Annotated in this window: 55 protein-coding genes (1 of these 55 running past the window's edge); 21 read left to right on the forward strand and 34 right to left on the reverse strand. The window is 64.1% G+C overall.

Annotated elements, in window-relative coordinates; genetic code table 11:
* A partial coding sequence (locus MESS2_RS03735) for an AraC family transcriptional regulator (RefSeq protein ID WP_040592025.1) occupies nt 1-301 on the reverse strand: 301 nt, incomplete at its 3' end.
* Between the two features lie 77 nt (nt 302-378).
* Here MESS2_RS03735 and bcoG point away from each other — a divergent pair.
* The 7 genes from bcoG to MESS2_RS03770 all read left to right on the forward strand — a co-directional run bounded on the left by bcoG (nt 379) and on the right by MESS2_RS03770 (nt 8,229).
* Entirely contained in the window at nt 379-1,296 is a 918-nt protein-coding gene (gene bcoG, locus MESS2_RS03740) for a 3-dehydrocarnitine:acetyl-CoA trimethylamine transferase BcoG (RefSeq protein WP_008872744.1), read from the forward strand.
* Between the two features lie 21 nt (nt 1,297-1,317).
* The gene (locus MESS2_RS03745; RefSeq protein ID WP_008872745.1) at nt 1,318-1,947 is read left to right on the forward strand and encodes an HD domain-containing protein; all 630 of its coding nucleotides are present in this window, start codon (nt 1,318-1,320) and stop codon (nt 1,945-1,947) included.
* Complete coding sequence (locus tag MESS2_RS03750) at nt 1,944-3,047, forward strand: carnitine 3-dehydrogenase (RefSeq protein WP_008872746.1); 1,104 nt, start codon at nt 1,944-1,946, stop codon at nt 3,045-3,047. The genes MESS2_RS03745 and MESS2_RS03750 overlap by 4 nt, the downstream gene beginning before the upstream one ends.
* A 4-nt stretch (nt 3,048-3,051) precedes the next feature.
* On the forward strand, nt 3,052-4,215 hold the full coding sequence (locus MESS2_RS03755) for an acyl-CoA dehydrogenase family protein (RefSeq protein WP_008872747.1): 1,164 nt from the start codon (nt 3,052-3,054) through the stop codon (nt 4,213-4,215).
* 201 nt (nt 4,216-4,416) lie between these two features.
* Entirely contained in the window at nt 4,417-6,495 is a 2,079-nt protein-coding gene (locus tag MESS2_RS03760) for an acetate--CoA ligase family protein (protein ID WP_008872748.1), read from the forward strand.
* Entirely contained in the window at nt 6,488-7,270 is a 783-nt protein-coding gene (locus tag MESS2_RS03765) for a carnitinyl-CoA dehydratase (RefSeq protein WP_008872749.1), read from the forward strand. Before MESS2_RS03760 ends, MESS2_RS03765 begins: the two co-directional genes overlap by 8 nt.
* A 17-nt stretch (nt 7,271-7,287) precedes the next feature.
* A complete protein-coding gene (locus tag MESS2_RS03770) occupies nt 7,288-8,229 on the forward strand; it encodes an alpha/beta hydrolase (protein ID WP_008872750.1) in 942 nt (313 codons plus the stop codon).
* Between the two features lie 4 nt (nt 8,230-8,233).
* On the opposite strand, the gene MESS2_RS03775 is transcribed toward MESS2_RS03770, so the two are convergent.
* The 5 genes from MESS2_RS03775 to MESS2_RS03795 form a co-directional block, all read right to left on the reverse strand.
* The gene (locus MESS2_RS03775) at nt 8,234-9,892 is read right to left on the reverse strand and encodes an FAD-binding dehydrogenase (RefSeq protein ID WP_008872751.1); all 1,659 of its coding nucleotides are present in this window, start codon (nt 9,890-9,892) and stop codon (nt 8,234-8,236) included.
* 80 nt (nt 9,893-9,972) lie between these two features.
* Complete coding sequence (locus tag MESS2_RS03780) at nt 9,973-10,959, reverse strand: Gfo/Idh/MocA family protein (RefSeq protein WP_008872752.1); 987 nt, start codon at nt 10,957-10,959, stop codon at nt 9,973-9,975.
* A 148-nt stretch (nt 10,960-11,107) separates the two neighbouring features.
* Complete coding sequence (locus tag MESS2_RS03785) at nt 11,108-11,683, reverse strand: YceI family protein (protein ID WP_008872753.1); 576 nt, start codon at nt 11,681-11,683, stop codon at nt 11,108-11,110.
* A gap of 67 nt (nt 11,684-11,750) precedes the next feature.
* Nucleotides 11,751-12,329, reverse strand: coding sequence for a cytochrome b (locus tag MESS2_RS03790; protein WP_008872754.1), 579 nt, complete (start codon nt 12,327-12,329; stop codon nt 11,751-11,753).
* 57 nt (nt 12,330-12,386) lie between these two features.
* Nucleotides 12,387-13,277, reverse strand: coding sequence for a LysR family transcriptional regulator (locus tag MESS2_RS03795; RefSeq protein WP_008872755.1), 891 nt, complete (start codon nt 13,275-13,277; stop codon nt 12,387-12,389).
* A 96-nt stretch (nt 13,278-13,373) separates the two neighbouring features.
* On the opposite strand from MESS2_RS03795, the gene MESS2_RS03800 reads away from it, so the two are divergent.
* Entirely contained in the window at nt 13,374-14,369 is a 996-nt protein-coding gene (locus MESS2_RS03800) for an aldo/keto reductase (protein WP_008872756.1), read from the forward strand.
* 159 nt (nt 14,370-14,528) lie between these two features.
* Here the strand turns inward: MESS2_RS03800 and MESS2_RS03805 are convergent, their stop codons facing one another.
* The 8 genes from MESS2_RS03805 to infC form a co-directional block, all read right to left on the reverse strand.
* Entirely contained in the window at nt 14,529-15,131 is a 603-nt protein-coding gene (locus MESS2_RS03805) for a nucleotidyltransferase family protein (RefSeq protein WP_040592028.1), read from the reverse strand.
* A 41-nt stretch (nt 15,132-15,172) separates the two neighbouring features.
* Nucleotides 15,173-17,581, reverse strand: a complete 2,409-nt coding sequence (pheT, locus tag MESS2_RS03810) for a phenylalanine--tRNA ligase subunit beta (protein WP_008872758.1) — start codon at nt 17,579-17,581, stop codon at nt 15,173-15,175.
* Entirely contained in the window at nt 17,578-18,000 is a 423-nt protein-coding gene (locus tag MESS2_RS03815; RefSeq protein ID WP_008872759.1) for a GFA family protein, read from the reverse strand. Before MESS2_RS03815 ends, pheT begins: the two co-directional genes overlap by 4 nt.
* A complete protein-coding gene (gene pheS / locus MESS2_RS03820; RefSeq protein ID WP_040592030.1) occupies nt 17,997-19,082 on the reverse strand; it encodes a phenylalanine--tRNA ligase subunit alpha in 1,086 nt (361 codons plus the stop codon). Before pheS ends, MESS2_RS03815 begins: the two co-directional genes overlap by 4 nt.
* 96 nt (nt 19,083-19,178) lie before the next feature.
* Entirely contained in the window at nt 19,179-19,580 is a 402-nt protein-coding gene (rplT, locus tag MESS2_RS03825; RefSeq protein ID WP_006201247.1) for a 50S ribosomal protein L20, read from the reverse strand.
* A 36-nt stretch (nt 19,581-19,616) separates the two neighbouring features.
* Nucleotides 19,617-19,820: a 50S ribosomal protein L35 gene (gene rpmI, locus MESS2_RS03830; protein WP_006201248.1), complete on the reverse strand. Its 204-nt coding sequence runs from the start codon at nt 19,818-19,820 to the stop codon at nt 19,617-19,619.
* A gap of 181 nt (nt 19,821-20,001) precedes the next feature.
* Nucleotides 20,002-20,643, reverse strand: a complete 642-nt coding sequence (locus MESS2_RS03835) for a methyltransferase family protein (protein WP_008872761.1) — start codon at nt 20,641-20,643, stop codon at nt 20,002-20,004.
* A 144-nt stretch (nt 20,644-20,787) separates the two neighbouring features.
* Nucleotides 20,788-21,324, reverse strand: coding sequence for a translation initiation factor IF-3 (gene infC, locus MESS2_RS03840; RefSeq protein ID WP_081482097.1), 537 nt, complete (start codon nt 21,322-21,324; stop codon nt 20,788-20,790).
* Nucleotides 21,325-21,531: 207 nt separating this feature from the next.
* Here infC and MESS2_RS03845 point away from each other — a divergent pair, with 207 nt between their 5' ends.
* The 4 genes from MESS2_RS03845 to MESS2_RS03860 all read left to right on the forward strand — a co-directional run bounded on the left by MESS2_RS03845 (nt 21,532) and on the right by MESS2_RS03860 (nt 24,974).
* On the forward strand, nt 21,532-22,296 hold the full coding sequence (locus tag MESS2_RS03845; RefSeq protein WP_008872762.1) for an alpha/beta hydrolase: 765 nt from the start codon (nt 21,532-21,534) through the stop codon (nt 22,294-22,296).
* Between the two features lie 51 nt (nt 22,297-22,347).
* Entirely contained in the window at nt 22,348-23,490 is a 1,143-nt protein-coding gene (locus tag MESS2_RS03850) for a benzoate/H(+) symporter BenE family transporter (protein WP_008872763.1), read from the forward strand.
* Nucleotides 23,491-23,607: 117 nt separating this feature from the next.
* Complete coding sequence (locus tag MESS2_RS03855; protein WP_008872765.1) at nt 23,608-24,096, forward strand: DUF2852 domain-containing protein; 489 nt, start codon at nt 23,608-23,610, stop codon at nt 24,094-24,096.
* Between the two features lie 119 nt (nt 24,097-24,215).
* Nucleotides 24,216-24,974: a M48 family metallopeptidase gene (locus MESS2_RS03860; protein WP_008872766.1), complete on the forward strand. Its 759-nt coding sequence runs from the start codon at nt 24,216-24,218 to the stop codon at nt 24,972-24,974.
* Nucleotides 24,975-25,003: 29 nt separating this feature from the next.
* Here the strand turns inward: MESS2_RS03860 and MESS2_RS03865 are convergent, their stop codons facing one another.
* Complete coding sequence (locus MESS2_RS03865) at nt 25,004-25,222, reverse strand: hypothetical protein (protein ID WP_008872767.1); 219 nt, start codon at nt 25,220-25,222, stop codon at nt 25,004-25,006.
* A gap of 75 nt (nt 25,223-25,297) precedes the next feature.
* Nucleotides 25,298-26,206 carry a LysR family transcriptional regulator gene (locus tag MESS2_RS03870; protein WP_341872345.1) on the reverse strand — a complete coding sequence of 303 codons (909 nt, stop codon included), beginning with the start codon at nt 26,204-26,206 and terminating at the stop codon, nt 25,298-25,300.
* A gap of 247 nt (nt 26,207-26,453) precedes the next feature.
* Between MESS2_RS03870 and MESS2_RS03875 the strand changes: the two genes are divergently transcribed.
* The 5 genes from MESS2_RS03875 (at nt 26,454) to MESS2_RS03895 (ending at nt 31,819) form a co-directional block, all read left to right on the forward strand.
* Complete coding sequence (locus MESS2_RS03875) at nt 26,454-27,113, forward strand: phosphoribosylanthranilate isomerase (RefSeq protein WP_040592042.1); 660 nt, start codon at nt 26,454-26,456, stop codon at nt 27,111-27,113.
* Nucleotides 27,114-27,199: 86 nt separating this feature from the next.
* Nucleotides 27,200-28,450, forward strand: coding sequence for a tryptophan synthase subunit beta (gene trpB, locus MESS2_RS03880; protein ID WP_008872770.1), 1,251 nt, complete (start codon nt 27,200-27,202; stop codon nt 28,448-28,450).
* 1 nt (nt 28,451) lies between these two features.
* Nucleotides 28,452-29,291 carry a tryptophan synthase subunit alpha gene (gene trpA, locus MESS2_RS03885; RefSeq protein ID WP_008872771.1) on the forward strand — a complete coding sequence of 280 codons (840 nt, stop codon included), beginning with the start codon at nt 28,452-28,454 and terminating at the stop codon, nt 29,289-29,291.
* Nucleotides 29,292-29,385: 94 nt separating this feature from the next.
* The gene (gene accD / locus MESS2_RS03890) at nt 29,386-30,312 is read left to right on the forward strand and encodes an acetyl-CoA carboxylase, carboxyltransferase subunit beta (protein WP_008872772.1); all 927 of its coding nucleotides are present in this window, start codon (nt 29,386-29,388) and stop codon (nt 30,310-30,312) included.
* Between the two features lie 181 nt (nt 30,313-30,493).
* Nucleotides 30,494-31,819, forward strand: a complete 1,326-nt coding sequence (locus MESS2_RS03895) for a bifunctional folylpolyglutamate synthase/dihydrofolate synthase (protein WP_008872773.1) — start codon at nt 30,494-30,496, stop codon at nt 31,817-31,819.
* A 55-nt stretch (nt 31,820-31,874) separates the two neighbouring features.
* Here MESS2_RS03895 and MESS2_RS03900 read toward each other — a convergent pair whose 3' ends face one another.
* From MESS2_RS03900 to MESS2_RS03975, 16 genes are all read right to left on the reverse strand, one after another.
* Entirely contained in the window at nt 31,875-32,381 is a 507-nt protein-coding gene (locus tag MESS2_RS03900; RefSeq protein ID WP_008872774.1) for an RES family NAD+ phosphorylase, read from the reverse strand.
* A gap of 8 nt (nt 32,382-32,389) precedes the next feature.
* On the reverse strand, nt 32,390-32,740 hold the full coding sequence (locus tag MESS2_RS03905; protein WP_008872775.1) for an antitoxin Xre/MbcA/ParS toxin-binding domain-containing protein: 351 nt from the start codon (nt 32,738-32,740) through the stop codon (nt 32,390-32,392).
* A gap of 116 nt (nt 32,741-32,856) precedes the next feature.
* Nucleotides 32,857-33,138, reverse strand: a complete 282-nt coding sequence (locus MESS2_RS03910; RefSeq protein ID WP_008872776.1) for a cupin domain-containing protein — start codon at nt 33,136-33,138, stop codon at nt 32,857-32,859.
* Nucleotides 33,139-33,267: 129 nt separating this feature from the next.
* On the reverse strand, nt 33,268-33,591 hold the full coding sequence (gene trxA / locus MESS2_RS03915; protein WP_008872778.1) for a thioredoxin: 324 nt from the start codon (nt 33,589-33,591) through the stop codon (nt 33,268-33,270).
* Between the two features lie 73 nt (nt 33,592-33,664).
* Nucleotides 33,665-37,177 carry a double-strand break repair helicase AddA gene (gene addA / locus MESS2_RS03920; RefSeq protein ID WP_008872779.1) on the reverse strand — a complete coding sequence of 1,171 codons (3,513 nt, stop codon included), beginning with the start codon at nt 37,175-37,177 and terminating at the stop codon, nt 33,665-33,667.
* Nucleotides 37,174-40,296 carry a double-strand break repair protein AddB gene (gene addB, locus MESS2_RS03925; protein WP_008872780.1) on the reverse strand — a complete coding sequence of 1,041 codons (3,123 nt, stop codon included), beginning with the start codon at nt 40,294-40,296 and terminating at the stop codon, nt 37,174-37,176. The genes addA and addB overlap by 4 nt, the downstream gene beginning before the upstream one ends.
* Before the next feature lie 50 nt (nt 40,297-40,346).
* Nucleotides 40,347-41,099, reverse strand: coding sequence for a nucleotidyltransferase family protein (locus MESS2_RS03930; RefSeq protein ID WP_008872781.1), 753 nt, complete (start codon nt 41,097-41,099; stop codon nt 40,347-40,349).
* Nucleotides 41,100-41,119: 20 nt separating this feature from the next.
* The gene (locus MESS2_RS03935) at nt 41,120-42,631 is read right to left on the reverse strand and encodes a bifunctional tRNA (adenosine(37)-N6)-threonylcarbamoyltransferase complex ATPase subunit type 1 TsaE/phosphotransferase (RefSeq protein WP_008872782.1); all 1,512 of its coding nucleotides are present in this window, start codon (nt 42,629-42,631) and stop codon (nt 41,120-41,122) included.
* Nucleotides 42,632-42,639: 8 nt separating this feature from the next.
* Nucleotides 42,640-45,201, reverse strand: coding sequence for a sensor histidine kinase (locus MESS2_RS03940; protein ID WP_008872783.1), 2,562 nt, complete (start codon nt 45,199-45,201; stop codon nt 42,640-42,642).
* 187 nt (nt 45,202-45,388) lie between these two features.
* Nucleotides 45,389-46,789: an adenosylhomocysteinase gene (gene ahcY, locus MESS2_RS03945; protein ID WP_008872784.1), complete on the reverse strand. Its 1,401-nt coding sequence runs from the start codon at nt 46,787-46,789 to the stop codon at nt 45,389-45,391.
* 149 nt (nt 46,790-46,938) lie between these two features.
* Nucleotides 46,939-47,235, reverse strand: a complete 297-nt coding sequence (locus MESS2_RS03950) for an HPr family phosphocarrier protein (protein ID WP_008872785.1) — start codon at nt 47,233-47,235, stop codon at nt 46,939-46,941.
* Nucleotides 47,232-47,633: a PTS sugar transporter subunit IIA gene (locus tag MESS2_RS03955; protein WP_006325638.1), complete on the reverse strand. Its 402-nt coding sequence runs from the start codon at nt 47,631-47,633 to the stop codon at nt 47,232-47,234. Before MESS2_RS03955 ends, MESS2_RS03950 begins: the two co-directional genes overlap by 4 nt.
* A 164-nt stretch (nt 47,634-47,797) precedes the next feature.
* Nucleotides 47,798-48,259 carry an HPr kinase/phosphorylase gene (locus MESS2_RS03960; protein WP_008872786.1) on the reverse strand — a complete coding sequence of 154 codons (462 nt, stop codon included), beginning with the start codon at nt 48,257-48,259 and terminating at the stop codon, nt 47,798-47,800.
* Entirely contained in the window at nt 48,241-48,441 is a 201-nt protein-coding gene (locus MESS2_RS03965; RefSeq protein ID WP_157357603.1) for a hypothetical protein, read from the reverse strand. Before MESS2_RS03965 ends, MESS2_RS03960 begins: the two co-directional genes overlap by 19 nt.
* A gap of 30 nt (nt 48,442-48,471) precedes the next feature.
* Nucleotides 48,472-50,256 (reverse strand): sensor histidine kinase, encoded by a 1,785-nt coding sequence (locus tag MESS2_RS03970; RefSeq protein WP_008872788.1) that lies wholly within the window; start codon nt 50,254-50,256, stop codon nt 48,472-48,474.
* Nucleotides 50,257-50,374: 118 nt separating this feature from the next.
* Nucleotides 50,375-51,076 (reverse strand): response regulator transcription factor, encoded by a 702-nt coding sequence (locus MESS2_RS03975; RefSeq protein ID WP_081609615.1) that lies wholly within the window; start codon nt 51,074-51,076, stop codon nt 50,375-50,377.
* 329 nt (nt 51,077-51,405) lie between these two features.
* Here MESS2_RS03975 and MESS2_RS03980 point away from each other — a divergent pair, with 329 nt between their 5' ends.
* The 4 genes from MESS2_RS03980 (at nt 51,406) to MESS2_RS03995 (ending at nt 54,869) form a co-directional block, all read left to right on the forward strand.
* On the forward strand, nt 51,406-53,016 hold the full coding sequence (locus MESS2_RS03980; protein WP_008872790.1) for a phosphoenolpyruvate carboxykinase: 1,611 nt from the start codon (nt 51,406-51,408) through the stop codon (nt 53,014-53,016).
* Between the two features lie 109 nt (nt 53,017-53,125).
* A complete protein-coding gene (arfB, locus tag MESS2_RS03985; protein ID WP_008872791.1) occupies nt 53,126-53,563 on the forward strand; it encodes an alternative ribosome rescue aminoacyl-tRNA hydrolase ArfB in 438 nt (145 codons plus the stop codon).
* Nucleotides 53,564-53,670: 107 nt separating this feature from the next.
* Nucleotides 53,671-54,147 carry a peptidoglycan-binding protein LysM gene (gene lysM, locus MESS2_RS03990; protein WP_008872792.1) on the forward strand — a complete coding sequence of 159 codons (477 nt, stop codon included), beginning with the start codon at nt 53,671-53,673 and terminating at the stop codon, nt 54,145-54,147.
* 104 nt (nt 54,148-54,251) lie between these two features.
* Nucleotides 54,252-54,869 carry an alpha-ketoglutarate-dependent dioxygenase AlkB family protein gene (locus MESS2_RS03995; protein ID WP_008872793.1) on the forward strand — a complete coding sequence of 206 codons (618 nt, stop codon included), beginning with the start codon at nt 54,252-54,254 and terminating at the stop codon, nt 54,867-54,869.
* A 13-nt stretch (nt 54,870-54,882) separates the two neighbouring features.
* Here the strand turns inward: MESS2_RS03995 and MESS2_RS04000 are convergent, their stop codons facing one another.
* Both MESS2_RS04000 and coaA read right to left on the reverse strand, forming a co-directional pair.
* On the reverse strand, nt 54,883-55,332 hold the full coding sequence (locus tag MESS2_RS04000; protein ID WP_051069030.1) for a GtrA family protein: 450 nt from the start codon (nt 55,330-55,332) through the stop codon (nt 54,883-54,885).
* Between the two features lie 85 nt (nt 55,333-55,417).
* Nucleotides 55,418-55,658 carry the 3' portion of a type I pantothenate kinase gene (gene coaA / locus MESS2_RS04005; RefSeq protein ID WP_008872795.1) on the reverse strand. Its footprint extends 719 nt past the window's final position, so the window shows 241 of its 960 coding nt (coding positions 720-960); its start codon lies beyond the right edge, outside the window; the stop codon is at nt 55,418-55,420.

Here is a 55,658-nt window from a genome sequence, read left to right on the forward strand (position 1 = left end):
CCGACGTGGCGTAGTTCTGGGTGCCGAAACCGGCGACCACGACAAGCACGTCGGTTGGTTCAGCCGCATCGAAGCGGCCGCTGACCGCCACCGGCAGTCCGCATGTGGTGACCGGCGCCTCGCCGGTTACCGAGACCAGTTTGAAATCGAAGAGGATCTCGCCGGAAATGCGGTTGGCCGCACGCAACGGATCGACGGCCGAGGCCACGCACATGATCGACGAACCTGAGAACACCAGAAACGTCACCTTGAGCGGCAAGCGCTCAGAGCGAAAGATATCAGGTTTTTCGCTTTTGATCATGAGTACTTCGTAAAACGCAAAACAGTTTCCGGCAAGTCGGGCATTGTTATGGTCTGTCTCGAATGGGAGGAAGTTTCATGCCGCTCGCGATGAACCGTGAGGTTTTCATAACCTGTGCCGTGACCGGGTCCGGCGGCTCGCAGGACCGCAGCCCGCATGTGCCGCGCTCGCCCAAGCAGATCGCCGATTCGGCGATCGATGCGGCAAAGGCGGGTGCGGCGATTGTCCACTGCCATGTGCGCGATCCCGAGACCGGCAAGCCCAGGCGCGACGTCAATCTCTACCGTGAGGTGACCGAGCGCATCCGCGCGGCAGACGTCGACGTGGTGCTGAACCTGACCGCCGGCATGGGCGGCGACATGGTGTTCGGCTCGCCCGAAGCGCCGCTGCCCCTGAACGAAAAGGGCACCGATATGGGCGGCGCCACCAATCGCGTGGAGCATGTGCGCCAATGCCTGCCGGAAATCTGTACGCTGGATTGCGGCACGATGAATTTCGCAGAGGCCGACTATGTCATGACCAACACGCCTGGCATGCTGCGCGCCATGGGCGGCATGATGACGGCGCTCGGCGTCAAGCCGGAGATCGAAGCCTTCGACACCGGGCATCTGTGGTTCGCCAAGCAGTTGGTCGAGGAACAGGTGCTGAAGCCGGATGCTCTGGTGCAGCTCTGCATGGGCGTGCCATGGGGCGCGCCTGACGATCTCAACACCTTCATGGCCATGGTCAACAATGTGCCGTCGACCTGGAACTGGTCGGCCTTTTCGATCGGCCGCAACCAGATGGCCTATGCCGCCGCCGCGGTGCTGGCCGGTGGCAATGTCCGCGTCGGGCTGGAAGACAATCTCTGGCTCGACAAGGGCGTGCTCGCCACCAATGCGCAGTTGGTCGAACGTGCCGCCAGCATCGTCACCAATCTCGGCGCCAGGATCCTTGGACCGGAAGAAGTGCGCCAGAAGCTGAACCTGACCAAGCGCGCGCCGATAGCGGCATAAATTATTCGCTGGGAGGTCGACATGACTACTGTCAAATTCACCGCGATGAAGGATGGCGACAAGGACGACTACGAATTCCTGACCGCCCATGAAATCGACTATGCCGCAAAGACCGGCGAGCGGCTGCTCGATGCGCTGGTCCAACTCGACGAGGGCCTGTCCGGCTACAAGATCACCCGGCTCGGCCATTCGCTGCAGGCGGCCACCCGCGCGTGGCGCGACGGCGCCGACACCGACTGGATCGCCTGCGCGCTGCTGCACGATATCGGCGACATCCACGCGCCCTACAATCACGACGAATATGCCGCCGCCATCCTGAAACCCTTCGTGCGCGAGCAATGCACCTGGGTGGTGGAGAAGCATGGCGATTTCCAGCGCCTCTATTATGCCCACCATCTCGGCGGCAATCCCCATGCCCGCGACCGCTTCGCCGGCCACGCCTATTTCGACGATTGCGACCAATTTTGCGAGCGTTGGGACCAGTCGAGCTTCGACCCGGACTACGAGACGCTGCCGATCGATTTCTTCCGGCCCCTCGTGCTCGAAGTGTTCGCGCGCAAAGCTTATGACCCGGCCATGATCCGCGCCGGCGAGCGCGTGCCTCTCGTCGATCCAGCAATTGCCAGGACAAGAACCGGAGCCTCCGCATGAGCATCATCAACAAGGCAGCCGCCATCGGCGGCGGTGTCATCGGCGCCGGCTGGGTGGCGCGTCTGCTCCTCAACGGCATCGACGTGTCGATCTTCGATCCCGACCCGCAAGCGTCGCGCAAGGTCGGCGAAGTGATGAAGGGCGCGCGCCGCGCCTATAAGCAGATGCTGCCCGGCGGCCTGCCCAAGGAAGGCAAGCTGACTTTCGCCAAGACGATCGCCGAGGCGGTGGCCGATGCCGATTTCATCCAGGAAAGCGTGCCCGAAAGGCTCGACCTCAAGCACAAGGTGCTGGCCGAGATCGACACGCATGCGCCGGCCAACGCCATTGTCGGCTCGTCGACCTCAGGCATCAAGCCGACCGACATGCAGGTGGCGATGAAGAAGCATCCGGAACGGCTGGTGGTCGGCCACCCGTTCAACCCGGTCTATCTCCTGCCGCTGGTCGAGATCGTCGGCGGCGAGCAGACCTTTCCGGAGGCGATCGAGGTCGCCAAGGAGATCTATGCCTCGATCGGCATGAAGCCTGTCGTCATCCGCAAGGAGATCGAGGCCTTCGTCGGCGACCGCCTGCTCGAAGCCGCATGGCGCGAGGCGCTGTGGCTGATCAAGGACGGCATCTGCACCGTCGAGGAGCTCGACGATATCATGCGCTATGGCTTCGGCCTGCGCTGGGCGCAGATGGGCATGTTCCAGGTCTATCGCGTCGCCGGCGGCGAGGCCGGCATGCGCCACTTCATGGCACAGTTCGGGCCGTGCCTGAAATGGCCGTGGACCAAGCTGATGGATGTGCCGGAATTCAACGACGAGCTGGTCGACCTGATCGCCACCCAGTCGGACGACCAGGCGCATGGCCTGTCGATCCGGGAGCTGGAAAAGATCCGCGACGACAATCTGGTCGCGATCATGGAGGCGCTGTCGAAGCAGAACAAGGGCAAGGGCTGGGGCGCCGGCGCGCTGCACAAGGACTATACGAAGCAGTTGGCCAAACTGGCGGCGAAGACGCCCGTAGCCTCCAAGGCAGCCGCAAAGGCCAAGGCGACCAAGCCGGTGAAGAAGGCAAAGGCCGAAAAGGCGAAGAAGAACAAGAAGAAAGGCTGAGACGATGGATTTCGGTCTTTCGGAGGAACAGAAGCTCATCGTCGAGACGACACGCGCCTTCGTCGAGAACGAGCTTTACCCGCATGAGCGCGAGGTGGAGCGCACCGGCGTGCTGCGCCGCGAGCTGATCGAGGAGATAAAGGCCAAAGCGATCGAGGCCGGGCTCTACGCCGCCAACATGCCGGCCGATGTCGGCGGCGCCGGGCTCGATACGGTGACCTGGCTGCTCTACGAAAAGGAACTCGGCCGCGCCAACTACGCGCTGCACTGGACCTGCGTGGCGCGTCCGTCCAACATCCTGTTGGCCGGCACGCCTGAGCAGCGTGAAAAATATCTGTTTCCTTGCATCCGCGGCGAGAAATGGGACTGCCTGGCGATGACCGAGCCGGGTGCCGGCTCCGACCTGCGCGGCATGAAGGCGACCGCTGTGCAGGATGGCGACGACTGGGTGCTGAACGGCACCAAGCACTTTATCTCCCACGCCGATCTCGCCGATTTCGCCATCGTTTTCATGGCCTCGGGTGAGGAAGAAACCTCGCGCGGCAAGCGCAAGAAGATCACTGCCTTCTTCGTCGACAAGGGCACCAAGGGCTTTGCCGTGCGCGACGGCTACCGCAACGTCTCGCATCGCGGCTACACCAACGCCATCCTCGAATTCGACGATTGCCGGCTGCCGGGAGCCCAAGTGCTCGGCGAGGTCCACAGGGGTTTCGACGTCGCCAATTCATGGCTCGGCGCGACCCGCCTGCAGGTCGGCGCCACCTGCCTCGGCCGCGCCGAGCGGGCGCTTGGCCATGCCATCGAATATGCCGCGCAGCGCCAGCAGTTCGGCCAACAGATCGGCAAGTTCCAGGGCGTTTCGTTCAAGCTCGCCGACATGGCGACCGAATTGAAGGCCGCCGACCTGATGGTGTTCGAAGCCGGCTGGAAGTACGATCAGGGCACCGTCACCGATCAGGACATGGCCATGGCCAAGCTGAAGGCCACCGAAATGCTTGCCTTCGTTGCCGACGAGGCGATCCAGATCCATGGCGGCATGGGGCTGATGGACGATCTGCCGCTGGAGCGCATCTGGCGCGACGCCCGCGTCGAGCGCATCTGGGAAGGCACGTCGGAAATCCAGCGCCACATCATTTCGCGGGCACTCCTGCGGGCGGTTGGGGGCTGAACAGCGCAATGTTCGCATTCCTTCGCGCCCCCCTCTGTCCTGCCCTCTTTGCCAAAACTTGGCATCTCCCCCTCAAGGGGGGAGATCAGCCATCATCTCTGATTTCGCCAATTGCCACCGTTCCGGGTCTCGAGCCGACAGCAAAGCTGCCAATCTCCCCCCTTGAGGGGGAGATGCCCGGCGGGGCAGAGGGGGGTGCTCATGCACAAGCTTGAGCGTCTTCTGCGCCCCAGATCGATCGCCGTGTTCGGCGGCGCGCAGGCGGCCGCTGTGGTTGCCCAGTCGATCAAGATGGGCTTTGCCGGCGAGATCTGGCCGGTGCATCCGACCAAGGACGAGGTTGCCGGCCGCAAAGCCTATCGTTCCGTGGCCGAGCTGCCCGGCGCGCCGGATGCAGCCTTCGTCGGGGTCAACCGGCATCTCACCATCGAGGTGATCAAGGCGCTGGCCGAACGCGGCGCCGGTGGCGCCGTCTGTTTTGCTGCCGGCTTCCTTGAGACGGAAGCCTATGACGAGGACGGCGAGCGGCTGCAGGCCGAACTGGTCGCCGCCGCCGGCCAGATGCCGATCATCGGGCCGAACTGCTACGGCCTGATCAACTATGCCGACGGCGCGCTGCTGTGGCCCGACCAGCATGGCGGCATCAGGCTGGCCGAAGGCGGCAAGGGCGTCGCCATCATCACCCAGTCGTCCAACATCGCCATCAACATGACGATGCAGAAACGCGGCCTGCCGATAGCCTTCCTGATGACCGCCGGCAACCAGGCGCAGACCGGGCTTTCCGAAATGGCGCTTGGGCTGATCGAGGACGAGCGTGTCACGTCGCTTGGCCTGCATATCGAGGCCTTCGATTCAGTAGCCGGCTTCGAAAGACTGGCGGCGCGGGCGCGCGAACTGAAAAAACCTGTTATCGCCATGAAGGTGGGCCGCTCCGAACAGGCGCGACAAGCGACGGTGTCGCACACCGCATCGCTCGCCGGCTCCGACGCCGCGTCAGGCGCCTTCCTGAAGCGGCTCGGCATCGCCCGCGTCGATTCCATCCCCGCCTTCATCGAGGCGCTGAAATTGCTGCACGTCACCGGACCGCTGCCCGGCTACCTCCTGTCGTCGATGAGTTGTTCGGGCGGCGAGGCTTCGGTCATGGCCGACAGTGCCGAGGGCCGCTGGGTGAATTTCCCCGTGCTCACCGACAAGCACCGCGCCCATGTCAAATCGACGCTCGGGCCGCTGGTCGCGGTCGCCAACCCGTTGGACTACCACACCTTCATCTGGAACAACGAGCCGGCGATGACCGCCACCTTCACCGCCATGGTGTCGGGCGGCTTCGACCTCAACATGCTGGTGCTCGACTTCCCACGCCCCGACCGCTGCTCGGTCACCGACTGGTGGGCGACGCTGCGCGCCTTCGAGTCGGCGCTGAAGACCAACAAGGCGCACGGCGCGATCGTCTCTTCGCTGCCGGAGAACCTGCCGGAGGAATACACCGCCGAACTGATGGCGCGCGGCATGGTGCCGTTGTTCGGTATTTCCGAGGCTCTGGACGCCGCCCAGGCGGCTGCTTTCATCGGCTGGGCGTGGCGCGAACCGCAGGCGCAACCGATCGACACGTCAGCCTCCGGCGCGCCGGCCGGCGATCATGTAACGCCCGACGAGGCGGAGGCGAAGGCGCGGCTGATCGAGGCCGGGCTTTCGGTGCCCAAGGGCGAACGCGCCGGCAATGCGGTCGAAGCGGTGATCTCCTCGATGGCGCTCGGCTTCCCGGTGGCGCTGAAGGCGTTGGGCGTCACCCACAAATCCGAACTCGGCGCGGTGCGGCTCAACCTCAAGGATGCTGAATCCGTCAGCGCCGCCGCCCACGATCTGTTACCGCTCGGCTCCGGCCTCTATGTCGAGCGCATGGTGCGCGACGGCGTCGCCGAGCTGATCGTCGGCTTCACCCGCGACCCGATGTTCGGCGCGGTGATGACGCTCGGCACCGGCGGCGTGCTGGTCGAATTGCTGCGCGACAGCGTCACGCTGATGCTGCCGGCGACGCGCGACGACATCGAGGCGGCGCTGCGTGGCCTGAAACTGTTCCCGCTGCTCGAAGGCTATCGCGGCCGGCCCAAGGCCGATGTCGCGGCGGCCATCGACGCCATAGCAGGCATTGCCGCCTTCGTGCAGAAGAATGCCGGCGAGATCGAGGAACTCGACATCAATCCGCTGATCGTCTGCGCGCAAGGCAAGGGCGCCTGGATCGCCGACGCGCTGCTGGTGCTGGGAGAGAAAAAGCATGTCTGATGTCATTTCGACCCGCCGCGAAGGCACGATCCTCGAAGTCACGCTCGACCGGCCGAAGGCCAACGCCATCGACCTCAAGACGTCGCGGCTGATGGGCGAGACATTCAAGGCGTTCCGTGACGACCCCGAGCTGCGCGTCGCCATCGTCAAGACCGCCGGCGACAAGTTCTTCTGCGCCGGCTGGGACCTGAAGGCCGCGGCCGGCGGTGACGCGGTCGATGGCGACTATGGCGTCGGCGGCTTCGCCGGGCTGCAGGAGTTGCGTGACCTCAACAAGCCGGTCATCGCCTGCGTCAACGGCATGGCCGTCGGCGGCGGCTTCGAACTGGCGCTGTCCTGCGACTTGATCTACGCGTCGGACCATTCCTCCTTCGCGCTGCCCGAAATCCGCGCCGGCACCTTGGCCGATGCGGCGACGATCAAATTGCCGAAGCGCATCCCCTATCACGTTGCCATGGACCTGTTGCTTACCGGCCGCTGGATGGATGTGGCGGAAGCGCATCGCTGGGGCCTTGTCAACGAAGTGCTGCCCAAGGAAAAGCTCGAGGAGCGCGTCTGGGAGATTGCCCGGCTGCTGGCCGGCGGCCCGCCGCTGGTCTTCGCCGCGATCAAGGAAACGGCGCGGGTGGCCGAGGCGCTGACCTTCCAGGATGCGATGAACAAGGTGACGCGCCGACAGTTGCCGACCGTCGATGCGCTGTATGGATCCGAGGACGGCATGGAAGGTTTTCGCGCCTTTGCCGAAAAGCGCGACCCGGTGTGGAAGGGGAAGTGAATAACAGGCCAGTATCCATGACCGACTACAAAACCCTCATCGACGCAGAGACCTGGGCCTTCATCGAGAAGACCAATTCCTATTACCCGCCGGATACGATCGACTACACGATCGCGCGGCAGCGCGAGATCTACGACCGCATGTGCCGCGAATTCTTTGCCGGCTACCCGGAGGGCGTCACAGCCGAAACGACCGCCATTGCCACGCCTTCGCACACCATCCCGATCCGCATCTACCGGACGCCGGCGACGGAAGCGGCGGCGATGGTGCTGTATTTCCATGGCGGCGGTTTCATTCTCGGTGGGCTGGACAGCCATGACGATGTCTGCGCCGAGCTTTGCGCCCGCACTGGCTTTGAGGTGGTTTCGGTCGACTACCGGCTGGCGCCCGAACACCTTCATCCGGCCGGCTTCGACGACGCCGTCAGCGCCTTCGAATGGGCGGCAACCACCTACAAGCGGCCGATCCTGCTTTGCGGCGACAGCGCCGGCGGCAATCTCGCCGCAGCCGTCAGCCATGCGACGCGCGGCCATGCGCGAAAACCGATCGGCCAGGTGCTGATCTATGCAGGGCTTTTCGGCGACCGTTCAAAGGGGTCCTATGTGACGCATGCCGAGGCGCCCATGCTGACGACCCGCGATATCGAATTTTACAGGCACATCCGCACTGGCGGGGTGGACCGAACCGGCGAGATCACGCTGTCACCGCTGGCCGACGCCGATTTTGCCTATCTGCCACCAACCGTGCTGATCACCGCCGAATGCGACCCGCTGTCCTCCGACGGCGAAGCCTATCGCGACCGCATCGTGGCGGCGGGCGGGCACGCCTATTGGTTCGAGGAGCCGGGGCTGGTGCACGGCTATCTCAGGGCCAGGCACACGGTCGGCCGGGCGCGTTCGAGCTTTACCCGGATCGTCGAGGCAGTGTCGGCTCTGGGACGAGGCGAATGGATCTGGTGAGATCTTATCCCACCGCGCGCGCCGCCGCCCGGCCGGCGGCGCGCCCTGAGAAAATACAGCCGCCGAGAAACGTACCTTCCAACGCGGCATAGCCATGCATGCCGCCGCCGCCGAAACCGGCGACCTCGCCCACGGCATAGAGCCCTTCTACCGGCTGGCCGTCGGTGTCCAGCACGCGGCTGTCGAGATCGGTCTGCAACCCACCCAGCGTCTTGCGGGTCAGGATGTTGAGCCGGACCGCGACCAGCGGGCCATTGTCCGGATCGAGCATCTTGTGCGGCTTTGCCGTGCGGATCAGCTTGTCGCCGAGATAGGCCCGCGCGCCGCGCAACGCGGTGATCTGCATGTCCTTGGAGAAGGGATTGTCGAGCTGCCGGTCACGGGCGCGGATCTCGCGTTCGACCTGGGTCAGCTCGAGCAGCGGCTCGCCGCCGGCCAGCGCGTTCATGCGGGTAACCAGCGCCGGCAAATCAGGCTCGACGATGAAGTCCTCGCCTTTCTCCATGAACGCCTTCACCGGACCCGGAATGCCTGACGTTGCGCGGCCGAGCACCTGGCGCCAGCTTTTGCCGGTCAGGTCGGGGTTCTGTTCGGAACCCGACAGTGCGAACTCCTTCTGGATGATCTTTTTTGTCAGGATGAACCAGGAATAGTCGAAGCCGGTCGCCATGATGTGGCTGAGCGTGCCGAGCGTGTCGAAGCCGGGATAGAGCGGCACCGGCAGGCGTTTGCCGCGCGCGTCGAGCCACAGTGACGACGGGCCGGGCAGGATGCGGATGCCATGGCCGGTCCAGAGCGGCGCCCAGTTCTTGATGCCCTCGACATAGTGCCACATGCGGTCGCGGTTGATGATGCTGCCGCCGGCCTGCTCGGCGATCGCCAGCATGCGGCCGTCGACGTGGTCGGGAACGCCGGTGATCATGCGGCGCGGCGGCGAACCCAGCCGCCGCGGCCAGTTCTTGCGGACAAGCTCGTGATTGGCGCCGATGCCGCCGGAGGCGACGATGACCGCTTGCGCCTTCAGCTCGAAATCACCTGAAATGTCGCGCGAACTCTTGCGGCCGCGCTCGACGTCGCTTGAAGCGAGTATGTCGCCGCGCACGCCGGTGACGACGGCGCCTGTCCGGACCAACTCGTTGACGCGGTGACGGAATTTGAAGCGGATTAGCCCTTGGCTTTCGGCCTTGCGCACGCGCCGGATGAAAGGCTCGAGCACGCCGGGGCCGGTGCCCCAGGTGATGTGGAAACGCGGCACGGAATTGCCGTGGCCGACGGCATTGCCGCCACCGCGCTCGGCCCAGCCGACCACGGGAAAGAATTTTATGCCGCGCTCGGTCAGCCATGAGCGCTTCTCGCCGGCGGCAAAGCCGACATAGGCCTCGGCCCATCGGCGCGGCCAGGAATCTTCCGTGCGATCGAAGGCGGCGGTGCCCAGCCAGTCCTCGAGCGCGAGGTCATGCGAGTCGCGGATGCGCATGCGCCGCTGTTCGGGCGAATCGACGAGGAAAATGCCACCCAGCGACCAGAACGCCTGGCCGCCAAGCGACTGCTCCGGCTCCTGGTCGAGGATGATGGTCTTCTTGCCGGCTTCGGCCAATTCGGTCGCGGCGACCAGCCCGGCGAGCCCTGCGCCGACCACGATCACGTCCGCATCGTCAGGCATTTTGTTGGACCATGATCCTTTCCGAAAACCGGTTCCCACTTTTCGCTGACGCGGACCTTCGGTTCGGGATCATGCTCAGCCTAAACCTTCTCCCAGCCGTCCTTCTCGCCGGCACGGAAGATGGCGTCGATGACCTTCTGGTTGAGCACGGATTCTTCCAGCGTGAAGACGCGGTCCTTGCCGCCCTGTGCCGCCCGCGCGAAGGCCTCGACCTCCAGCCGGTACTGCTGCGTGCCGGGGAAGCGGAACACCTGCGCCTCGCTGTGGTTCTGGTTGTGCAATTCGATGCGGTGATGGTCATAGAGGCCGGCATTGAATGGCGAGAACACTTCGATGAAGCCCTTCTCGCCGTGGAACACCATCACCTGCCGCGCCGCCATCTGCGTCGACAGATAGAACGACAGTTCGAAGGCGCCGAAATCGGCGCGGATCGAGGAATAGATGTCGGTGCCGAATTTCTTGTCGCGCTCGATGGTCGCCTGCACCCGCAACGGCTCCTTGCCGGTCGAAAAGCGCGTCGACACCGTCGGATAGACACCGATATCGGGCAGCGCGCCGCCGCCAAGGTCGAGCTGGTTGCGCATGTTGGTGGGATCGACATTGTAGTAGGAGAACGCGCCCTGGACATGGCGCAGCCGGCCGATGGCGCCGCCGGCGATGAGGTCGCGCACCTTGATCCACTGCGGATGGTAGACGACCATGAAGGCCTCGCAGACCAGCACCTTCCTGGCGTCGCGCAGCTTGATCAGCGCCGGAATGTCCTTGGCATCGAGCGCCAGGGGCTTTTCGACCAGGACATGTTTTCCTGCCTCGATCGCCTTGGCCGTCCATTCGACATGCTGCGAGGTCGGCAACGGGATATAGACGCCATCGACCTCCTTGGAGGCGAGCAGTTCCTCATAGGAACCGAAGGCATGACGCGCGCCGAAGCGCTCGGCCAGCGCACGCGCTTTCGACACATCGCGGCTGGCGATCGCCGACAAAACGCCGTTCTCCGCCTCGACCATCGCGGGCAAAAGATGCTCGCGGCCGATCTTGGCCGTCGACAAAACACCCCATCGGAACATCAGGCTTCCTCCATCTCGATTGCAGGACTGGAGGTTTGCCCTAATTCAGGAGAAAAGCCAATGCGGGAGCGTGGTGGCGAACAGGAGCGACCTCCCTCGGATGTCGGCGCCAACACCAGCGAACGTCCGGCACCGCAGGAAGATGTGCTCAGCCTCTTTTGCCGGTCAGCGTCATGTCGAAGTTCACGATGTTGGAATAGATCGGCGTGCCGACATCCATGCCGTAACGCGACCTGAGCACCTTGCCGGTGACGCGGAACTTTATCGTGCCGGCCTTGAGGCCGCCAAGTTCGGCCGTGAACTTTTCCGGAAAGGTCTTGCCGCGCGCCGTTAGCCGCCCGGTGACGAGGGCTGACGTGTCGCCGGTGCGTTTGACGCTGGTCGAGCGGAACTGGATTTCCGGACTGTTGGCCGCATCGAAGACGGCGTCGGAGCGAAGGAAGGCGTCGATCCGGCTCTGGCCGGTGCCGACGCTTTCGGGAAAGATGGTGAGATCGACCCTGGAGCGCCCGACGTCGCTGCTGTCGATGCGGATTGAGCCCTTGAAGCGGGCGAAGGCGCCGTCGAGCCCGCCACCGCCGGCCTTGCCGACGGAGAAGCGGATGCTGGAGTTCGCCGGGCTGATCGTGTAGCTGCCGGCGGCGTCGCTGAGCGCGACCGCCGCGGAAACAGGCACGGCAAGGCAAGCGGCAAGAGCCGCAAATCCGAAGATGCGCGCGTACATGGGTTTTATCCTTCTGGAGACACGCATTGTCAGCGTCCTCGCTCCATGAACGAATGGACCGCCTGCTCTATTCCGCGCCTCGATCTGACGAAGGCATGATTATGCGCTCCAGCACAGTATCCTTCAGCCAGAAATGATGGCGCAGCGCAGCCAGCGCATGCAGAATGACAAGCGCGATGCCGGCATAGGCGAGATACCAATGCGCTGCCGCCCAGAAGTTCTCGGCCGCGTCTGACTCTGCAAGCGGCAGGTTGGGCATCACGAACAGGTTGAACGGCATGCTGGGGATTTCCAGCATCGACACAGACACCAGCGCCCAACCGGACAGCGGCAAGGCGAGCTGAAACCCATAGAGCGCAAAATGCGCCAGCGGCGCGGTCCGGCGCTCGAAAGGGCCTACCGAACGCGGCAGGGCAGGCGCCGCATTGCCGATGCGCCAGGCGATGCGCAGGATCACCAGCCCGAGCAACAGAAAGCCCAGGGATTTGTGCAGCTGGATCAGCTCGAAAGCGGTGCGCTGGCTGGTCAGCCGCACCATCACGAAGCCAAGCCCGAACTGGCCGATGAAGAGTGCTCCGATCAGCCAGTGGAGGATGATCGCTGCCCAGCCATAGCGGGTCGGGGTGTTGGTGATGGACATGGACATGGGACGTGAACGAATGCCGAGGCCGCCTTCTTCCACCCCTCCTTGCGGGCAGGATGGCTACCCGCTCACTTTGAAGAAATCGACAAAGGCCCTGAGTGCCGGCCGCATCTGGCGGCGGCTTGGGTAATAGACGAAGAAACCGCCGAAGGGTTGGCACCAGTCCTCCAGCACGCGAATGAGCCTGCCATCGGCAGTCGCCTCGCGGACATAATCCTCGAACAGGAAAGCAACGCCGGCGCCGTCGATGGCCGCATTGGCGATCAGATGGTCCTCATCGAGGATCAGCGGCCCTTTCACCGCCAGTTCGATTTCCTCGCCGTCCTTCTCGAATTCCCAACGGTAGAGGATGCCGCTGGAGAAGCGGAAGCGGAGGCAGCGGTGGTCGGCGAGATCGTGCGGATGCGATGGCTTGGGCATGGTCGCGAAATAGGATGGCGCACCGACGACGGCGCCACGAATGTCGGGGCCGATGCGCACCGCGATCATGTCGCGCTGCAGGCTCTCGCCGAGCCGCACGCCGGCATCGAAGCCGCCTTCGACGACGTCGGTGAAGCGGTCCTCGATGACGATCTCCAGCACGATGTCCGGATAGGCCGCGGCAAAGGCGCCGAGCCTTGGCGTCAGCGCCAGATGGGCTGCGGTGCGCGGCACGGTGAGCCTGAGATTGCCGGCCGGCCGGTCGCGCGCCTCGACCGCCGATTCCAGCGCAAGATCGATCTCCGACAGCGCCGGGCGCAGACGCTCCAGCAATTGCGCGCCCTCTTCCGTCGGGGCGACGCTGCGCGTGCTGCGCGCCAGCAGGCGAACGCCGAGCCGCGCTTCCAGGCTGGAGATCGCGTGGCTGACTGCCGACGGCGCGATGGCCAATTCCCTGGCCGCGCCGCGAAAGCTGCCGCATTGGGCGACAGTTGCCAGCACCGCGAGCTGGGAAAGGTAGGTTCGGTTCATTGATCTATTTCTTGGAGCAGCCCGTGCAAATGAGAGCCGATTATCGAACAGGAAGCAAGGCGCTATTTCATTGGCATCACAACAAGGAGACGCGTGATGCAAACCCGCAAGCTTGGTACTGAACTTGATGTTTATCCCGTCGGCCTCGGCTGCATGGGGATGAGCTTCGGCTACGGCGGCCAGGAAGAGAAGGAATCGATCGCCACGCTGCGCCGCGCCGTCGAGATCGGCGTCAATTTCTTCGACACGGCCGAAGTTTATGGCCCCTACGAGAACGAGATACTGCTCGGCAAAGCACTGAAGCCGGTGCGCGACCGGGTGACGATCGCGACAAAATTCGGCTTCAGGATCCTGGACGAAGGCAGCGGCACCGAGCGCATGGCCGGCGTCGACAGCCGTCCGGAACACGTCAAGGCGGTCGCCGAGGCGTCGCTGAAGCGGCTGGGCACCGAAGTCATCGATCTCTACTACCAGCACCGTGTCGATCCCAATGTGCCGATCGAGGATACGGTCGGCGCCATGGCCGAACTGGTGCGCGATGGCAAGGTGCGGGCGCTGGGCCTTTCGGAGGCGAGCGCGGCGACCATCCGCCGGGCGCATGCCGTGCATCCAATCGCGGCCGTGCAGAGCGAATATTCGCTGTGGAGCCGCGATCCCGAGGAAGACGTGTTCGCCGTCTGCCGCGAACTCGGCATTGGCTTTGTCCCCTACAGCCCGCTCGGCCGAGGCCTTTTGACCGGCACGATTGCCAAGCCGGACACCCTTAGCGCCGGTGACTGGCGTCTCGGTTTGCCGCGTTTCCAGGCCGATGCGATGGCAGCCAACGCCAAGGTAATCGCCACCCTGGAAAAGATGGCGGCGGAAAAGGGCGTGGCGCCGGCGCAGCTGGCGCTCGCCTGGGTGCTGCACCAGGGCGATTTCATCGTGCCGATCCCCGGCGCGCGAAAAATCCGCCATCTGGAGCAGAATACGGCGGCGGCCGAGATCGTGCTGAGCGCGGCCGATGTGCGGGCCATTGGCGATGCGCTGTCGCCGGACAAAGTCGTAGGCAAGCGCTATACGGAAGAGCTGCTGGCGCTGGTGAATGGGTGAGCATGTATCTCGAAGGGGGCGCTCCGGCGCCCCTTTTTGCGTACCGCAGTGCAAAAAGGTTGCGAGACGTTGGCGCGAGGCACCCCCCCTCTGTCCTGCCGGACAGTCCGGCAGGACAGAGGGGGCGCCTCGCGCCAACGTCTCCAGAGAATACCAGCCTCACCACGGCACGACTGTGATCTCCGGCCAGTTCTCCCTGGCCTGAGCACCCTTCGTCTCATGCGTCTGCCGATTATCCATCACCCGGTTCGGCGTGATGCGAAACGCGAAGATATCATCGAGGCCGAACGGCGCCACCAATTGGAGCTGGCTGTCATTGTCCATGCGGACGCCGACCGCATGGGTCTGCGAGGCGAAAAAGCCGAGCGAGTGGCTGGAGCTTGTATAGCGGGGGCAGGCACGTCCGAACTTCAGGGGGTACCATAGATGCACCCGCGCCTGATTGCGGATCTCGACCGGCAGCGGCAGGCCGGCGAAGGCTGGAGCGGCGCGGGCAATCACGCCGTCCTCGGCTTCATACGACAGGTCGCTCTCGTCGAAATAGAACAGGTCGACATCCCTGATGCCGTAACCCGACGGCTTGCCGGTCAGATGGTTCCAGACGCTGTTGTAAAGCGCGCCCGAGACAACCAGCCAATCGGGCAGATCGAGCCCCCGCGCCCGCTTCAGCGTCTCGCCGAGCAGCGGGTCGGCGGAGACGATGTCGAGGAAGGCCGTCCTTTGCCTTTCGAAGGAGAGCCCTGAGTAGCGAAGATGGTCCATCGCTCTTTGGAGAGCGATTCGCCATCTGCCGGCAATCCCCTTCATGCTCGCAGCACGCCGCCCGTCTGCTTGCCGACATTCTCGACGATGCGCCTGGCAAGCGCCTCGAAGTCTTCGTCGGTCAGTGTCTTCTCGACCGGCTGGATCGACACTTCGATGGCGATCGACTTCTTGGCGGCCCCTAACGAGGCGCCTTCGAAGACGTCGAAGACGGAGACGCCGGTGATCAGCTTCCTGTCGGCGGCAAGGGCGGCGCGAACCAGCATGCCGGCCTCGACCGCCCTGTCGACGACGAAGGCGAAATCGCGCTTCACCGCCTGGAAAGCGGACAGTTCCAGCTTAGGCTTGGTTTTTGTCGGCTTGGCCTTCGGCTCCGGCACGGCGTCGACAAAGACCTCGAAACCGCAGAGCGGGCCTGAGACGTCGAGCCCTTCCAGCGTCTTGGGGTGGAATTCGCCGAACGTGCCCAAAATGACCTTCGGCCCGAGCTTGATCGTGCCGGAACGGCCGGGGTGGTACCAGGCCGGGCCGCCGGCCTCGATCTGCAGCCGCTCGACCTGCGCGCCGCAGGCCTCGAGTGCGGCGATCGCGTCGGCCTTGGCGTCGAACACGCCGACCGGGCCTGAATTGCCGGCCCAGCTACGGCCGGAGCCGTCGAGCTTTGCCGTGCCGCGCCGCACGCCGGCGGCGACCCGCCGCTGCTGGTCGGCACCATCGCCCTCATATGTGCCCGACACTTCGAACAGCGCCACATCGCCAATGCCCTTGTCGACATTGCGCTGTGCGGCGGCGATCAGGCCGGGCAGCAGCGAGGGCCGCATGTCGGACATGTCGGCGGCAATCGGGTTGGCGAGCTTCAGCGCCGTCTGGCCGCCACCGAACAGTTCGGCATGCCTGGCCGGAATGAACGACCAGGTGACAGCCTCCATCATGCCGCGCACGGCGAGCGCCCGCTTGGCCGCGCGGGTACGGATCTGCAGCGTGGTCAGGATTTTCGCGTTGACCGCGTCGTGAGAACCGAGCGGCTGGGCCAAGATGTTGTCGACGCCGTGGATGCGCATCACCTCCTCGACCAGGTCGGCCTTGCCGTCGACATCCGGCCGCCAGGAGGGGACCTTCACGTCGACGATGTCGCCCGAGCCCTGCGGCTCGAAGCCGAGGCGCGACAGGATGTCGAGGCTTTCCGCCCTCGGCACCTCGATGCCGGTCAGGCGCTCCACTTCCGACAGCGGGAAGGCGACGATCTTGTCGATATGGCCGGCATATCCGGCCACCTCGATCTCCGTCGGCGTGCCGCCGCAGAAATCGAGCACCAGTTTCGTCGCCAGCTCCACGCCGGGGACCATGAATTCGGGGTCGACGCCACGCTCGAAGCGGTAGCGCGCATCGGTGATGATGCCGAGCGTGCGGCCGGTGCGCGCCGTAGTGATCGGATCCCAGAGTGCCGATTCGATCAGCACGTCTGACGTGTTCTCGTCGCAGCCGGAATGCTCGCCGCCCATGACGCCGGCGATCGACTCGACGCCATCCTCGTCCGCGATGACGCATATTTCGGGCGTCAGCGTGTATTCGCGGCCATCCAGCGCCCACACCTTTTCGCCGTCCTTCGCCCTGCGCACGGTCAGGTTGCCGGCGACCTTCGCGGCGTCGAACACATGCAGCGGCCGGCCGCGGTCGAAGGTGACGTAGTTGGTGATGTCGACCAGCGCGCTGATCGGCCTGAGACCAATGGCCAGCAGCCGCTGCTGCAGCCATTTCGGCGATGGGCCGTTCCTGACGCCCTTGACCAGCCGCAGCGCAAAGCCGGGGCAGAGCTCGGGGGCCTCTATGCTCACCTTGACCGGGCACATGCCGTTGCCGGCATGCGGCATGATCGCGCCGCCGACGAGCCGGCCAAGCCCGCTTGCCGCAAGATCCCTGGCGATGCCATAGACGCTGGTTGCGTCCGGCCGGTTCGGCGTCAAATTGATCTCGATCACCGGATCGTCGAGATGCGCATAGGCGGCGAAGCTGGTGCCGACCGGCGCATCGGCAGGCAGGTCGATGATGCCATTGTGCTCGTCTGACAGTTCCAGCTCGCGCTCGGAGCACATCATGCCGTGGCTCTCGACGCCGCGGATCTTGCCGACGGTCAGCGTCATGTCGATACCGGGAACATAGGTGCCGGGCGCAGCGAAAGCGCCGATCAGGCCCGCGCGGGCGTTCGGCGCGCCACACACCACTTGCACCGGCGCCTTGCCGTCACCGGTATCGACGGTGAGCACGCGCAGCCGGTCGGCGTCGGGATGCTGCACCGCCGTCAGCACTTTGGCGATGACGAAGGGCTTCAGACCAGCCTTGTCATCGACATGTTCGACTTCGAGGCCGATCGAGGTCAGCCGCTCGACGATCTCCGCCAGCGAGGCGTCGGTCTCGAGGTGATCCTTGAGCCAGGAGAGGGTGAATTTCATGACTGTGTTTCCGAAGGTCTTGCCACGCTGCTCTTGAGATGGCGCGGCAGTGAATCTGGCATGTGGAGAAAGGGAAGCTGCTCGCGCACATGGGCGTGGTGCGTCGGCTTGAAATAGGCTGGCATGTCCATGGCGCCGAGCATGAAGTAGATGTGGTCCTCCAGCCGCTCGTCGACATAGGCGATGGGCGAGCCGCAGATGCCACAGAAGGAACGCGTCACTGGCCCGTTCTCGAACATCTTCAATGCCTTGCCGGTAAGGGCGACCTGATCGTTCATGAAGCCGACAAAGGCCGATACCGGCGCGCCGCTGGCCCGCCGGCAATCGCCGCAATGGCAATAGCTGACATGGTGCGGTTCGGCCGAAGCCTCGAACCGCACGGCGCCGCAGCGGCAGCCGCCGGTGTGCGGCGCTGTCATGTGCTCAGTCCTCCGAACAGCGTCGGCATGTCGAGCGGCCTGAAACCGTAATGCGACAGCCAGCGCACATCGGCGTCGAAGAAGGCGCGCAGGTCCGGCATGCCGTATTTCAGCATGGCGATGCGGTCGATGCCCATGCCCCAGGCAAAGCCCTGATACTCGTCCGGGTCGAGCCCGCCATGCCGCAGCACATTGGGATGGACCATGCCGCAGCCGAGGATCTCCATCCAGTCGGAGCCTTCGCCGAAGCGCACTTCGCCCGGCCGCGAACGATCGCATTGGATGTCGACTTCGAGGCTGGGCTCGGTGAACGGGAAGAAGGACGGGCGGAAGCGCATCTTGACCTGCGGCACCTCGAAGAAGGCCTTGCAGAACTCCTCCAGCACCCATTTCATGTTGGCGACATTGGCTGATCTGTCGATGACCAGCCCCTCGACCTGATGGAACATCGGCGAATGGGTGGCGTCGGAATCCTGCCGGTAGGTCTTGCCGGGGATGACGATGCGGATCGGCGGCTTCTGCCGCTCCATGGTGCGGATCTGCACCGGCGAGGTGTGGGTGCGCAACAGCTTGCGCTCGCCCTTCTCGTCCGGCTGGAAGAAGAAGGTGTCGTGCATCTCGCGCGCCGGGTGTCCCTCGGGGAAATTCAGCGCGGTGAAATTGTAGTAGTCGGTCTCGATATCGGGGCCTTCGGCGATGGCGAAACCGAGATCGCCGAAGATGGCCGCAATCTCGTCGATGACCTGGCTGATGGGATGGATGCGGCCGCGCTCGGCCGGCGACTGGCGCACCGGCAAGGTCACATCGACCTTTTCGGCGGCCAGGCGGGCGGTGATCGCCACATCCTTCAACTCGGCCCGACGTGCGGAAAGCGCCTCGGTGACGCGGTTCTTGAGGCCGTTGATCGCCGGACCCTTGAGCTGGCGCTCCTCGGCGCTCATCGCGCCCAGCGTCTTCAGCATTTCGGAGACCGAGCCCTTCTTGCCGAGCGCCGAAACGCGCACGGCTTCGATGGCCTGCTCGTCGGCCGCCGACGCGATGTCGGCCATAAGGGAATTCTCTAGAGTTTCCATATCGCTCATGTTCCGGGCCTGATGGGAAGCAAAGAAAAACCCGCGCCAGCCGTGCCAGCGCGGGTTCCCCAAATCAGAATTGCGAATGCTTGGGAAGCGCTGGTCTTAGGCGACAGCGCTTTCAAAAGCGTTCGGCGTGGTGTTCTTGAGGTATTCGAGCGCGACCTTGGCCTTGGCCACGAGAGCGGCGAAAGCCTGCGGCTCGTGGATGGCCATGTCCGACAGGATCTTGCGGTCGATCTCGATGCCGGCCTTGTTGAGGCCGTCGATGAAGCGGCCATAGGTCAGGCCGTGCTCGTGGGTCGCGGCATTGATGCGCTGGATCCACAGCGCGCGGAACGAGCGCTTGCGGTTCTTGCGGTCGCGGTAAGCGTATTGCAGCGACTTTTCCACCGCCTGCTTGGCGATGCGGATGGTGTTCTTGCGGCGGCCGTAGAAGCCCTTGGCGGCTTTCAGGACCTTCTTGTGCTTGGCGTGCGAGGTGACGCCTCTTTTTACGCGTGCCATGTCATGATCTCCTTAAACGTGTCCGGACCGAATGCCCTAGAGGCCGTTCGGCAGAAAATTCTTGATGACCTTCTTGCCATCCGGTTCAGCCAGAACCATCGTGCCGCGGGCATTTCGAATGAACTTGTTGGAACGCTTGATCATGCCGTGACGCTTGCCGGCCGCAGCCGACAGGACCTTACCCGTACCTGTGATCTTGAACCGCTTCTTGGCGGCCGATTTGGTCTTCATCTTGGGCATTTTGCTACTCCGTTTATATGCGCACGATCGCGCTTTTTGTTCGCTTCAGGCCGACCAAAGCCCGAAAAGCAAATGAAACCGCCACGGCATGCCCTGCCGGGCGGTTTTTTGGGAACGGCGGTCCTATACGTCAAAGCCGGCGGCTGTGCAACACCTCAGGAGAGGCGACGTTCCGCCCCGATTACGGGAAGCGAAACAGCACTGGTAGTATGCCCGACTGCTGCGCGCCGTCGATCAGTTCGAAGAATGGCAGCGCCACCAGGAACACCAACCCGTCCAGCAGCGTGGTCCGCAGCAGGCGCGGCTTGAAGCTGCCGGTGTCGCCCTCCTCATAGAGCGACAACTTCGGAAAGAAGCGCGGCACCTTCGCCAGATAGGCCTGGTATGGCGCGCCGAGTACCTCCTTGAGGTATTTCTCCTCGCGCAGGATGACGATGTAGAAGGCACCCGCGCAAAGTAGCCCAAAGCCGATCGTGGCCGCGATCGAGCCGATCTGTGCGCCGACGCCGGCGGCTGCCAAGGTGGAGAAGACATAGAGCGGGTTGCGGGTGATCGAATAGGGTCCGCCGGTCACCACCTCGGAGGATTTGCGCCCGCCGATATAAAGCGTCGACCACAAACGCCCGGCGACGCCGAGAAAGATCAGCAGGACGCCGACCATCTCGATCGCTTCGTGCACAGGGGCGTCGGGAGGGAAAATCGACTGGCCGAACAGCAGCGCCGCGAACATCGCCACGATCAGAACGGCAAGCACCAGCCTGCGCATATGCTGGTAGCTGCCGAGCCCGTGTTTGACTTGCGCGTATCTGACTTCACTTGCCATGTCGGGAATCCGATCGTCGAGGAACTTTGCCGCGAACGTCTGGCCAAGAAAACAGGCACCCCGCCGATCGCCGGGACGCCTTGCACCATGATTCAGGCGGATTTAATGCACAGCCAAAAGCCTGCCGGTTTTGGGATAACAGCGTTAGCGCGGCGCCAGCACCATCATCATCTGGCGGCCTTCGAGCTTCGGTTCGGCCTCGACCTTGGCGATGGGTGCGACTTCCTCGCGAACCTTGTTCAGAAGCTGCATGCCGAGTTCCATATGCGCCATCTCGCGACCACGGAAGCGCAGCGTCAGCTTGACCTTGTCGCCTTCCTCGAAGAAGCGCCGGACGGCCTTCATCTTGGTCTCGTAGTCATGGCTGTCGATGTTCGGGCGCATCTTGATCTCCTTGATCTCGATGACCTTCTGGTTCTTGCGCGCCTCGGCCGCCTTCTTCTGATTGGCGTATTTCAGTTTGCCGAGATCGAGGATTTTTACGACGGGGGGCACCGCGTTGGGCGATATCTCGACCAGATCGAGCCCCGCCTCTTCGGCGAGCAGCAATGCATCGTTGATGGAGACATCGCCTCGGTTCTGGCCTTCGGCGTCGATTAGCTGGACCCGGGGAACCCGGATGTCACGGTTGGAGCGCGGCCCATCCTTGGTGGGCGCCGCTGCTTTGAAAGGTCTGCGAATGGTCGTGTTCTCCTTGAGCCGTTTCGTTCAGGGTTTTTCAGTTCGTATCTGTGGACGCGCCAATGTGGTGAGCGCGCGGCCGGAGTCAATAGCACAGCATTCTCAGGAAATCACCTGATTGCAGATCTGCACCAAGCAAAGAAAGACCGACAGCACTTTTCGCCGCCCCCTCGGCTGTGCCAAAAGACCGGCGTGAAGGAACCAGCCATGACCCCTCCGGTTTTTCTCGACGTCGACGGATTGAGCATCGCCGTCCGGCAGACGGCAGGAGCCGCGCCCGGCATCGTCTGGCTCGGCGGCTACAAATCCGACATGCTGGGCACCAAGGCCGAAACGCTGTCGCAATGGGCGGATGGGCAAGGCCGCGCCTTCCTGCGCCACGATTATTCCGGCCATGGCGAATCCGGCGGCGCCTTTGCCGACGGCACCATCTCGAAATGGCTGGCCGAGAGCCTTGCGGTGTTCCGCCATTACACCAAGGGCAAGCAGATCCTGGTCGGCTCCTCGATGGGCGCCTGGATCGCGCTGCGGATGGTCCAGGAATTGCGCAAGGCCGGCGAGAACCGCATCGCCGGCCTGGTGCTGCTGGCGCCGGCGCCGGATTTCACCGCCGAACTGGTCGAGCCGGTGCTGACCAAGGCGCAGAAGCGCGCTCTCAGAGAGAAGGGGTTTTTCGAGGAGCCGTCGGACTATTCCGCCGAGCCTTACGTCTATACGCGCGCGCTGATCGAGGACGGGCGCAACAATCTGGTGATGACCGGGCCGATCGACACGCATTGCCCGGTCCACATATTGCAAGGCCTGGCCGATCCCGACGTGCCGTCAAGCCATGCGCTGAAACTGGTCGGCCTGCTGCCGGCCGACGACGTGACGCTGTCGCTGATCCCCGGCGGCGACCATCGCCTGTCGCGGCCGCAGGATCTCGACATGCTGGTGCGGGCGGTGGACGCCATGGCGCGGCAAGCAGGCTAGAGGACGGGCAGGCTAGAGGACGGGCAGGCTAGAGGACGGGCAGGCTAGAGAATGCGCATTTCCATTCCGCTATCCGCCTTCGTCGCGGCAATCGTCGGCTTCGGCGGCACGCTGGCCATCGTGATTGCCGCCGCCAAGGCGGTCGGCGCGACGCAAATCGAGACCGCAAGCTGGGTGACGGCGCTTTGCCTGGCCATGGCGATCGAGAGCCTGTGGCTGTCATGGCGCACGAAAATGCCCATCATCACCGCCTGGTCGACGCCGGGCCTGGCGCTGATCGCGGCATCGAGCGGCTTTTCGATGGGGGAGGCGGTCGGCGCCTTCATCGTCACCGGTATCCTTTTGATCGCCACCGGCCTGTTTAAGCCGCTGACGCGACTGATCGCCAGGATTCCGGCCTCGGTCGCGTCGGGAATGCTGGCCGGCATCCTCGTCAGCTTCGCCACAAATGCGGTGAAGGCCATTCCCGTCGATCCCTGGCTGATCCTGCCGCTGATCGCGGCCTTCTTCGTCATCAGGCTGTTCAATCCGGCGCTGTCGGTGCTGGCGGTGCTGGTCGGCGGCGGTCTCGCCGCCTTTCTCACCGGCCGGGTCGGCGGCCTGCCGACGCCGGAATTGTCGACCCTGACGCTGGTTGCGCCGCATTTCTCCGTCACGGCGCTGATCGGGCTTGCCCTGCCGCTCTACCTCGTGACCATGGCCTCGCAGAACCTGTCCGGCCTCGCCGTGCTGAGGGCAGCCGGCTACCATCCGGAGCCCGGCCCGCTGATCGGCGTCACCGGCCTGTTTTCGCTGCTGACGGCGCCGCTCGGCGCCTCGACCACCAATCTGGCGGCGATCTCGGCCGCGATCTGCACCGGGCCGGACGTGCATCCCGATCCGGCCGAGCGCTGGAAGACCGGTCCCTTCTATGCGCTTGCCTATCTCGTCTTCGCCCTGTTCGGCGCCTCGCTGGTGGCGATCTTCGCCGTTTTGCCGCAGAGCCTGATCGTGCTGGTCGCCGGCCTGGCGCTGATGGCGCCGCTCGCCAACGCGCTGTCGATCGCGCTCAAGGAAGAAGGCGAGCGCATGGCCGCCACCGTCACCTTTGCCGCCACCGCCTCGGGGCTGACGCTGTTCGGCGTCGGCGCGGCGTTCTGGGGCCTGGTCGCCGGCCTGATCGTGCTTTTCCTCGAAATGCTCAAAAAGCGATAATCATTTCAGCCGCTTGTCCGGTTTTGGCCGGGACTGTCTTGAATCGCCGTTTTCCCCTTCCCATTTCGATTCCACGCAGCCGTATCTGGCTGTCTCCAACTGAAGGAACGGGAGAAAATGAACACATCTGCATTGATCCGTCCGGCCTGGACGCCGGCGACCATCGCGCTGATGGTGATCGGTTTCATGGTGTTCTGGCCGCTCGGCTTCGCCATGCTCGCCTACATCATCTGGGGCGACCGGCTCGACGGCTTCAAGCGCGACGTCAACCGCGCCACCGACGGCATCTTCGCCGGCTGCCGCCGCGGTTCCGACAAGGCCGCGCGCTGGGGTCATGGCTCCGCCCGCACCGGCAATGTCGCCTTCGACGACTGGCGCGAAAAGGAACTCGAGCGCCTGGCCGAAGAGCGCCGCAAGCTTGACGAAATGCTGAGCGAGTTCGACGATTATGCTCGCGAGCTGCGCCGCGCCAAGGACCAGGACGAGTTCGACCGCTTCATGGCGAACCGCAACAAGTCGACGGCCCCGACCACGACAACGGGAACGACCAAGACGACTGGGCCGACGACGCCCAAGCGCAAGGGCTCGAACCTGCTTGACGACTGAGGCTGAGCGACAAGCCTTGGCATGATGAACGGCGTCGCGCGAGCGGCGCCGTTTCTTTTTTGTTCTCTTTTCGAGTTCGCACCTCTAGTCGTTTTCCTCGAATCGCGTATCGTCCGGCCATGACCATCGGCTTCTTCCGCAACCTGACCAAGCCCAAGCCTGCGCCCGTCGTGGAACGCGAGCATTGTGTCGCCGGCCGCACGCTGCCGCTCAAGATCGTCGAGAGCGACCGCGCACGGCGGCTGACGCTGCGCATCGATTCCGGCGGCCGGGGCCTGCGCATCACCGTGCCGCCGGGCCTGCGCCGGGGCGAAGTGGAAAAATTCCTCGACCGCCATCAGGACTGGCTGGAGCAGCGGCTGGCCAAGGTGCCAAACCGGCCGCAGGTGCGGCCAGGCATCAAGATCCCGGTGCGCGGCGTGCCGCATCGCATCGTCCATGAACCGGCAAAACGCGGCACCGTCAGCATCTCGCGCGACGAGCGCGGTCCGCTGCTGATCGTGCATGGCGAGCGCATACACCTGCCGCGCCGCATCGCCGATTTCCTCAAGCGCGAAGCCAAGCGCGAGATCGAACGGCTGGTGGTCAAGCACACAGCCACGATCAACAAGCGCGCCAAGGCCATCCGCTTCAAGGACACGTCGAGCCGCTGGGGCTCCTGCACCTCCGACGGAAATCTGTCCTTCTCCTGGCGCATCATGATGGCGCCGACACCGGTCATCAACTACCTCGTCGCGCATGAAGTGGCGCATCTCAAGGAGATGAACCACGGCCCGAAATTCTGGAAACTGTGCGAGCAGCTTTGCCCCGACACCGAGCGCTGCAAGGACTGGCTGAAGCGCAATGGCGGCGCGCTGCAGGCGATCATGTTCGATTAACGCGGTCGGACCAGTTCTAGCCGGTCCGCTCAATCGTCATTCGCGGCGTTGAGGTCCTCCGGTCGTAAGCCTTCATCGCCATGGCGCGGCCAGGGCAGGAAGTTCCTCTGGAAGGCATCACTGCCGAAATAGTCGAGGGCGCGGTGCGCCTCGGCGCCGTTGAAGGCTGCCTTGTCCATCAAATGCGCAATGACCTCGCGTGCCTGCGCGACCTTCTGCCTGAGTTGGGCGACGGTTTCGTCTGCCATGGTTTTGCTCCCGCCTGTTATCTGTAGGAAGGTAGCGCTTTCCACCCCGGCGGCAAATGGCGGCACGCCCGACGCCTACGGGAGCGTTGATGCCTTAGGCAACCACTCTTCCATGAATTCGAGAAATGCCTGGACGCGCGGCGCGCGAAAACGCCCCTTCGGCGTCAGAGCCCACAGCGAAATCGTGTCCGAGCGATTTATATCGGCCAGAATTTCCACAAGCCTGCCCTCGCGAACGGCTTGCCCGACGACAAAATCGGCGAGGCGGACAATGCCATGGCCCTCGATCGCCATATCGAAAAGCATGCCGACATTGTCGCAGGCGAAATTTCCCTTGGGCAGGAAGCGCACGACGCCGTTTTCGGTTGCGATTGGCCAGGTCGTGGGCGAAAGCTGGCCCGATAGCGCAATGCAGCTGTGCCCTGCCAGGTCCATCGCTGAAAGCGGTGTTCCGGCTCGCTGCAGATAGGATGGCGCGGCGCAAATCAATCGGCGCCCTTCCGCCAGTTTGCGGACCACCAGATCAGACCCGGCGGCCGGGCTACCGCGTATGACGACGTCGGCTTGCTCGGCAACAGGATCAACGAGCCGGTCGGTCAAGGCGAGGTCCACCGAGACTTCGGGGAAACGTTGCAGAAAAGCCGGCAACGCATGCAACAGCGCCTGTCTGGCGAATCCAGTGCTGGAATTGAGCCGCAAGTGGCCCTTTGGGCTGCTGCGGGTCGACGACACATCGTCCTCGGTTCGGCCAATGAGCTCCAGTACGTCGCGCGCACGTTCAAGATAGAGCGCGCCTTCCGAGGTCAGCGCCAACCGTCTCGTGGTGCGTGTCAGCAGACGAACGCCGAGCCGGTCTTCGAGACGTGACACCAGCTTCGACAGCGCGGACGGCGTAACGCGCAGCTCCATGGCCGCCTTGGCGAAGGAGCCAGTATCCACGATGCGCACAAAGGCGGCCATTTCATCCGACGCAGCCATATTCATGAACCAGGATCACGAGTGAGTTATCAATCTAACTAATTATGTGCTCCAAAGGAAATGATAATCAGGTCGAATGCCTGCTACTCCCCGGCGATTGCCGCCGATCAACTATGACCAGATCAGAACGGCTGCGGCGATTGAGCGCCGCAGGGCGATCGACGAATTTTATCGGGCAATTTACGGACGAATCCGGTCTGCCGTTCGAAGGCTGTTCTCGACTCTTTTGCCGTTTCGTGCCAATCCCCGCGCCATGGCGCTCGACATCAAGATATGCGGGTTGAAGACCGACAAGGCATTGGCCGCGGCATTGGCCGGCGGCGCCAGCCATGTCGGCTTTATTTTCTTCGCCAAAAGCCCGCGCTTTATCGATCCCCTGGAAGCCGGTCGTTTGCGTGAGGCAGCGATCGCCAAGGCCAAGGCGGTTGCCGTGACGGTCGATGCCAGCGACGCGTTCCTGGACGAGATCGTCGGAAAAATGCGCCCCGACATGCTGCAGCTTCATGGCTCGGAGACGCCGGAGCGGCTGGCCGAACTCAAGGCGCGTTACGGCCTGCCTGTCATGAAGGTGCTGCCGATCAGCGAGGCGGCGGATCTAGAGCGGATAAGGCCCTTCGTCGGCATTGCCGACCGTTTCCTGTTCGACGCCAAGCCGCCTAAAGGTTCGGAACTGCCGGGCGGCAATGGCATTGCCTTCGACTGGCGCATTCTGGCCGGTCTTGACGCCGGCGTCGATTACATGCTTTCCGGTGGGCTCAACGCCGCCAATATCGGCGATGCCCTGAGACTAGCCAACCCGCCCGCAATCGACATCTCGTCCGGCGTGGAAAGTGCCCCGGGCGTCAAGGATCCGGCGCTGATCGAACAGTTTTTCCGGGCCGTCAGAGCCGCGCGGAATACCCGCGCAGCCTGAAGGATAGAACCCGGAGTATGTCCGGAAAAGTGGAAACCGGTTTTCCGACAAGGACATGCTCCAGAACAAGAAGTAGGAGATCGGCGATGGACAAGCCGGCGACACCCAATTCCTTCCGCACCGGACCCGACGAACAGGGCATGTTCGGCATCTTTGGCGGCCGCTTCGTCGCCGAGACGCTGATGCCGCTGATCCTCGACCTGGAACGGCACTGGAACGAGGTCAAGAACGACCCGGACTTCAGGGCCGAACTGACTGATCTCTCGACCCACTATGCCGGGCGGCCGTCGAAGCTTTATTTCGCCGAAGGCCTGACCCGGCATCTTCGCGAGGTTTCCTCGGCGAAGGGCCGTGGTGGCGGGGCGAAAGTCTACTTCAAACGCGAGGATCTGAACCACACCGGCTCGCACAAGATCAACAATTGCCTTGGCCAGATCCTGCTGGCCAAGCGCATGGGCAAGAAGCGCATCATCGCCGAGACGGGTGCCGGCCAGCATGGCGTCGCGTCGGCCACGGTGGCGGCGCGGTTCGGCTACCCTTGCGTGGTCTATATGGGCGCCACCGACGTTGCCCGCCAAAGCCCGAACGTCTTTCGCATGAAGCTGCTCGGCGCCGAGGTCAGGCCGGTGACTGCCGGCCACGGCACGCTGAAGGATGCCATGAACGAGGCCTTGCGCGACTGGGTGACCAATGTCGAGGATACCTATTACCTGATCGGCACCGCCGCCGGCCCGCATCCCTATCCGGAGCTGGTGCGCGACTTCCAGTCGGTGATCGGCACCGAGGCGCGCGCCCAGATCCTCGAGCGGGAAGGCCGGCTTCCCGACACCATCATCGCCTGCGTCGGCGGCGGCTCGAACGCCATCGGCCTGTTCCATCCGTTCCTCGACGACAGGCAGGTCCGCATCATCGGCATCGAAGCCGGCGGCCGCGGCCTCGACGGCATCGAACATTGCGCCTCGATGAATGCCGGCGCGCCCGGCGTGCTGCACGGCAACCGCACCTATCTCCTGCAGAACGCCGACGGCCAGATCATGGACGGCCACTCGATCTCGGCCGGCCTCGACTATCCGGGTGTCGGTCCCGAGCATTCCTGGCTGCGCGATAGCGGCCGCGTCGAATATGTGCCCATCCTCGACGACGAGGCGCTGGAGGCATTCAAGCTGACGACGCGGGTCGAAGGCATCATTCCGGCGCTGGAATCGGCCCATGCCATCGCGCATGCGGTCAAGATCGTGCCTGACATGGACAAGGACCAGATCGTCATCGTCAACCTGTCCGGCCGCGGCGACAAGGACGTGCACACGGTGGCCGACATGCTGGGCATGGAGATCTGATATGACCACCCGCATCGACCGCCGCATGGCGAAGCTCAAGAACGAAGGCCGCCCGGCGCTGGTCACCTATTTCATGAGCGGCGACCCGGACTACGACACCGCCTTGTCGATCATGAAGGCGCTGCCCAAGGCAGGCGCCGACATCATCGAAATGGGCATGCCGTTTTCCGATCCGATGGCCGACGGCCCGGCGATCCAGGCGGCCGGCCTGCGCGCGCTGAAAGGCGGCCAGACGCTGGTCAAGACGCTGAAGATGGCGTCGGAATTCCGCAGCGCCGACCAGGAAACGCCGATCGTTCTGATGGGCTACTACAATCCGATCTACATCTACGGCGTCGACCGCTTCCTCAGCGACGCGCTGGCCAGCGGCATTGACGGGCTGATCGTCGTCGACCTGCCGCCGGAAATGGACGAGGAACTCTGCATTCCGGCGCTCAAGGCCGGCATCAACTTTATCCGGCTGGCGACGCCGACCACCGACGACAAGCGCTTACCCAAGGTGCTCCAAAACACCTCCGGCTTCGTCTACTACGTGTCGATGACCGGCATCACCGGTTCCGCACTGGCCGACACCGGCAAGGTGGCGGCGGCGGTCAAGCGCATCAAGGGCCATACCGACCTGCCGGTCTGCGTCGGCTTCGGCGTCAAGACCGCCGAGCAGGCGCGCGTGATCGGCGCCAATGCCGATGGCGTCGTCGTCGGCACCGCGATCGTCAATGCGGTCGCCAATGTACTGGGGCCGAAGGGCGACAAGACCGCCGACCCGGCCGAGGCGGTCGCCACGCTGGTCAGCGACCTTTCCCAGGGGGTGCGCGCGGCCCGCCTTGCTGCCGCCGAATAATCTTCCTAGATCAGGTTTTGTGCATGTCGTTATCCCAAAACCGGTTCCCACTTTTGGGCGACATGCACTTCTCGTCAGGACAGGAGCCGAAGCGATGAACTGGATCACCAACTATGTCCGTCCGAAGATCAATTCGATGCTCGGCCGGCGCACCGACATGCCCGAGAACCTCTGGATCAAGGATCCCGAGACCGGCGAGATGGTCTTCCACAAGGATCTGGAGCAGAACCAGTTTGTCATCCCGGCCTCCGGCCATCACATGAAGATCTCGGCCAAGGAGCGGCTGAAATACTTCCTCGACGACGGCAAATACGAGACGCTCGACAACCCCAAGGTGGTGCTGGACCCGCTGAAGTTCCGCGACGAGAAGCGCTACACCGACCGGTTGAAGGACGCCAAGACCAAAACCGGGCTGGAGGATGCGATCGTCAATGCGCTGGGCACCGTCGAAGGCCTGCCGGTGGTGGTCACGGTCCAGGATTTTGCCTTCATGGGCGGCTCGCTCGGCATGGCGGCGGGCGATGCCATCGTGCATGCCTTCGAGGTCGCCTTGCAACGCAAGCGGCCGCTGATCCTGTTCGCCGCTTCCGGCGGCGCCCGTATGCAGGAAGGCATCCTGTCGCTGATGCAACTGCCGCGCACCACGGTCGGCGTCGACCGGCTGAAGGAGGCCGGCCTGCCCTATATCGTGGTGCTGACCAACCCTACCACCGGCGGCGTCACCGCCTCCTACGCCATGCTGGGCGACGTGCACATCGCCGAGCCCGGCGCGCTGATCGGCTTTGCCGGGCCGCGCGTTATCGAACAGACCATCCGCGAAAAACTACCCGATGGCTTCCAGCGCGCCGAATATCTGATGGAGCACGGCATGGTCGACATGGTGGTGTCGAGGCTGGAGATGCGCGAGACAATCGCGCGACTCCTGAAGATGCTGCTCAAGGTGCCACAGGAGCAGAAGCCGCTGGAGCCGGAAATCCTGCCGCCGGCGACGATCCCGGCTGAAGCACGGCCGCAGGCCTGACGCGACATTCTTGGCCGCGCATGATTCTTTCCGGAAATCGATTCCGATTTCCGGGGTCATGCGCCTAAAGCGCGTAGTATTTGAACGGATTCATGCAGCGCGCTTTAGGTTCTTGTTTTTACGCATGTCGTTGTCGCAAAACCGCTGCGCACTTTTGCGCGACATGCGCTAGGATTCTCCCATGACAACGCTTGCCGCCGACCGTGAAATCGAAAGCCTGATGGCGCTTCATCCGAAGGGCTTCGACCTTTCGCTGGACCGTATCTCCAGGCTGCTCGAGCGGCTGGGCAATCCGCAGGACCATCTGCCGCCGGTCATCCACATCGCCGGCACCAACGGCAAGGGCTCGTGCGCCGCCTTCTCGCGCGCGTTGCTGGAAGCGGCCGGCCATCTCGTCCACGTGCATACGTCGCCACATCTGGTGAACTGGCATGAACGCTACCGGCTGGCCGCCGATGGCGGCGGCAGGCTGGTCGACGATGATGTCTTCGCCGAGACAATAGCGCGCGTCGCCAAGGCCAATGAAGGCCAGACGATCACCGTCTTCGAGATCCTCACCGCCGTCACCTTCCTCTTGTTTTCCGAGCATCCGGCCGAAGCCGCTATCATCGAGGTCGGGCTTGGCGGCCGCTTCGACGCCACCAATGTCATCGACAGGCCGGCAGTGTCGGTGATCATGCCGGTCTCGCTCGACCATGAAGCCTATCTCGGCGACCGGGTCGAGCTGATCGCCGCCGAAAAGGCCGGTATCATCAAGCGCGGCTGCCCGGTGGTCATCGGCGCGCAGGAGAGCGACACGGCGCTGCAGGTGCTGATCGAAACCGCCGAGCGGCTGGACTGCCCGACCTTCGTCTATGGCCAGGATTTCCTCGCTTTCGAGGAAAACGGCCGCATGGTCTACCAGGACGAGGACGGGCTGATGGACCTGCCGCCGCCGCGCCTGCCGGGGCGTCATCAGTTCGCCAATGCAGCCGCGGCGATCGCGGCGGTCAAGGCCGCTGGCTTCGAGATCAGCCACCGCGCCGCCGAAAAGGCGATGGCCACTGTCGCCTGGCCGGGCCGCATGCAGAAGCTGCCGCAGGGCCGGCTGACGGATCTGGCGCCGAAGGGCGCCGACATCTGGCTCGACGGCGGGCACAATCCGGGAGCAGGTATCGTTGTCGCGGAGGCCCTGGCCGAACAGGAGGAAAAGAACCCGCGGCCGCTCGTCCTGATCGCCGGCATGATCAACACCAAGGACCAGGCCGGCTATTTCCGCGCCTTCAAGGGCCTCGTGCGGCATGTCTACACGGTGCCGGTGAGCCTCAGCGAGGCCGGCGTGCCGAATGACGAACTGGCGATCCGCGCCACGGAGGCCGGCCTGTCGGCCGAGCCGGTCAGTTCCGTCGCCAGCGCGCTGATGCTGCTGCGCGACAGCTGGGACGGACAGCCGCCACGCATCCTGATCGGCGGCTCATTGTACCTGGCCGGCGCGGTACTGGCTGAAAACGGCACGGCGCCGATCTGATCTATTCTGCCGGACCTCCGGTACCAAGAGGCTAGAACGCGGGGCGATTGCTGCGTCATTGCGCGTCTCTCGACAGTCTGCCTTCGTCGTCGATCACCGCGAGCCGCGACGGCGGAGCATCGCCCCATTTCCATAGAACGAGGTTGAGATCAGTCTCGGCAGCGCCGGCCGCAAAGCTGCGAACGAGCAGGGCCTGGTAGCCTTTCGCGATCAATCGGCGCGCCAGAGCCTGCGTTCTTGCCTCTCCGCTTGCTTGCATCTCATCGCGCCAGGCGCTGTCAGAGAGCGCGGCTGCATCCAACCCTTCTTCCTTGAGCGCTGCCTCGTCCCGACTGTCGAAAACCTCCGTGATTTCGGCGTCGCAGGAAACGAGCGTCGTCGGCTGGAGATTGCCGACCTGGTTGGCCTCGCGTAGAGCAGTCATGACGGTCAGCGACGTATAGAGCGCCGGCGTGCCCTTCGGGTTAAACCGCCCGCCAAACAATGCGGCGCCCCGCCCTGAGAGCGGTTCACGTGCGTAGATCGGGTTGATCGCCCGAAACAGTTTGCCGCGGTAGTGCATCAGCGATGTCAGGCGTGAACGCCGGCATCGATCGCGTCGACATACTCAAGCACCTCCGAGGCTCGCCCGCCGCGCACAAGCTGCATCGCCGTCTGCCCCGAAAAGCCGGAGAGAGGTTCGGACCGGTACCAGGCATAGGCCACCAGCGCCGAGCCAAAGCGCGGTTCGACCTTGTTGATGATTTCAACCATCTCGCGCAGGCGGCGCTGCGTCTTGTCGGAACGGATGCGCTCCTTGCGCTGGACGGCGTCGCGGCCGAGCCCGGCAGTTCGGGCCACTTCCTCGCTAGTGGTGCGCAGTGCCTCGGCGATTTTGCGTGGGGCAAAGAATCCCCCGTCCGCGTACTGAACCAGAGCCATTTCAACCTGCCTTAAACGCATATTCTGACGCAATATAGCGTCAATATAGTTGGCATTCAAGGTTAGCTCTGCGACCCTGCCTCAACCGGCAATGTCGCGAGAATCCGCTCCGGAGGCTACTTCAGCTCGATCTCGATGAAGGCGTATTCGCTCTCATTGGCGCTGATGACGTCGTGCTCGACGCCCTCCTCGCGGAAATAGGGCGCGCCCTTCTTCATCTCGGCGAAGGATTCGCCATCCTTGGTCAGCAGCTTCAGCTTGCCGTCCATCAGCGGCACGATGACGTAGTCGTGGCCATGGCGGTGCCAGCCGGTGTTGTCGCCCGGCTGGAAGCGATATTCGGTGACGATGACGCGCTCATTGTCGATGAAGACGGTGGCCTTGGCGGATCCGGTCATGGGGTTCTCCTGTCTGTCTGAACAGAGGACATGGAGCGCCATAGTGCGAGGGCCAGAGCGACCAGTCGATGACGCCAAAGAAAAGCCCGGCGCGATGGCCGGGCTCCTTCAGTCCGAATTTCACAACGATCAGGCGAGATTGCCGTTGATCCAATGCGACAGCGCCGTCTTGGGTGCAGCGCCAACCTTGATATCGGCCCTTTCGCCACCCTTGAAGATCATCAGCGTCGGGATCGAGCGGACGCCGAACTGTGCGGCGAGCTCCGGATTCTCGTCGATATTGAGCTTGGCGATCTTGACCTTGCCGCCGAGTTCGTTGGCGATCTCCTCAAGCGCCGGCGCGATCATCTTGCAGGGGCCGCACCACTCCGCCCAGAAATCAACCACGACCGGCTCCTTGGCGTTAAGCACATCGGCCTGGAAATTGCTCTTGTCGACCTTGACGGTGGCCATGCGGAAATCCTTTCGATTTTTTCGTCGTACCAAATGTGGTGGTGATCGCATCTTTGTTCAAGCAGGTGTTGTGTCACGCTGCCGTGAGTCGGGCAAGGGCATCATCCATGACCGCGCCCGGCAGTTCGATCAGCCGCGGCGCCTCCGTGAACAGCAGCGCCGCCTGAACCTCGCGTCCGGGGTAAAGCGGCTGGAGCAAGGCGCGATAAAGCGCAAGCTGGAGCACATAGGCCGGTGGAACCTCGGCAATCGTCGCGGGCGCCGGCCGGTTGGTCTTGTAGTCGACGATCGACACTTTGCCCGGCATGACCGCCAGCCGGTCGATCTTGCCTGAGATGGAGCGCAGCCTGCCCTTCACCTCAAGGCTGCCCATGACCGAGACCTCGGCGCGTGAGGACGGCGAGAACAATTCGCCGAAGCGGGCATCGGTGAGGATGGCGGTCACCGAGGCCAGAGCCTTGTCGTGCTCGGCATCGGACCATTGCGCGCCGGCGCGCATGAGGTAGCGCTCCGCCGCATCCCGGCGTTCAGCCTCGGCGATGCCAGGCAGCATCTGCAGCAATTTGTGCAATACCAGCCCCCGCATCACTGCAAAGCCGGGCTCCGCCTCGGCATCCAGCACCGGCGAGCCCGTGTCGATCACGGCCTGCTTCGTCTCGTCGATCAAGGCCGAGGCGCCGGAGGGCGACAATGGCCGCGGCAGATCCTCATAGGACGGCAAGGGCTGAAACAGCGTCTTCGGCAATGGTCCGAATTGCTGCGCCTGCTGCGCCTCCTCGGCGGCCGCTTGTGCGACCGGCGGCAATTTTGTCACGTGAAAGCGATGTACGGCCTCGCCCGTGGCCGGGTGTTGCCGCTCGGTGCTTTCCAGCGCCCCGACCAGCGCGCGGCTGACGATCGAATGCCAGGTACCGGTGTTCGGCGCTCGCTTGCCGTGATAGCCGCAGACGATCAGCCGATCCTCGGCACGCGTCATGCCGACATAAAGCAACCGCCGGTATTCGTCGTCGGCCAGTTCGCGGGCACGGACCGAAGCGGCCCGCGAAAAGCCATTGGCGACATCGCTGGCCGAGCGCCAGAGATAGCCCTTGCCATCCCAACGTTCGCCCGAGCCATCGAACGGCATCAGTCGCGGCAGATGCTGGTCGCTGAAGGGGGCCGAGCCACCATCGACCAGGAACACCACCGGCGCCTCCAGGCCCTTGGCGGCGTGCACGGTCATGACACGAACCTCGTCGCGGGTCTGGTCCATCTCCCGCTTGATCTCGGGACCGGCATTCTCCAGCGTCGACAGGAAGGATTCCAGTCCCGGCAGGCCGGTCCGCTCCTCGGCCAGGCAGAAATTCAGGAACTCGTCGAGTATGTCGCCGGCTTCCGGCCCGAGCCGCGCGATCATCTTCCTGCGCAGGCCGTCGCGGGCGAGGATGGCGGCATAGAATTCGAACACCGGCTTGAACGCCGCTTCGTTGGACCATGTGTCGAGTTGGGCAACGATTGCGGCCAGGGCAATGCTCTCGCCGGCATGTTTCCTGAGCGAAGCGATCAACGGGAGACCGGGCAGCCGCTCGCCCGCCAGCCTGAAAAGCATCTCTTCCGAAACATCGAAGACCGGGCTGCGCAGCACTGCGGCAAGCGACAGATCGTCCTGCGGCTGAATGAGAAAATGGCCGAGCGCGATCAGGTCCTTGACCGCGATATGGCCGGGCAGGCTCAGCCGGTCGGCGCCGGCGACCGGGATGTCGCGGCGCTTCAGCGCGCGCGTCAGCGCATGGACGAAGCGGTCGCGCTTGCGCACCAGCACCAGGACGTCGCCGGGCCGAAGCTTCTTGCCGCGGCCTTCGATGACCTCGCCGCAGGCGATCCAGCCGGCAATGGTCGCCGCGACGTTTTCGGCAACGCGCACAGCCGGCGCATGGGCGTGGTCGACGGCTTGCGTCCAGTCGTCGGGCTCGTCGACGGCATCCGCGCCGATCGAGGGCCAGACCTCGGAATAGCCCGGTGCGTCGGTGCGGATCGCCTGGTGGCGCAGCGGATCGGGATCGTGGCTGATGCCGCGCCGCACGGCAGGGTCGGCGAAGACGCGGTCGACCGCGGCGAGCACGTCGTCGCTCGAGCGGAAGGACCAGGTCAGCTTGAGATCGGCGAAGGCGGCATCGGCGGCGCGCACCTTGCCGGCAAACAGCAACCTTGAGTCGGCGAAGGAGTCGGGCGCCGCGCCCTGAAACGAATAGATCGACTGCTTTTCGTCGCCGACGGCAAAGATGGTGCGGTGGACCGTGTCGCGCGCGCCTTGCCCGGCAAAGAATTCTTCCGCCAGCCGCTTCACCACATCCCATTGGTCGGGACTGGTGTCCTGTGCTTCGTCGAGCAGTATGTGGTCGATGCCCTGGTCGAGCTTGTACTGCACCCACGGTCCGGCGTCCGGCCGCGCCAGGAGATTGACCGTGCGGGTAATGAGGTCGTTGAAGTCCAGGAACCCACGGGCGCGCTTCAATTGCTCGTAGCGGGCGATCAGCCAGTCGGCGATGGTCAGTGCCGCACTTGTGCCTTCCAGCATCCTGAACAGGGCCAGCCGGTCCGAGATTTCGATTATGGCGCCGACTGCCGCCAGATAGCGTTCCGGCAGATCGGGCAACCGGTCGAGCAGCGCCTTCTTGAACGTCTTTGCCGGCTCATAGGGGGCGCCATCCGCGCGCAGGAAGGCCTTGCCCAACAATTGCAGCCGCCGGATCGGATCGTCCTCGGCAAAGGCAAGACGGGCATAGGGCAAGATGTTGTTCAGCACGATGCGGGCGTCGGCGGCTTCGGCAGCGCGGGCAAAGGTGACGAAATAGTCCGGCAGGAAACCCGGCAAGGGCCAGACGGACGCCGCGATATCGTCGGCGGTCTGGCCGGGGCGGAACCGGAACTCGTCGAACAGCGCCCGGAAGCCATCGCCGCCGGCAGCCGCGATGAAGGCGCGCAAACCGTCGCGCTTGCGCACGATCTCGGCAAGCAATGCGTCGAGCCCCGCCTCGCCGCCGCGTTCCAGCACGGCGGCGAAGGCCTCGGCCAGCCCGGCGTCGCCTGCGGCCGTGCCCGAAATCATGTCGCGGCGGGCGGCGGCGAACAGCGAGGCCTCCATCTGCGGATCGAGCATTTCGAAATGGGCCGGAATGTTGGCTTCCAGCGGGAACTGGTGCAGCACCGATTCGCAGAAGGCGTGGATGGTCTGGATCTTCAGCCCGCCCGGCGTTTCCAGCGCCTCGGCGAACAGCCGGCGCGCCCGGCACATGGTGTCGCGATCGAGCCGCCTTCCGTCCAGAGCCTCTATCCTTGCCGAGAGCTCCATATCGCCAAGCGCCGTCCATTCCGAGAGTGTCGAAAACACCCGGTTCGACATATTGGCGGCGGCGGCGCGCGTATAGGTCAGGCACAATATCTTCGACGGATCGGTGCCCTTGAGCAGAAGCCGGATCACGCGCTGCGCCAGCACATGGGTCTTGCCGGAACCGGCATTGGCCGACACCCAGGCGGAATTCCGCGGGTCGGAGGCCTTTGCCTGGCTAATGGCGGTGTCGGTCGGGATCGGATAGGCTTTTTTCACGCCTCCCCTCCCTCGTCGTCGGCATCACCACCGGCGGACCATTCGAGCACGCGGGCGAGATGGTCGTAGTCGCCATCGGTCTCGCCCTCGCGAAACGGCAATGCGCGTGACAGGTAACCGGTCGCCGGGTCGGCATAGTGGATCAGCAGATTTTCCAGCCGCGCCCAGGCTTCCTCGGCGAGATCGGCGGCGGTTCGCGGCTTGCGGTTGTATTCGAGGATGGATTCCTCGAACACCTCGCCATTCGGCTTCAGCCTGATGAAGGCCAGTTGCGACGGCTCGCACGCACCCAGCTCCCTGAAAGCGCCGCGCCTCAGCAACGCGCCTTCCAGCGCCAATTGTGGCGACAGTAGCGTGTGCGCCTGCGCCTTGGACGGCGAGGAGCCGGTCTTGTAGTCGAGAATGTCGGCCATGCCGCCGGCCAGCAGATCGATGCGATCGGCATAGCCGGACAGCGTCACGCCGGATTGGCCGACGCCGGTCTTTTGGGCGCGCTCCTCGGCATGTCGCCGGACTACGGCATCGGCGCGGCCACGCTCCCATTCGACGATGCCGCCGGCAAGCTTTTCGAAGCGCGGCCACCATACCGCCTCGACATCGGCCGGAAGGGCCGCCTCGGCGAAGCAGGCGCGGCCGGCGGCGATAAGGCCGGCCAGCGCCTCCGGTGCGCGCGGGTCGGCCACGTCAGCCGAGAAAAGATGCAGGATGGCGTGAAACAGCGTGCCGCGCTCGGCGGCGCCCGGATCGCGGATGAGCGGATCGAGCGGCATCAGGCCGAGGATCCTCCTGGCATAGATCGCGTAGGGGTCGCGGCGCAGCGTCTCGATCTCGGTGACCGAGAAATGGGTTGGCCGGACAGTCAGCGGCGGCTTCGGCTGCGGCCGCGGCGCGAAATCCCGCTTCTCGCCGGCATCGAGCGCGCGCGCCCAGGCCAGCAATTCGTCGCCGCGCCGGCTAAGCACCGCCGCATGGTCCTTGCCGATAAAGGTGAGGATGCGCTGCAGCCAGCGCGACGGCACCGCCGGCGCATCGCCGGAGCGGGCGGAGCGCGCCAGCACCACTTTGCTTGCGCCCATCGCCATCTGGAAATCATGGGCGGCAAGGCCGATGCGCCGTTCGGGCGGCTCGAGATCGATGCCGCTCTTCATCAGCCGCGACATGAAGCGGTCGCTCTCCGGCTTGCGCGGCCATACGCCTTCGTTCAGGCCGCCAATGACCAGCGTGTCGACGCTTTGCAGGCGGGCTTCCAGCGCGCCCCAGATGGCGATGTTCCGGTCGGTACCTTGCGCCGGCTTGACCGTTTCGGGCGCGATCAGTGCCTCCATCACGTCAGGCCATTCATCCGCGGCGAAGGAGAACGGCACCGAGGCGGCGACCAGTCCGCGCAGCAGTTCGGCGAGCTTTTCGCCGGCATCGCCCGCATAAAGGCCGCTCAGACTGCCATCCGCGGCACGGCCGAGATTCTCGAGGGCGACGACGCTGGCCCTGCTCAGCGCGGGAAGATCGGCGTCGCCCTCGCCGCGAAGCGCGATCAGCGGCGCCAGCGCGGCGGCAAGGCGGACAAGCAAATCGCGGGCGGCCTCGATGCTGTGCACGGTCAGGCGCGAGAACCAGAAGGGCTCGCGCTTGTCGCCACTCAGGCCGGTAAGGCGAGTTTCGAAGAGTTCCGCCAGCGATGCGATATCGGGACGTCCGGTGCCGCCGCGCAGCGCCACCAGTTCGATGATCTCCGCGGCATGGCGGACTTCCGTTCTTTCCAGGCCAAGGCCAAGCAGTGGATGCTTGAGCAGCGACAGCAGCGCGACCGGATCGCCGGGATGGAAGGCGGCCTGAAGTATCAGCCTGAGCAGGCCGGCGGCAAGCGTGCCGGCAAGCGGCGTGCCGCCGGAATCGTCGGCGACGACGCCGAAGCGCAAAAGTTCGGCCGCAACGCGCCGCGCCAGGGAACGGTCGCCGGTGACGAGCGCGGCGCGCCGGCCGGGCTCCTCGACGGCGCGTTTGAGCGCGACGGCGATCGCCACGGCCTCGTCGCGTTCGCTGGCGGCTTCGAGAAGCGTCACTTCGGCGAAGGCCTCGGCAATCTCGCCCGCAGCGAAGCCGAGCCGCGTCTCGGCCCACAATTCGGTGGTCTCGGCCGGCCGCAGGGCCTCGCCGACGAGCGCCGCGCGCAGCGCCAGCGGCTTTTCGGCAACCGCGATCTCCTCGACATCGCCGCGCAGCACGCCGATCTTGCCGATCAGCTTGGCCAGGCCATATTGCGGATGGCCAAGCAGAGCCGGGCGGGCGCCAGGTGCGGCAATCGCCTGGAAGGACGGCTCGTCCAGCATCGTGTCGAGGCCGGGCAGCACGACGGCGCCGCCGGGCAGGCCGGCGATCACGGCGAGCAGTTCGGCGGTGGCGGGAATAGATCCGGTGGAGCCGGCGGCGATCACCGGCCCAGCGGGCGGGTTGCGCTTCAGCCGCGCCGCTTCCAGCCTGATCAGCGCATTGCGATGCGCGGCGGGGTTGGAGCGGTTGCGCTCCTCCAGGATATCAGGCCAGTTGTCGGTGACGATGCCGAGGAAATCGAGCGTCACTTGCCACCAGCCGGCCAGATTGCCGGTCACCAGATCGGCTAACCTGGTCCAGTCCGTGCCTTCCGTCTCGATCTCGTCCATCAGCCGGGCCAGGTCGCGCGCCAGCCAGATGGCATCGGCGGCGGAGGCCGGCACGACGATCTCCTCGTCGAAAAGGGCCGCGACATGCGCCGGCAGTCGACGTTTCCAGGCGCGCACCAGCGGCGCCAGCAGCAGCAGGCGCTCGATCGCGGCAATCGGCGGCGCCAGATCGAGAGCGGCCGCCGCTTCGGCCTCGAAGGCAGCTTCGTCCTCGTCGAATTCGCCAAGCGGGCGGATCACCGGCAGGATCGCCGAACGACTGCCGAGCACGTCGACGAAGACGCCGCGCAGCGCGCGCGCGGCGCGGCGGGTCGGCACATAGATGGTGACATCGGCCAGCGCCAGCGGCTCGCCGTCGAAGCGGAAGCCCGGAACGAGCCGGCCCGAGAGCAAGGCCTCGGCCAGCGTCGGCAGGAACGGCGCTCCGGAGGGAATCGAGAAAACGCGGCGGGAGCCGCTCATACGGCTTTCGCCAGAGCAGGATGAATTGAAGTTGAACCGGTCATCCTGCTCTAGTTCTTTGTCTTTTCGCATGATCTTGCCCGAAAAGCCTGCAACTTTTCGGGATCATGCTCCAGGGCGCCGGCGACCGCCGCTTCCGCAAGCGGAATGGCGTCGGGCGTGCCGACCGTGATCCAACGGCCGTGCATCGCCATGCCGAACAGGCGGCCAGCGGCGATAGCGCTATCGAAATAGGCGTTGAGCGAATGCGGCCCGGCCGGCGCATCCTCGAACAGGCGCGGATGGACGATGGCAGCACCCGCATAGATCAGGCCCGCCGGATCGCCCTTCGAACGCCGCAGGGCGCCGTCCGGCGCCATCAGGAAATCGGTGCCGCCGCTATGTCCGGTCGCTGACTTGATATCCGCAAGCATCAGCAGAATATCCATTTTCGCCGCATCCCATGCAAGGGCAAGGCGGGCGAGATTGGACGCGCCGGCGTCGATCCAGAAGGTGTCGGCGTTGACGATGTAGAAAGGCGCCTTGCCCAGTTCCGGCAAGGCATGGACGATGCCGCCGGCGGAATCGAGCAGTCTTTCGCTTTCGTCCGATATGACCACCTTCGGAGCGTCGCGCCCGGCGACATGCGAGACGATCTGCCCGGGGAGATAGTGGACGTTGACCACGGCCTTGGTGACGCCGGCCTCGGTCAGGCTGTCCAGGCCCCAGTCGAGCAATGTCTTGCCTGATATCTTGACCAGCGGTTTCGGCATCGTATCGGTGATCGGCCGCATGCGCTTGCCAAGCCCGGCGGCGAGCACCATCGCGGTTTTAAGGTGCGCCGTCACAGCGGCCGTTCCTCCAGCAAGCCGTGCGCGACGTAGAAATCCCTGAGGCCGGCCAGCGCCGGATGCGCCAGCGCCCGCCTGAGATAGTCGCGAATGCGCGGCAGGTGCTTGAGATAATAGGGCTTGCCGTCGCGCTTTTCGAGCCGCACGAAAATGCCGAGGATCTTCGAATTGCGCTGCGCCGCCATGATTGCGTAGGTCTCGACGAACGCCTCCTCATCGAAGCCGCCGGCCGCGTGGCGCGCCGCGATATAGGCATCCAGCGTGTGCTTCTCGATGTCGGGCGATACTGTGACACGGGCATCCATCGCCAGCGAGGCAACGTCATAGGCGGACGGGCCGATCAGCGCGTCCTGGATGTCGACGATGCCAAGGCGGTCATGGCCGGAGCGGTCGCCGCGCCAGATGATGTTGGGTGAGTGAAAGTCGCGCAACATCAGCGTGTATTCGCGATCCCGCAGCCGGTCGAGAACCGCGTTCCATTCCCTGTGGTAGCCGGCTCGCAAGGTATCGCTGGCCGGGCCGCCGGTCAGCATCGGCACATACCAATCGACCAAAAGATCGGCCTCGATCATCATCGCGTCACGGTCGAAGGGCGGCACGTCGTGGAAGATGCCGGGGGCGGCTTGCATCCGCGCGGGCCAGGCCTTGCCATGCATCATGGCCAACAGTTCGGCCGCCGCCGCATAGCGCTCGGCGACCGGCTGACCATCGCTGCCAAGGAACCCTTCGGCGCCGAGATGCTCAAGCAACAAAAAGCCCTGGTCGAGATCCTCGGCGTGGATTTGCGGCACGCTGACGCCGGCGGCCAGCAATGCCTTGTCGATGGCGACGAAGGCCGTGACGGATTGCGCCGAATGGGCGATTGCCGCATAGGGCTTGCCGTCGCGGACCGGTGGCCCGAGCACCAGCCTGGGCGAGTTCATCAGGACACGCGGCGGCAGTCCGGCTAACGAAACGACCTCATAGGAGCGGGCCGAGGCGTCGCCGACGAAATATCGTCTTTGCGCGTCGCCCCAGCCGGCCTCGTCCAGAAAATCGCGCATGGCCAGCGATCGCGCCGCGCGCTCGAAGGCAGCGCCCTGTCCCGACAATCTCGCCAGGCGGCCCTCGCCCTGAAGGGCAAGTTCGATCAGCACCGAGGTCTCGGGCAGATAGGGCCCTGCCCGTTCCGGCCACTCGACCAGCGCAGCACCTTGCGCCAAAGCCTCATCGAAACCCAGTTCGTCGAGCTCTGACGCCGCGGACAAGCGATAGAGGTCGAAATGATGTACGGGAACGCGCGCCTCATAGCTCTGGACGAGCGTGAAGGTCGGGCTCGGCACGTCGAGGCCGGCGTCCTCGGCCATCGCCCTGATCAGCGCCCGCGCCAAACTCGACTTGCCGGCGCCGAGATCGCCCTTCAGCGCCAGCACGTCGCCGGGCCGCAGCGACATGGCCAGATCCTCGCCGAGCCTTGCGGTCGCAGCCTCGTCGGCGAGAAATCGCTCCAGCACCATGCCCGCCATCGAGCGCGCTACTCGGCCGCGGCGCGGATGCCCGGCGTGTCGGGAAAGGCACAGATGACAGTGGTGCCCTTGTCCTTGCCGGTCTCGATGCGGACGCTGCCGCCATGCAGTTCGACAAAACTCTTGACGATCGACAGGCCGAGGCCGGCGCCGCGCCGGCGGCCGCCATTGGTGCGTGGTTCGAAACGGCGGAACACCGAATCGAGCAGGTCCGGCGGCATGCCGGGGCCATCGTCATGAACGGAGAATTCCACGCCTTCGGCAAGCTGGCGGCAGGCGAGCGTGATGGTGCTCGCCTCCGGCGCGTAATTCGCCGCGTTGCTCAACAGATTGTAGAGGATCTGGCGGATGCGAATCTCGTCGCCATGGAAGGTTTTTGGCGCCGCGGCCGCATCGATCTTGAGCTTGATCGAATGCTCCTCCAGCCGGTCGGCCACCAGTTCGGCGGCGGCGGCGATGGTCCGGTCGATGTGAACCTCGGAGATGTCGAGCTGCATGATGCCGGCATCCACCGTCGCCAGATCGAGGATGTCGTTGACTATGGTGAGCAGCACCGAGGACGACGACCCGACATGCTCGACATATTCGCGCTGCTTCCGGCTCAACTGCCCGGTCGACGGTAAGGAAAGAAGCTCGGTGAAGCCGATGATGTTGGTGAGCGGCGAGCGTAGTTCATAGGAGACGTGCTGCACGAACTCGTTCTTGAGCTGGTCGGATTTTTCCAGCGCCTCGTTCTTGTCCTTCAGCGCCCGCTCGACATTGACGCTGTCGGTGACGTCGACGAAGGTCATCATCACCTGCCCGTTGGGCAGCGGGATCATCGCGTAGCGCAGCACGGTGCCGTCGTTCAGCTCGGTCTGGCCATGGCGGTCGCGGCGCTCGTCGTCGAAGCCGGTGATGGCGGCGACGAACCCGCCCCAGGGACTGCCGGCGGCACGTTGATCGCAGAAATCGCGGATCGTGGAAACGTGGACGTTTGGCTTGGCGGTGTCGGCGTCCAGCCGCCAAAGCGTCGCGAATGCCGGATTCGACAGTCTGAGCCTGCCGTCCGGGCCGAACACAGCCACGCCTTCGGCAAGGTTGTCGAGCGTCTCGCCCTGGACCCGCACCGCGGTCTGGTAACGGCTTTCGAGGTCCATCTTTTCGGTCAGGTTCTCGAACACCCAGGTGACGCCGCCCTTGGGCTGCGGATTGGCGATGACGCGGATGGTCTTGCCGTCCGGTAGATGCCACCAATGCTCCTGCGACTCGACCGCGCGATAGGCGCCGAGCAGGCTCTCCTTCCAGCGCCGCCATTCGGGCTGCTCGGCGATCTTGCCTTCGCTGCGCAGCCGGTCGAGCAACAAGGCGTTGTCGGGAGCGCTGTGCAGGAAGCCGCTGTCGAGGCCCCATAGTTTCTGGAAGGCCTGGTTGAAGAAGCGCAGCTTCTCGTCGGTGTCGAAAATCGCCACGGCGGTGTTGAGTTGGTCGAGCGTATCGGCATGGCTCTGCACGGTCCGTTCATATTCGCCGCGGATGGCTTCGATGGCGCTGGTGTCGCTGGCAAGACCCGCCGATCCGTCCGCGCCGGCGAAGTCGGTCACGGCGAACATGCGCCGGTCGCCCCCGATCACGGTGGAAAGCGTCTGCTCGAAGACGGGATGCGACTTGTGCTGCGCGGCGATCGCATCGCGCGCCTGGCCGCCCAGGAATTCCTTGGCATCGCGAACGGCGACTTCGGCGTTCTGCGCCTCGACGGCCTCGGCATAGGCGCGGTTGACCCACTTCAGCCGCCCGTCGGTGGTGCGCAGCCATGACGGCATGTTGAGCGCGTCGAGAAGGCCTATCATGGTGTCGTAATCAGCGGCGAGGCGCTGGTTCTCGATCTTCAGCCTGGCCTCGCTGCGCTGCGTTTGCGAGAGCGAGACGAAGCGCACAAGCACATGTGCCGCGCTCTTGCGTCCATGCACTTCGAGCGGCGCGCCGACCAGGGATTCGATGACAAGATCGAACGGCTTGGCCTTTTCGCGCAACCCCGCCACGGCATGTTCTAGCGCCGCCGCCGAGCGCGGCATCAACCAGCGGCCGAAGGCAAGGAAAGCGGCCCGGTCTTCCGGGGCGCCGCTCTCGAGCGGCAATGTGCCGATGATTTCAGGCTTCTTGTTTTCCGAGGCCCATACAACCACGCGCTGGTCGCGCGTGTTGAGCAGCGCCTCGGAACGCTGCAGTGCTGCGTTGACATCGGCGATGCGGGACCTCAGTTCGAGGTTTTCCGCCGAGGTGCGTGCCCGCTCGCGGATCAGAACGATGGCCGACAGGAGCGCGGCGCCCATGACGCCGACGAACACGGCGAGCTGCATGACCTCGACCGTGCTGACCGGCAGCGCGGCCTTGCGCACGCCAGTGGTTTCAGCATGCGCCGCAAAACCAAGCAGCGGCCCGGCAAGCGCGGAGGAAGAAAGCAATTTCGCGACGCGAATGCCAGCGCGCCACAAGAGGCCGCCGCCTTCGGCAGCGGAGCCGGTAACACCCGAATCGTTACGGCCGCCGGAAACGGCCTGTCCCGCGCAAAGCGGGTAATCCCCCGGCATGTCTTGGTCCTCTTCGCCGCCTGAATGCAAGACCGGCCTGATCGTGTGCGTCGGCCCTCGTCCCCGGACCGCGAATCAGCACCATAGCGCTTGCGCGAATCGGCGTGAAGAATCAATCAGCGCAAAAATAAGCCGGGCGAAAAGTCAATCGCCCGGCGTCAATATCTAGTGGTAATTTGCGCTGTGGTTAATAGCGGTAGTGTTCCGGCTTGAACGGTCCCTTCGGAGTCACGCCGATATAGGCGGCCTGTTCGCCCGACAGTTCGGTGAGGCGGGCGCCGAGCTTGTCTAGATGCAGGCGCGCGACCTTTTCATCGAGATGCTTGGGCAGGACATAGACCTGGTTCTCGTACTGGCCGGGCTTGGTGTAGAGCTCGATCTGCGCCAACACCTGATTGGTGAAAGACGCCGACATGACGAAGCTCGGATGGCCGGTGGCGTTGCCGAGATTGAGCAGGCGGCCTTCCGACAAAAGGATCATCCGCTTGCCGTCCGGGAAGGTGATCAGGTCGACCTGCGGCTTGATGTTGGTCCATTTCAGATTGCGCAGCGACGCCACCTGGATCTCATTGTCGAAGTGGCCGATATTGCCAACGATCGCCATGTCCTTGAACGACCGCATGTGGTCGAGAGTGACGACGTCCTTGTTGCCGGTGGTGGTGATGACGATGTCGGCCGTCGGTGCCGCATCTTCGAGCGTGACGACTTCGAAGCCGTCCATCGCCGCCTGCAATGCGCAGATCGGATCGACCTCGGTGACCTTGACGCGGGCGCCGGCGCCCTTCAGCGAGGCCGAAGAGCCCTTGCCGACGTCGCCATAACCGCAGACGACCGCAACTTTGCCCGCCATCATCGTGTCGGTGCCGCGGCGAATGCCGTCGACCAGCGATTCCTTGCAGCCATATTTGTTGTCGAATTTCGACTTGGTCACGGAATCGTTGACGTTGATGGCCGGGAACGGCAGCAGGCCCTTCTTCTGCAGCTGGTAGAGCCGGTTGACGCCGGTCGTCGTCTCTTCGGTGACGCCGCGGATCGCTTCCTTCTGCTTGGTGAAGAAGCCGGGCGAGGCCTTCATGCGCTTCTTGATCTGCGCAAACAGGATTTCCTCTTCCTCGCTGCCCGGATTGGACAGCACGTCCTCGCCGGCCTCGGCACGGGCGCCGATGAGGATGTACATGGTGGCGTCGCCGCCATCGTCGAGGATCATGTTGGAGGTGCCGCCATCGGCCCACTGGAAGATCTTGTCGGTGTAGACCCAATAGTCCTCGAGCGTCTCACCCTTGACGGCGAAGACCGGAATGCCCGCCTCGGCAATGGCCGCGGCGGCGTGGTCCTGGGTCGAGAAGATGTTGCAGGAGGCCCAGCGGATATCGGCGCCGAGTTCCTTCAGCGTTTCGATCAGCACCGCCGTCTGGATGGTCATGTGCAGCGAACCGGTGATGCGCGCGCCCTTGAGCGGCTTGGCCTTGCCGAATTCCTCGCGGCAGGCCATCAGACCCGGCATTTCGGTTTCGGCGATCTCGATTTCCTTGCGGCCCCAGCCGGCAAGCGAAATGTCGGCGACCACATAGTCCTTGCTACCCGTCATGGCAGTGCTCCGATCAAGAATTGTTTTTACGGATGCGCCCGCGCCGGAAGGCGTCGAAGGGCGCTAAGTGCCGGCCTGACTAGCAGATCGCCGGCCGCACGACAATGGGATATAAAGAAATCTTTATCCGTGCATGTCTTACGGAGATGTTAGACTTCCTCACCGAAGCGGGAAGCGACCAGCCGCTCCAGCGCGTCGATGACCTCCGCGGCCTGCGGACCGCTGGCGGTGACGCGGATCGAGAAACCGGGGCTCGCGGCCAGCATCATAAGACCCATGATCGAGGTGCCGCCGACCTTGACGCCATCCTTCTCGACATGGACCGTGGCATTGAAGCCGCTGGCGAGCTGAACGAATTTCGCCGAGGCGCGGGCATGCAGGCCACGCTGGTTGACGATCGGAAACTCCCGGACGATTTCATCCTTTTGCGACGACAGCGCGTTCATTTGCTGCTCAGGAGCTGACTGGCGACGTTGATGTATTTGCGGCCGGCGGCCTGCGCCTCATCGAGCGCGGCCGTCATGTTGTCGCCCTTGCGAATGCTGGACAGCTTGATCAGCATCGGCAGGTTCATGCCGGCAATGACCTCGGTGCGTCCGGACTCCATCACCGAAATGGCAAGATTTGACGGTGTGCCGCCGAACATGTCGGTCAAGACGATGACGCCCGCTCCCGTGTCGACGCGGGCAACGGCATCGACAATATCGCGGCGGCGCTGCTCCATATCGTCCTCGGCGCCGATCGCCACGGTCTCGAAATTGTCTTGTGGCCCGACGACATGTTCCACGGCATGGCGGAACTCGGCGGCCAGTTGACCGTGCGTTACAAGCACGAGTCCGATCATGCGTTGGTGGCTCCCGTCATCGCCGCTTCACAGGCGCTTTTTATGCTCGCCGGCCATTCCAGGCGGCGGGAGCGCTATCTTGTCGACGCGAGGCCCGTTGACAAGCCCAAAATTGCGCCGGCCCGGGCCATTTTGACGCATTGCAGCAAAAAATCGAAACCGGATCATAAAAAAGGCGCGATGGAGAGCCGCGCCATCACCGCCGGCAAGGCCGTGGCGGCGTTACGCTCGGCAAGGTCGATGCGCGGCACCGGACAGCCTGCCACCGGCTCGCTGATTTCCTCCTGGAAACGGGCCATTTCCGCCTTCGGCACCAGCCGGACATGCAGGTCGATCACCCCCCCCGGCTCGAACGGCAGCGGGCGCGGCATGAACCCAGGCACTTCGGCAAGACCGGCGATGGCCGCCGGCACGCGACAGACCAGCCGCCCGGCGTGGGTCACCGCGAGCAGCCTGTCGTCGCCGATAAGCCGCGAAAACAGCCCGCGTGCGCGGCAATGGTCCAGGAGCGTCAGCGCCAGCGTCGTCTTGCCCGAACCGGATGGCCCGGTGACGAGGACGCCACGCTCGCCGATCAGCAGCGCCGTGCCGTGAATGTTTTCAGCGTTCACAACAGCATCAGGCATGATCTCGTCCGAAAACCGGTCCCACTTTTCGGGATCATGTTTTTTGGATCAAGCATGATCTTGTCCGAAAACCGGTTCCCACCTTTCGGGATCATGCCTTGTGGATCAAGCATGATCTTGTCCAAAAACCGGTTCCCACTTTTTGGGATCATGCCTTTTGGATCAAGCATGATCTTGTCCAAAAACCGGCTCCCACTTTTTGGGATCATGCTTCAGCCTTCGGCCGGCAGCGTGACGACGAAGCGCGCGCCCTTGATCTCGCCGGGCTTGGTGCCGGGGATGTTCTCGGCGGTCAGCGTGCCGCCATGGGCTTCGACGATCTGCCTGGATATCGACAAGCCAAGGCCTGAATTCTGGCCGAACGCCTCGCCGGCCGGCCGGTCGGTGTAGAAGCGTTCGAAGATGCGCTCGATGTTGTCGGCCCGGATGCCTGGACCATTGTCGTCGATGGTGACGATGTTGACCTTGCCGGCGCGCTCCAGCGAAATAGCGATGTGGCCGCGTTCCTCGGGAACGAAGGAGCGGGCATTCTCGATCAGATTGGTGATGACCTGGCCGATCCTCAGATCATGGCCGGTGACGAAGTAGCCCTTGACGCCCTGCGGCATCTTGGCGACCTTGAGCTCGATCTCGACGGACTTCTTGTTGCGCGTGGTTTCGCGCGAGACGGCGACGAGGTCGGTGATGAATTTCTTCAGGTCGACCGTTCCCGCGTCTTCCCGCGCGAGCTCGGCGTCCAGGCGGGAGGCATCGGAAATATCGGTGATGAGACGATCCAGGCGGCGCACATCGTGCTGGATGATCTCCATCAGCCGGCCACGCGAATTGTCGTTCTTGGCCAGCGGCAAGGTTTCCACCGCGCTGCGCAGCGAGGTGAGCGGGTTCTTCAGCTCATGCGAGACGTCGGCCGCGAAACTCTCGATCGCCTCGATACGGGCATAGAGCGCATTGGTCATGTCGCGCACGGCGATCGACAGATTGCCGATCTCGTCCTGGCGGTCGGAGAAGTCCGGGATTTCCTCGCGGTTCTTGACGCCGCGCCGCACCCTGACCGCCGCCGCCGACAGCCGGCGCAGCGGATTGGCGATGGTCGAGGCCAAGAGCATCGACAGGATGGCCGTGACAAGGGCTGCGATACCGAAGACGCGCAGGATCGCCTTGCGCTCGGCAGCGACGATCTTGTCGATGTCGCCGCCTTCGGTCGATAGCATCAGCACGCCGAGGACGGCGCGGAAGCGCTGGATCGGCACGGCGACCGAAACGATCTGCTCGCCCTGTTCGGAAATCCGCACAATGGTCGACGGGCTGCCGGTGAGCGCCTTGACCACCTCGGGAAATGCCGCGCCATTGCCGCCTGGCTGCTCGTGGTAGACAGGCAATGCGGTGTTGCGGAAGAAGTCGAAGACGAATTTCTGGATCCGCTCGACGAGGTCGGGCTCTTCCTCCTCGACGGGGGGCAGGTCGTAGCGAAGGATCTGGCCGCGCGAATAGAGATGGCGGGAATCGAGCAACAGGTTGGCGTCGCGGTCGTAGATGCGGGCGCGCGTCCGCGTCGGCGAGATCAGCCGCCTGAGCACGGGGGCGACGCGCTCCGGATTGATCGGGAAATCCAGATTGTCGAGCTGGTCGGAGCCGGGACCAAGGCTTTCGCCGGCCTGCAGTTCGAGCAGCTTCTCCGGGTCGATGCTGATCGAATCGGTCTCGACCGTGGCCGAGGCGGCGATCGCGCCGGCGATGATCTCGCCCTGCGTCATCAGGCTTTCGACCCGGGCATCGATCAGCCCGTCGCGGAACGTATTGAGGTAGAGAATGCCGGTGACCAGCACGGCAAGGCCGGCGAGGTTGAGAAAGAGGATGCGCCGCGTCAGGCTGGAAAAGATATGATGGCCGAGGAACCGGCGCATCGGCACCGTTATCTTCGACAGGAACGCGGGCAGAATCCGCGACGGGCGCCTGGCAGCGCCCGCCCTTCTAACCCGCTCTACGTCCACTGCCATCGAATAGCAGTCCCTGTCTGGTGAATGGTAAATGGTAAATGGAAAAATGGGCGCCTAAGATAGGCCAGATCCATACCAGATCCATAAAGGACCCGCGCACTATTCACCATTCACGGCCTCACGCTTCGCGGAACCGGTATCCGACTCCGTAAAGGGTTTCGATCATCTCGAAGTCGTCATCGACGGCCTTAAACTTCTTGCGCAGCCGCTTGATGTGGCTATCGATGGTGCGGTCGTCGACATAGACCTGTTCATCATAGGCCGAATCCATCAGCGCATCACGGCTTTTCACCACGCCGGGACGCTGGGCCAGCGAATGCAGGATCAGGAATTCGGTGACGGTCAGCGTCACCGGCTCGCCCTTCCAGGTGCAGGTGTGGCGCTCCTGGTCCATGACAAGCTGGCCGCGCTCGAGCGAGCGGGCCTGCTGGTTGGGCGTCTTGGCCGCCGCCTCGCGGGCGCTGGCCCGGCGCAGCACGGCGCGGACCCGCTCGACCAGAAGACGCTGCGAGAAGGGTTTGCGGATGAAGTCGTCGGCGCCCATCTTGAGGCCGAAAAGCTCATCGATCTCGTCGTCCTTGGAGGTCAGGAAGATCACCGGCAGGTCGGATTTCTGACGCATCCGGCGCAGCAGTTCCATGCCGTCCATGCGTGGCATCTTGATGTCGAGGATGGCAAGATTCGGCGGGCGGGCCGCCAGGCCTTCCAGCGCCGACGCCCCATCCGTATAGGTCTCGACGCGATATCCCTCCGACTCAAGGGCGATCGACACCGACGTCAGAATATTGCGGTCGTCGTCGACAAGCGCGATTGTTGCCATTTCAAGCGGCTCCCTCATGAGCTGTCCCTTCTTTGGTAGAGAAGGGGCTTTTGCAGGACAAATTAGGTACAAAATGTGGCATAGGCTTCGTTCGCTGTCACCAGCGGCTTGCCGGCGGCCACAAGCGCACCTCGATATGGATTGGACGAACAAGGGTCGCCAATCCTTTGGGTAACCACCGAACTTTTTACACATATAAACGATTTAAACAACTTTCAAATTTTTTAAATCGATTAATGATTTGATATCATTCGGCTTTTCTGGTTCTGACCCTTATGGGTGCCGGAAATTCGCCGGCCAGGATGCGGCAAACGAAGAAGGAACACTTGATGTCGGAAGCCGGCAAACGCAATTCCGCATATGCGATCGATCGGATCGGCCTGAGCACCACTGGCATGGTGCGCTACAATTTCGAGGCGCCCGCCCTTTACGAGGAAGCGATCCGCCGCGGCGAGGCCCGGCTCACTGCCCATGGCGCGCTCGTCGCCGAGACCGGACAGCACACCGGCCGCTCGCCCAAGGACAAATTCATCGTGCGCGACGGCGCCACCGAGCCGCATGTGTGGTGGGACAACAACAAGGCGATCTCGCCGGACCAGTTCGACACGCTGCTTGCAGATTTCCGCGCGCATGCGGCGGACAAGAACCTTTATGTACAGGATCTGGTCGGCGGCGCCGACGAGGACCTGAAACTGCCGACCAGGGTCATCACGGAGCTTGCCTGGCACTCGCTGTTCATCCGCAACCTGCTGATCCGCCCGGAGGCGGCCGCGCTCGAGCACTTCGTGCCCGACATGACGATCATCGACCTGCCGTCGTTCCGCGCCGACCCGGCCCGCCACGGCACCCGCACCGAAACGGTGATCGCCGTCGATTTCTCGCGCATGATCGTGCTGATCGGCGGCACCTCCTATGCCGGCGAAATGAAGAAGTCGGTGTTTACCATGCTCAACTATTTGTTGCCGGCGAAGGGCGTCATGCCGATGCATTGCTCGGCCAATGAAGGTGCCGACGGCAGCGCCGCCATCTTCTTCGGCCTGTCGGGAACCGGCAAGACGACACTGTCGGCCGATCCCGCGCGTGCGCTGGTCGGCGACGACGAGCACGGCTGGGGGCCGCACGGCATCTTCAATTTCGAAGGCGGCTGCTATGCCAAGACGATAAAGCTTTCGGCGGAAGCCGAACCGGAAATCTTCGCCACCACCCGGCGCTTCGGCACGGTGCTGGAGAATGTCGTGCTCGACGCGGCCCGCGTGCCGGATTTCGACGACGGCAGGCTGACCGAGAATACGCGCTGCGCCTACCCGCTCGACTTCATCGCCAATGCCAGCAGGACGGGACGCGCCAACCATCCGAAGAACATCATCATGCTGACCGCCGACGCCTTCGGCGTGATGCCGCCGATCGCGCGGCTGACGCCGGCGCAGGCGATGTACCATTTCCTTTCCGGCTATACCGCCAAGGTGGCGGGAACCGAAAAGGGCGTGACCGAGCCCGAAGCGACATTCTCGACCTGTTTCGGTGCACCGTTCATGCCGCGCCATCCCTCGGAATACGGCAATCTGCTGCGCGAGCTGATCGCCCGCCACGGCGTCGATTGCTGGCTGGTCAACACCGGCTGGACCGGCGGCGCCTACGGCACCGGTAAGCGGATGCCGATCAAGGCGACGCGGGCGCTGCTTGCCGCCGCCCTCAACGGCTCGCTGAAAACGGCCGATTTCCGCACCGACACCAATTTCGGTTTCGAAGTGCCGGTGGCGGTCGCGGGCGTCGATCCTACAATCCTCGATCCGAGATCGACCTGGACCGACAGATCGGCCTATGACCGGCAGGCGGCCAGGCTGGTCGGCATGTTCGCGGTCAATTTCGAAAAATTCGAGACCCATGTCGACGCCACGGTGCTGGGCGCGGCGCCGCGCCTGCAGGAAGCCGCCGAGTAGAGCGCTTCTGGCAGACTGAACGCATCGCAAAGGCCCGATGCGGGATCGGGAAGGCCCAACCCGGGAATCGGGCCTTTTCTTTTTTCATTTGCCGCGCCATGACTGCGGCATGAACGCCGACGACAAGATCATCATTGCCGACGATGCGGTGATCCATCCGGATGACCTGCACGAGGACTTCATCCGTTCCTCCGGCCCGGGCGGCCAGAACGTCAACAAGGTGGCGACGGCGGTGCAGTTGCGCTTCGATGCGGCCAATGCGGCGGGCCTGTCGGAGCGTGTGCGCGCGCGGACCATAAAACTTGCCGGCCAGCGCGCCACCAAGGACGGCGTCATCGTCATCGAAGCCGGCCGTTTTCGCACGCAGGAGCAGAACCGGGCGGACGCGCGGTCAAGGCTGACAACGCTTGTGGCCAAGGCCGCCGAGCCGCCGCCGCCGCCGCGCAAGAAGACAAAGCCGTCGAAAGGTGCGGTAGAACGCCGCCTCAAGACGAAAGCCGGACGGTCGACGGTGAAAAAGCTGCGCGGCCGGATCGCTGACGATTAGGACGCACAAAGCAGGCTCCAGCGACGTCGATTGCACGGTCGAAACAGCTTCCAATTCAAGGTTGCAAATGGCAAGTTCGGTGTCGGCCACAGCAAGGGAGACCACAGATGGGCATGTTTGATTTCGTCAAGGGCGTCGGCAAGAAGCTCGGCTTCGGCGGCGGCGATGAGGCGGTGCCGACCGCCGATACGCTGAAGAAGGAACTCGATTCACACGATCTCGGCACCGACAATGTGGAAGTCGTCGTCAAGGGCGACACGGCCGTGCTGAAGGGCGTGGTCAAGGACCAGTCGATCTTCGAAAAGGCAGTCATCGCCGTCGGCAACACGCTCGGCGTGTCCAAGGTCCAGGCTGACGAATTGCAGGTTGCCACACCCGAAGCCGGCGCGCCCGCAACGCCGGCCAAGGAACCGACCTTTTATACGGTCAAGAAAGGCGACAACCTCTGGAAGATCGCCGAAAAGAGCTATGGCAAGGGCAAGGGCGCGAAGAACAACATCATCTTCGAGGCCAACAAGCCGATGCTGACCCACCCGGACAAGATCTATCCGGGCCAGGTTTTGCGGATACCGGATCTCGACTAGAGCCAAGCACATCACCATTGAGAAGGAACGGCGGCTTTCGGGTCGCCGTTTTTGTTCGTTGGTGGCATTGTCCGCCGGATGAACCCGATGAAGCGACCAAGCTGATGCTCGTTTTGCCCAAAGGCGTCCGCCACATGCCCGGCTACCTGTCGCGCCCCGTTCAGGAGGCGCTGGTCGAGGAAGTGAGACGGGTCGTGCAGGAGGCTCCCCTGTTCGTGCCGGCGATGCCGCGCAGCGGCAAGGAGATGAGCGTGCGCATGACCAATTGCGGCGCGCTCGGCTGGGTCACCGACAAGGAGCGCGGCTATCGCTACCAGCCGACGCACCCGTTGACCGGAGCGCCCTGGCCGCCAATCCCGGAGGCGCTGCTGGAGCTGTGGCGCGAAGTGTCGGCCTATCCGCATCCGCCTGAGGCCTGCCTGGTCAATTTCTATGCGCAGGACGCGAAAATGGGGCTTCACCAGGACCGCGACGAGACCGATTTCTCGGCGCCGGTGGTCTCCGTCTCGCTCGGCGACGATTGTCTGTTTCGGGTCGGCCAGAACACGCGTGAAGGCGGCACGAAATCGTTCAGGCTGAAGAGCGGCGATGTCGTCGTGCTTGGCGGTGAAGGCCGCCTCAGCTTTCACGGCGTCGACCGCATCTATCCCTCGACCTCGGCGTTGCTCAGGAATGGCGGGCGGATCAATCTGACGCTGCGGCGGGTGACGGTGCCTGGCTAGCCTTCGCAATCGGTCACTTGTCGTGGCCTGCCATGGAACGGCCAGAAAAGATCCAGCGTTCGAGAACGACAAAGTTGACCAGCGGAATGAGAATGCAGGTGAGCAGTATCGGAACCGAAACTGGCAGGCCGAATTGCCCGACGAGAAGCGTCGGCAGAAGGTAGGCGACGGCAAGGCCGCACCCGGTCAACACGGCGAAACGCGGCGCCTCGAAGCGATGCGAACCGGCCGACATGAAGGTGAAGAACTTGTGGCCGAGATAGGAGAAGATCGCCGCGACCGCATAGGCGGCGAGAGAGGCCAGGGCCGGCGACAGATATCCCGACCCGGCGCTGGCGAAGAGACTGGCGCAAAGCGCGTAGACGACCGTGGCCGCAAGTCCGACCGAAGCGAATTTCAGCAGCCGGCGCGGCGCAAATGTGGTGCGCCAGGCGGAAACATCAGGCAGGCGTGTTGCAGGCATATCGATCACGGACCGCTCCCGGCCCCGCTGGAATTATCAGCCAGACGCTAGTCAGGATAGGCTAAGGCGCCGTTAACCCGTGTCGTTACAGCTTCCTCAGCGCCACTTCCTCGACAAGATGATTGGTACCTTTGCGCAGGATCAGATCGGCGCGGGCCCTGGTCGGCAGGATATTCTCGCGCAAATTCTTCAGGTTGATGTTGGCCCACAGACCTTCGGCGATGGCGCGGGCCGCTCCCTGCGAAAGTTGCGAATAGCGGTGGAAGAAGGAGTCCGGGTTGCGGAAAGCGGTCTCGCGCAGCCGCATGAAGCGGGCGATGTACCAC

It is taken from the genome of Mesorhizobium metallidurans STM 2683 (assembly GCF_000350085.1).
GTDB lineage: Bacteria > Pseudomonadota > Alphaproteobacteria > Rhizobiales > Rhizobiaceae > Mesorhizobium > Mesorhizobium metallidurans.

What these genes read in the sequence shown, in the direction of transcription:
- bcoG (WP_008872744.1), top strand. Translation starts at nt 379, where the DNA reads ATGCCGCTCGCGATGAACCGTGAGGTTTTCATAACCTGTGCCGTGACC.
- MESS2_RS03745 (WP_008872745.1), top strand. Translation starts at nt 1,318, where the DNA reads ATGACTACTGTCAAATTCACCGCGATGAAGGATGGCGACAAGGACGAC.
- MESS2_RS03750 (WP_008872746.1), top strand. Translation starts at nt 1,944, where the DNA reads ATGAGCATCATCAACAAGGCAGCCGCCATCGGCGGCGGTGTCATCGGC.
- MESS2_RS03755 (WP_008872747.1), top strand. Translation starts at nt 3,052, where the DNA reads ATGGATTTCGGTCTTTCGGAGGAACAGAAGCTCATCGTCGAGACGACA.
- MESS2_RS03760 (WP_008872748.1), top strand. Translation starts at nt 4,417, where the DNA reads ATGCACAAGCTTGAGCGTCTTCTGCGCCCCAGATCGATCGCCGTGTTC.
- MESS2_RS03765 (WP_008872749.1), top strand. Translation starts at nt 6,488, where the DNA reads ATGTCTGATGTCATTTCGACCCGCCGCGAAGGCACGATCCTCGAAGTC.
- MESS2_RS03770 (WP_008872750.1), top strand. Translation starts at nt 7,288, where the DNA reads ATGACCGACTACAAAACCCTCATCGACGCAGAGACCTGGGCCTTCATC.
- MESS2_RS03775 (WP_008872751.1), bottom strand. Translation starts at nt 9,892, where the DNA reads ATGCCTGACGATGCGGACGTGATCGTGGTCGGCGCAGGGCTCGCCGGG.
- MESS2_RS03780 (WP_008872752.1), bottom strand. Translation starts at nt 10,959, where the DNA reads ATGTTCCGATGGGGTGTTTTGTCGACGGCCAAGATCGGCCGCGAGCAT.
- MESS2_RS03785 (WP_008872753.1), bottom strand. Translation starts at nt 11,683, where the DNA reads ATGTACGCGCGCATCTTCGGATTTGCGGCTCTTGCCGCTTGCCTTGCC.
- MESS2_RS03790 (WP_008872754.1), bottom strand. Translation starts at nt 12,329, where the DNA reads ATGTCCATGTCCATCACCAACACCCCGACCCGCTATGGCTGGGCAGCG.
- MESS2_RS03795 (WP_008872755.1), bottom strand. Translation starts at nt 13,277, where the DNA reads ATGAACCGAACCTACCTTTCCCAGCTCGCGGTGCTGGCAACTGTCGCC.
- MESS2_RS03800 (WP_008872756.1), top strand. Translation starts at nt 13,374, where the DNA reads ATGCAAACCCGCAAGCTTGGTACTGAACTTGATGTTTATCCCGTCGGC.
- MESS2_RS03805 (WP_040592028.1), bottom strand. Translation starts at nt 15,131, where the DNA reads ATGGACCATCTTCGCTACTCAGGGCTCTCCTTCGAAAGGCAAAGGACG.
- pheT (WP_008872758.1), bottom strand. Translation starts at nt 17,581, where the DNA reads ATGAAATTCACCCTCTCCTGGCTCAAGGATCACCTCGAGACCGACGCC.
- MESS2_RS03815 (WP_008872759.1), bottom strand. Translation starts at nt 18,000, where the DNA reads ATGACAGCGCCGCACACCGGCGGCTGCCGCTGCGGCGCCGTGCGGTTC.
- pheS (WP_040592030.1), bottom strand. Translation starts at nt 19,082, where the DNA reads ATGAGCGATATGGAAACTCTAGAGAATTCCCTTATGGCCGACATCGCG.
- rplT (WP_006201247.1), bottom strand. Translation starts at nt 19,580, where the DNA reads ATGGCACGCGTAAAAAGAGGCGTCACCTCGCACGCCAAGCACAAGAAG.
- rpmI (WP_006201248.1), bottom strand. Translation starts at nt 19,820, where the DNA reads ATGCCCAAGATGAAGACCAAATCGGCCGCCAAGAAGCGGTTCAAGATC.
- MESS2_RS03835 (WP_008872761.1), bottom strand. Translation starts at nt 20,643, where the DNA reads ATGGCAAGTGAAGTCAGATACGCGCAAGTCAAACACGGGCTCGGCAGC.
- MESS2_RS03845 (WP_008872762.1), top strand. Translation starts at nt 21,532, where the DNA reads ATGACCCCTCCGGTTTTTCTCGACGTCGACGGATTGAGCATCGCCGTC.
- MESS2_RS03850 (WP_008872763.1), top strand. Translation starts at nt 22,348, where the DNA reads ATGCGCATTTCCATTCCGCTATCCGCCTTCGTCGCGGCAATCGTCGGC.
- MESS2_RS03855 (WP_008872765.1), top strand. Translation starts at nt 23,608, where the DNA reads ATGAACACATCTGCATTGATCCGTCCGGCCTGGACGCCGGCGACCATC.
- MESS2_RS03860 (WP_008872766.1), top strand. Translation starts at nt 24,216, where the DNA reads ATGACCATCGGCTTCTTCCGCAACCTGACCAAGCCCAAGCCTGCGCCC.
- MESS2_RS03865 (WP_008872767.1), bottom strand. Translation starts at nt 25,222, where the DNA reads ATGGCAGACGAAACCGTCGCCCAACTCAGGCAGAAGGTCGCGCAGGCA.
- MESS2_RS03870 (WP_341872345.1), bottom strand. Translation starts at nt 26,206, where the DNA reads ATGAATATGGCTGCGTCGGATGAAATGGCCGCCTTTGTGCGCATCGTG.
- MESS2_RS03875 (WP_040592042.1), top strand. Translation starts at nt 26,454, where the DNA reads ATGGCGCTCGACATCAAGATATGCGGGTTGAAGACCGACAAGGCATTG.
- trpB (WP_008872770.1), top strand. Translation starts at nt 27,200, where the DNA reads ATGGACAAGCCGGCGACACCCAATTCCTTCCGCACCGGACCCGACGAA.
- trpA (WP_008872771.1), top strand. Translation starts at nt 28,452, where the DNA reads ATGACCACCCGCATCGACCGCCGCATGGCGAAGCTCAAGAACGAAGGC.
- accD (WP_008872772.1), top strand. Translation starts at nt 29,386, where the DNA reads ATGAACTGGATCACCAACTATGTCCGTCCGAAGATCAATTCGATGCTC.
- MESS2_RS03895 (WP_008872773.1), top strand. Translation starts at nt 30,494, where the DNA reads ATGACAACGCTTGCCGCCGACCGTGAAATCGAAAGCCTGATGGCGCTT.
- MESS2_RS03900 (WP_008872774.1), bottom strand. Translation starts at nt 32,381, where the DNA reads ATGCACTACCGCGGCAAACTGTTTCGGGCGATCAACCCGATCTACGCA.
- MESS2_RS03905 (WP_008872775.1), bottom strand. Translation starts at nt 32,740, where the DNA reads ATGGCTCTGGTTCAGTACGCGGACGGGGGATTCTTTGCCCCACGCAAA.
- MESS2_RS03910 (WP_008872776.1), bottom strand. Translation starts at nt 33,138, where the DNA reads ATGACCGGATCCGCCAAGGCCACCGTCTTCATCGACAATGAGCGCGTC.
- trxA (WP_008872778.1), bottom strand. Translation starts at nt 33,591, where the DNA reads ATGGCCACCGTCAAGGTCGACAAGAGCAATTTCCAGGCCGATGTGCTT.
- addB (WP_008872780.1), bottom strand. Translation starts at nt 40,296, where the DNA reads ATGAGCGGCTCCCGCCGCGTTTTCTCGATTCCCTCCGGAGCGCCGTTC.
- MESS2_RS03930 (WP_008872781.1), bottom strand. Translation starts at nt 41,099, where the DNA reads ATGGTGCTCGCCGCCGGGCTTGGCAAGCGCATGCGGCCGATCACCGAT.
- MESS2_RS03935 (WP_008872782.1), bottom strand. Translation starts at nt 42,631, where the DNA reads ATGGCGGGCATGGTGCTGGAGCGATTTCTCGCCGACGAGGCTGCGACC.
- MESS2_RS03940 (WP_008872783.1), bottom strand. Translation starts at nt 45,201, where the DNA reads ATGCCGGGGGATTACCCGCTTTGCGCGGGACAGGCCGTTTCCGGCGGC.
- ahcY (WP_008872784.1), bottom strand. Translation starts at nt 46,789, where the DNA reads ATGACGGGTAGCAAGGACTATGTGGTCGCCGACATTTCGCTTGCCGGC.
- MESS2_RS03950 (WP_008872785.1), bottom strand. Translation starts at nt 47,235, where the DNA reads ATGAACGCGCTGTCGTCGCAAAAGGATGAAATCGTCCGGGAGTTTCCG.
- MESS2_RS03955 (WP_006325638.1), bottom strand. Translation starts at nt 47,633, where the DNA reads ATGATCGGACTCGTGCTTGTAACGCACGGTCAACTGGCCGCCGAGTTC.
- MESS2_RS03960 (WP_008872786.1), bottom strand. Translation starts at nt 48,259, where the DNA reads ATGCCTGATGCTGTTGTGAACGCTGAAAACATTCACGGCACGGCGCTG.
- MESS2_RS03970 (WP_008872788.1), bottom strand. Translation starts at nt 50,256, where the DNA reads ATGGCAGTGGACGTAGAGCGGGTTAGAAGGGCGGGCGCTGCCAGGCGC.
- MESS2_RS03975 (WP_081609615.1), bottom strand. Translation starts at nt 51,076, where the DNA reads ATGGCAACAATCGCGCTTGTCGACGACGACCGCAATATTCTGACGTCG.
- MESS2_RS03980 (WP_008872790.1), top strand. Translation starts at nt 51,406, where the DNA reads ATGTCGGAAGCCGGCAAACGCAATTCCGCATATGCGATCGATCGGATC.
- arfB (WP_008872791.1), top strand. Translation starts at nt 53,126, where the DNA reads ATGAACGCCGACGACAAGATCATCATTGCCGACGATGCGGTGATCCAT.
- lysM (WP_008872792.1), top strand. Translation starts at nt 53,671, where the DNA reads ATGGGCATGTTTGATTTCGTCAAGGGCGTCGGCAAGAAGCTCGGCTTC.
- MESS2_RS03995 (WP_008872793.1), top strand. Translation starts at nt 54,252, where the DNA reads ATGCTCGTTTTGCCCAAAGGCGTCCGCCACATGCCCGGCTACCTGTCG.
- MESS2_RS04000 (WP_051069030.1), bottom strand. Translation starts at nt 55,332, where the DNA reads ATGCCTGCAACACGCCTGCCTGATGTTTCCGCCTGGCGCACCACATTT.